The following is a 57671-nucleotide window of genomic DNA, read 5'->3' on the forward strand; positions in this document are numbered from 1 at the left end:
GTGCCGGTCGAGCCGGTGAAGGTGATGGCGTGGATATCGGGGCTGTCGAGCATCGCCTGGCCGACGACCGAGCCCTTGCCCATGACGAGGTTCAACACGCCCTTCGGCAGGCCGGCGCGATGGAGGATGTCGACGATGGCCCAGGAACTGCCGGGCACCAGTTCGGCCGGCTTGAAGACGACGGTGTTGCCGTAACAAAGCGCCGGCGCGATCTTCCAGGCGGGGATGGCGATCGGGAAGTTCCAGGGCGTGATGATGCCGACGACGCCGACCGGCTCGCGGGTGATCTCGACGCCGATATTGGGTCGCGCCGACGGCAGAACTTCGCCCGCCAGTCGCAGGCATTCGCCGGCGAAGAAGTCGAAGATCTGGCCGGCACGCACCGTCTCGCCGATGCCTTCGACCAGCGTCTTGCCTTCCTCGCGCGACAACAGCCTTCCGAGCTCGTCCTTGCGCGCGAAGATCTCGTCGGCGGTCTTCCTCAGGATCGCGTGGCGCTCGAGGATGCCGGAGTGCGACCAGGCCGGAAACGCTTCCTTTGCAGCGGCGATCGCGGCGCGGGCATCGTCGGCAGACGCACGGGCATATTCGCCCACCACATCGTTGGTGTTCGATGGATTGATGTTGCGGGACACTTCGCTACTGGCGATCCATTCCCCGTCGATCAGGTTCTTCTGCACCATATCTATACCTCCGCGGCGTTCAGACTTTGATCCTGTCTTCGCTTATCGGACGGGATCGAACTCGCACAAAGCACAATCTTTCGAGCCCGCCATTGCCGAAACGGCAAACCTGAATGGCCCTTGAGCGTTGCCATATCGGCAATACCAACCGCTAAAAATTGTGCTTTATGAGATGCCAAATTCCATCATCATCGACCCCATAACAAGCAAGGGGAACGATATGTCTCGTTTTATGATGAACCGCCGAGGTTTCCTTTCGAATGCGGCCGCAATGGGCGCGATTGCTGCGACCCATAGCCTTATCAATGTTTCGCCCGGTCTAGCCGCCGATTCCACGACGATTCGGATGCAGCTCGGCTGGCTGCCTTCCAACGGGCTTCTTGGAGAACTCGTTGCCCGCAGGAAGGGTTACTACGCCGAGAAGAGCATCGAGCTCGAAATCGTGCCTGGCGGACCGAATGTCGACGGCGTTGCTGGCGTCGCCGTCGGCCAGTCGACGATCGGCCAGATCTCCTCCAGCCCATCGGTGATGCTGGCACGTTCGGCCGGCGCGCCGATCAAGGCATTCGCAGCCGGCTACCAGAAACATCCCTTCGCGTACTTCTCCCGCAAGGCAAACCCGATTGCCAAGCCTCAGGACATGATCGGCAAGACGATCGCAGCGATCCCGACTTCGGTCATTCTGCTTCGTGCGCTCCTCGCCAAGAACGGGATATCGGAAGACCAGGTCAAGATCGTCAACATGGGTTCGGACATGAACCAGCTCGTGACCGGCCAGGCTGATGCGGTCTGTGGCTGGCTGACGAATGTCAACGCCTTGAAGGTTCTGGGTGATGACCGGGTCGACCTGACGCTATGGGACGGCGGTATCCGCCTCTATGCCAACGTCTACTATACCACCGACGACCAGCTGCAAAATCACGCGGACCACCTTGCTGCATTCGTGTCGGGTTCGGCACGCGGATGGGGCCATGCGCGCGATCACCAGGAAGAGGCCGTCGACATCCTGCTCGAATCCTACCCGAACCTGGACAAGGCGAGCGAGATCGAGGCCATCGGGCCGCTGATGAAGTTCGTGTTCAACGAAACCACCGCTACCGAGGGATGGGGTGGCATGGACCAGGCAAACTGGGAAGAGCAGATCAAGACCTATGCGGATCTCGGACAGTTCACGGGCCCCGTCCCGAATGCAGACGACGTCTACACGATGGCAATCCTGGATGCGACAGCCGATGTCCGCAAGAGCGTAGGTTAAGGCGATGCTGGAAACGCGTAGCAGACCCAACCAGGCAGCAGTCGGTAGCTCCGCCGTGTCGGTGAAGAATCTTCATATCCGCTTCGGCGCAGATGACTCCGGCTTCACCGCACTCTCCGACGTCTCGGTCGAGATACCTGCCGGCTCGCTCGTGACCATGCTCGGCCCGTCCGGCTGCGGCAAGTCCACCCTGTTGCGCACGGTCGCGGATCTCGTGCACATCACCGATGGCTCCGTGTCCGTGCATGGCCAGACGCCGCGCAAGGCGCGCGAGGGCCGCGATTTCGCCTTCGTCTTCCAGGAGGCGACGTTGCTGCCATGGCGCAATGTGATCGACAATGTGCGTCTCCCGCTGCTGGTGGGAAAACGCGAAGCGGGTGCGACCTACGCGGATCCGGAAGAACTTCTGGCTCTCGTCGGGCTGAAGGGGCGCGAAAAGGCGATGCCGCACGAACTGTCGGGCGGCCAACGCCAACGCGTGGCGATCGCCCGCGCGCTGGTGACCCGGCCCCGCATCCTGTTGATGGATGAGCCCTTCGGCGCGCTCGACGAGATCACGCGCGACAAGTTGAACGAAGAGTTGCTGCGCCTCTGGCAGGAAACCGGGACCACCATCCTCTTCGTTACCCATTCGATCCCCGAGGCGGTCTTTCTCGGTCAACATCTGCTGATGCTCGCGGCCCATCCGGGCCGAGTGAAGGAGTTCATGAAGGTCGACTTACCCTATCCGCGGTCTCTCGCGATGCGCGACACGGTCGAGTTCATTAAGGTTACCGCCTATCTGCGCAAACTTTTGGGAGAATGCTGATGGCAAATGCCCTACCATCACAAGCGGATGGCCGCGACTTGACTGACGGCAACAGGTTCAGGGCGCTCGACGCTGCCGTCAGCGCTGCCCTGCGACATCTGCCGGCGACGCTTGCGATCCTTGGTTGCATCCTGCTTTGGCAGCTCGTCGTCTGGGGCTTTTCGGTGCCAACGTTCATGGCGCCCGGGCCAGTCGACGTCATCAAGGCCTTCGGCGAAAACGCCGGCATCCTGTGGACGAACTTCTGGCCGACGCTCATGGAAGCGGTTCTCGGCTTCATATTCGGCAATGTCATTGCCGTTCTTCTGGCGGTCTGGTTCGTCCACAGCCCGCTCGCCGAGCGCGCCTTCTATCCGATCGCCGTGATCATCAAGTCGATCCCGATCATCGCGCTGGCGCCGATCCTGGTGCTGCTCGTCGGCAACGGCATCGCACCGAAGATCATCATTGCAGGCCTGATCTGTTTCTTCCCGACCCTCGTCAACATGGTCCAGGGACTGAAGTCGGCGAGCCCCGCAATGCTCGATCTGATGCGCATCCTGTCTGCCAGCAACTCCGAAATCTTCTGGAGGGTTCGCCTGCCAGGCTCGCTGCCTTTCCTTTTCGCTGCGCTGAAGATTGCGGCAACCAGCAGCGTGATGGGCGCGATTGTCGCCGAGTGGATCGGCTCCAGCTACGGCCTCGGCGCCCTGATCATCGAGGCGACCTACAATTTCCGTTCGCCTCTGCTCTATGCGACAGTGGTGATTGCGGCTTCGCTTGCCGTGGTTCTCTTCTTCGCTGTTTCGTTCGCGGAATCGAAGATCGTCCGTTGGAAACCGACGACGGACCACTGACCCCCAAACCCCTTGCTGCCGGACCTGGATATCCGGGTCCGGTCAACCGACGAAGTCACTGGCTGTGAGCTCCTCACATTTCGCCGGACAGGTCCCCTATGGAGGAACGATTATGGAAACAATCAAAGAACCCTCGCGCAATGCCAGGATCGTCGACCGCTCCGACGTGGTCGTCGTCGGCGGCGGACCGGCTGGCATCTCCGCCGCGGTTTCGGCGGCGCGCACGGGAGCGAGCGTCACGCTGCTGGAACGCTACCCCTATGTCGGCGGCCTTGCCGCTGGCGGCATGGTTCTGGTCCTCGACGACATGGTCAACGGGCTTGAAATCACCGTGCGCGGCATCTGCATGGAGATGATCGAACGGATGAAGACGCTCGGTCTCTGCGTCACCCCAACGGACGGCGACCGCCAGCTCGACTTTCGCGACACGCCGGAAGCCTGGCAAAAGTGGGCGCGCTGGGGCTTGTTCGACTTCCACACGCCATCCGCGCCACATCCGATCTGCTATGCGGCCGCCTTTGATCCGGACGCGTTCAAACGGGTCTCCTATGACATCCTTCGCGAATCCGGCGTGAAGCTGAGGACGCACAGCTGGTTCTCCTCGGCGATCGTCGAAAACGGCACGATGAAGGGCGTGGTCTGCCAGACGAAATCCGGTCGGGAGGCCATCATGGGCGACGTCGTGATCGACGCCTCGGGCGACCTCGACGTCGCTGCCGACGCCGGCGCCCAGCATACGGACGGCAATTTCATCCTGACGACCGTTTCCCGCTGGGGTGGGATCGACACCGCCGCAGCAGAGCGCTTCGAATTCGAAGAACCGGAAAAGTTCAAGGCGATCGATCATGAGGCCAAGCGTCTGATCGGCGGTTGCTGGTCGTTCTGGTGGTTGAAGACGCCGCTGCCGGGCGTCATCTGGCTGAACTGCCCGCACATGCCGAAGCTCTCCGGCCTCAACGTCGAAGACCTGACCTACGCGGAACTCGAAGGGCGGTCCCGCATTGCTCGCCTGCTCGACTTCGCGCGGGCCAACTTGCCGGGCTTCGAAAATGCCCATGTGATCGATTTTGCACCACAGACGGGCGTGCGCCAGTCGCGACTGCTCCAGGGCGAATATGTCGTTACCAAGGACGACGTGATGAACCGCCAGCACTTCGCCGATACGGTGTGCCGCGGCCGCGACTACTACACGCCCTACCGGGCCATGCTGCCGAAAGAAGTCGACCAGCTGATCGTCGCGGGCAGGCACTATTCGGCGACGATCCAGGCCCAGAAGTCGAGCCGCGAAATCCCGCCGTGCATGGCGATGGGCGAGGCTGCCGGCGTTGCCGCCACCGTTGCGCTCAACGCCGGCGTGAAGGTGCGGGACGCCGATGTCCGGGCAATCCAGAAGCAGCTGCGGGCCCAGGGCGCCGATCCCGGCGACGTACCATCCGATAATGCAACCTATCTGGAGGCCGCAGAATGACATCTCTTCCCCTCAACGGTATCCGCGTCGTCGATTTCACCCAGGTCATGCTGGGCCCGTGCTGCACGCAGATGCTGGCCGACTATGGCGCCGAGGTCATCAAGGTCGAAAAGGCCAAGATCGGCGATCTCTCGCGCTGGTCACTGGGGTCGGATCCGGACGGCCTCAACAATCCGGTCTTCTCGTCGCTCAACCGCAACAAGAAGAGCCTGGCGCTCGACCTCAAGCAGGATGAGGCGCGTGCCGCGGTGCGCGCCCTGATCGACACGGCCGACGTGGTCGTCAACAATTTTCGCCCCGATGTCATGGAGCGCATGGGCTTCGGTTATGAAGAGCTCAGGAAGAGCAATCCGCGGCTGATCTACGCCGTCGGTACGGGCTTTGGCCTGGAGGGGCCTTATCGGCACAAGGGCGGACAGGACATCCTCGCGCAGGCGCTTTCCGGTGTCATGCGCCGCAAGTCGGACGCGAGCCATCCGCTGTCGATCTACGCGACGCCGCTTGCCGACTATTCGGCCGGCATGCACCTCGTCCAGGGCATTCTGCTTGCCTTGCTGCACCGTGAAAAGACCGGCCACGGCCAGCAGGTTGCGGTCAGTCTCTACAGCTCGATGCTCGCCATGCAGATGCAGGAAGGCACCACGCACATGATGCGGGAGAAGGACCTGAACTGGGGCGCTTTCCCTCTGACAGGCGTGTTCGAGACCACCGACGGCGCCATCGTCATGGTCGGCGCGTTCAAGCAGAACCCGCTGCGCGACATTTGCACGGCATTGGAGATCGAGGATCTGTCCCTACGGCCGCAATTTGCCGATTTCGACGCACAGATGCAGCGCCGGCCGGAATTGCAGCAGGTCTTCCGCGAGGCGTTCGCGAAGAACAGCAGCGCCCATTGGCTCGGCCGGCTGGAGCAGGTGGACATTCTCTGCGCGCCGGTACGCTCGCTTCCCGAAGCACTCGACGACGAGCAGACGGTGATCAACGGCATGATCCTTCACGCCGGCGAAACGAAGGCCGGTCCGATCCGGCTGGTCGGTTCGCCGATCGATATGTCGGCGGCGACCGTAACGGTGCGCATCGCCCCGCCGAAGCTCGGCGAGCACAATGACGAGATACTCTCGGGGCTCCCCGTTCGCCAGGGAGATGCGGCATGAGCGTCGAGTTCGTCGTAAAAGACCGCGTTGCGACGGTCACGCTAAACCGTCCGGAACGGATGAATGCGGTGGACGCAGCGACCGAAGGCGAACTGGAGGCTATCTGGCAGGAGATTGAAGCCCGCGACGACGTAAGCTGCGTCGTGCTGACGGGCGCAGGCGAACGGGCATTTTGCGCCGGAGCGGATCTTAAAGGGGCCGAAAAGACCGGCCTCGACTACTGGAGCGAGAGCCGGCCGAACGGTTTCGGCGGGCTCGCCTTTCGCCGCTCGCTGGATGTTCCTGTAATCGCCAGGGTCAACGGCTATGCGCTGGGCGGCGGATTCGAGATGGTTCTCGGTTGTGATATCGTCGTTGCCTCGACGAAGGCGGCGTTCGGTCTGCCCGAGGCCCGCGTCGGACGCCTGCCGCTCGATGGCGGCATGGTGCTTCTCCAGCGCAGGATCCCTCACAATCTCGCGATGGGCGTTTTGTTGACCGGCCGGCGGTTTTCCGCAGCCGAGATGCAAAGCTTCGGCATCGTAAACGAGGTGGCTGAACCCGAGGAGCTCGATGCCGCCGTTGCCCGCTGGGTGGCCGAAATCGTCGCCTGCGCGCCGCTTTCGCTTCGCGCGATCAAACAGACTGTCAATCGCACCGGGCATCTGTCGCCGGCGGAAGCACAAGGGCTGCGCACGCCTGCACTCGTGAAGGCGCTTAAAAGCGAGGATGCTCTGGAAGGCGTCAGCGCCTTCCAGGAGAAGCGCGCGCCCGTTTGGAGGGGACGATGAGCGTGTTATAGGTCGGAGCCCAGGGGAGGGGAGGTTCCAATCGAATGCACGCCAGCATCCTGAAATATTTCGTCTCGGTCGCGCGGTCCGGGTCCATTCGCAAGGCCTCCGAGGAGCTTCACGTCGCATCCTCGGCGGTCAGCCGGCAGATCAAGAAACTGGAGGACGAGCTCGGGATCGCCCTGTTCGAACGGCTCTCGAACGGCCTGAGGCTGACCGTCGCCGGGGAAAACGTGCTGCGCCACGCCCGGGTCACGCTTGAGAATTTCGAGCTTCTGCGCAGCGACCTCGGCGCCTTGCAGGGAAAAAAGGCCGGTCGCGTGCAAATGTCTTGTCTGGACAGCCTGGCCATCCAGTTCCTGCCGGACATGGTCAACACGTTCCACAGCATCCATCCGGGCGTGAGCTTCCATATCCACACCGCCGGTCACGGCAACATCAGCAGCCTGGTTGCCGAAGGTGATGTCGACATGGGGTTGACCTTTGATCTCGCCCGTCCAGACGACACGGAGATGCTCTTTCGCGTACCGATGCCGCTGATGGCTTTCGTCGGACGGGGACATCCGTTGGCGAAGCAGCGGCAGGTCTCGCTCGCCGAATGCGCTCAGTACGACCTGCTTCTGCAACTCGATACGCAGCCGATCCGCTCGCTCATCGAAATCGAACTCTCGGTCTTCGAACGAACCGGGCGGCCCTTTGTGCTGTCGAACAGCCAGATGATGCTCAAGCCATTCATCATCTCGGGGCAGGGAGTGGCTTTCTTCACGCCGATCGGCTTCCTCGCGGAAATCAAGGCAGGCGATGTCGTTCCGATACCGCTTTCCGGATCGCGCCTTCAGAACCTGCATATCGGAATTCTCGTGCAGCGACGCCGGCAGCGAACCCACGCGGCCGAAGCCGTCATCGAATTCGTTGGTGCGGAACTGCTGAGGTTCAGCGACCAGATCATGGAGGCAATCAATCCTTGAGTGAACGCCAGGTCCCCGGGCGACTTCTTTTGCATCCTGGCCACGAGGCCGCAAGGCGTGAGCCAAACCTCTTGCGGCATCTGCCTGACGGTGCCTCCTCGGCTGCGATCCCGGCCAATGCCCTCCTGATGCCGCCGCCCGTCAACGCGCATGACCACGGCTATGGCATCCGCACGCTCGATTTCGGCAATGTCGACGATGCTCTGGAAGTTTGGATCCCCGGGCTTCGGCTCCGACCGCGCACCGATCCCTACCTGGAAGCGCTCGTGGCATTCTCCCGGCTGGCGCAAACGGGCATCGGTGCGACCATGCATTGTCACAATTCGCTGAATGTCGACCGACTGGTGGAGGAGGCTGGTGCGGTGATGCGCGCGGCCCGCGACGTAGGCATCAGACTTGCGCTATCCTGCCCGCTTCTCGACTACGATCCGTGGGCTTATGATGGCGGGCCGCAGCGATTGCGGCCGTATCTCGCTCCGGCAGACTGGGACGAACTCAGTGCCTCGATCCCCCAATATGCCCCGCCTTCAATCCAGATTTCGGCGGCCGACTCGGTCGCCGCAGCCAACACCAACCCGCTGATCGATGTCCAGTACGGCCCGATCGGGCCGCAGTGGTGCTCCAATGCACTGCTCGAAAGCATCGCCGAGGCCTCTCACGCAACGGGTCGTCGCATTCACATGCATCTCCTCGAAAGCCCAAGGCAGAGGCTGTGGCTGGACAGGCGCTTTCCGCAAGGGGTCGTCCGATACCTCGACGATATCGGCTTCCTCTCGCCCCGCCTTGCCGTTGCCCATGGCGTTCAACTGCGGCCGGATGAGCTGGGGCTGCTGGCAGCAAGGGGTGTGCAACTTGTTTCGAACCCGTCGGCAAACTTGCGCCTGCGTTCAGGCGTGGCGCCGCTCGCTGCCATTCCGGCAAGCGGGCCCGCCTTCGCTTTCGGCCTCGACGGCACGGGGTTTGACGACGACCAGGACCTTTGGCGCGAACTGCGCCTCGGCCATCTGTTGCACGGTGGCCGCGACCTGGCGCGGACCTTTACGGCACGTCGCGTCTTCGATGCCGCGATCCATGTCGGCGCCAAGGTTGTGAATGCGCCAGCGAACGAAGACCTCGTCCTCGTGGACTACGGTGCGCTGATCGCCGATAGCTTGATAGACGATCTGGACGAGGCCGAGGTTCTGCTCACGCGAATGACGGCGGCGCACGCGAAGGGACTTTACGTCGGCGGACAGGAGATCATGCGCGATGGGAAGCTGACTCAGGTCGATTTCGAAGGTGCCCGGGCCGAACTCCTGCAGCAGGCGCGTGCGGACCTTCCGCGGCTGAACTGCGAGCGTGAACTCGTGACCAAGCTCGCCGCGGCGACGCGGGCCTATTATTCCGGCTGGTGAGCCCAAGCGGCGAGGCCGCAAAAACATCTCGGGATACGTGCGGCGAGGGCCGAGATGGGACGGCTTTCTACCGGCCTCAAGTTTCGTTTCTCTGGGCAACCGTCGACCTGCGTCTGTGCAGCTGCCCTGTCTTGCTCCTGTGGATCAGGTCTGCTTATGCGACGGTTACCGCTTTCTCGAAGGCGGCAACGAAGGGATGGTCCTGCACCGTCGAGCACTCCTTGCTCCACCCGCCCGGTGAGCCCATTCCGGTGACGTCGGCTCCGAAGAACTCCTTGTTCACAGCGATGAAATGGCGCTGGTTGTCGGCGATCTCGTGATCCCAGACGATGGCATCGACGGGGCAGATCGAAAGACAGAGCCCGCAATTTATGCATTCATCGGGGTGGATGTAGAAGGTACGGCCACCCTCGTAGATGCAGTCGACAGGGCAGGCGGCGGTGCAGTCGCCATCCTTCACGTCGATGCAGGGTTCGGTAATGACATAGGCCATCTTGCTGGTCTCTGAAGAGTTGCTTGCACGGCCAATTATCCAGAGTTTCCCTTGCCGAAGAAGCACAGATATTCGCAACGTCGATTGCCAAAAAGGCAACGTCCGGTGCTTCTTCGATCTTGTTTGATGTCGCCGCGTGGCGAAGTTTTGCGGTAAGCGCCAACCTGAAACGAGCTTGATCACCCGGCCGTACAGCCCAGGATCGTGCGCAAGCGCCTTTGTTCGCTCGCCGGGCTTAGGGCTGCCGGAGGATACCTCTCAGGATCGTCTCGGTGATCGTGGCCGCCGCCTTTTCGTAGTCATCGGCTTTCAAACGGGGCTTTTTGAGCGCGTCGACGGCGACGGGTTCGAAGTCCGAGTAAAACTGGGTCGACGCCCAGAGCATGATGAAGAGATGACGTGGATCGACCGGCAGCATCTTGCCAGCGGCGATCCAGCCCTCGATGACCGCGACATGAGTATCCGTTACCTGACGGATGTGTTCGCGATCCTTCTTGGTCAGGAAGCGGGCGCCTTGAATGATTTCGCTGGCGAAGAGCCGGGACTCGGCCATGTTCTTGCGCGTGTATTCCAGCTTCGCCTTGATGTAGAGCCTGAACGCCTCCGCCGGTTCGCGCTCCGGCGAAATGTATTTCAGTGCATCGTCCCAACTGGCGAGCAGATGCGCGATGATGGCGGTGTAGATCTCCTCCTTGGACGAGAAGTAGTAGTAGACGTTTGCCTTGGGCAGGCCCGAAGCCTCGGCAATCTCGGCGATGCGCGTGCCATCGAAGCCCTTGCGGGCAAATATCTCGATCCCCGCCTTGATGATCAGCCGCACGTTACGTTCGCGGATGCGCTCTTCGGGATCTCGTACTGCCCTTGCCATATGGTTTCGCCTCCATCTCGCCGTCGCTTCCTACCAGGCAATCATGCGTGGTGGCGAGATTGCCTTTGCAATTGCCGCGTTTTCCAGCGAAATGCAAGCGTATCGCCCTTCGCCATAAGTTGACGATGCAGTCAAGAAACGTTGACCGAGTCGTCATTTTTTTTGCTTTTGAAAGTTGACACTTTGGTCAGCTTTTGTCTAGTCTCATCCTCAATGAACGGAAGGAGAGCCGTAATGCCGATGCGCTTGAAGGAGGCAATGGCGGAGACGTTTGCAGGCTGGGAGGGCGACCTTCCGAATGCATGGCGCGATGCGCTCGGCCCCGTCGGCGACGATTTCGCCCGTATCGATGCGGACCTCGAACTGGAGCCGTGGGAGCCGATCTTCCCGGCGCGCCGCGGCAAGGTTTTTCCCGGTCAGCCAAGGGGCGCGCATGCCCTGGCGGCGTTCGACGGAATTGCGCCCGATGGCGTTCGCTGCCTGGTTCTTGGGCAGGATCCTTATCCCGAACCGGGTTTTGCGACGGGGCGCGCTTTCGAGGCCGGCAATCTCGCCGCCTGGGGTGAGCTGGACAAGATGTTCTCGAAGAGCATTCGCGCCTACATGCAGCTGATTGCGGCCGCACGCCTTGGTGACGAAAGTCTGGCGCGCGATTTCGACCACTGGCCCGATGTGCGGCATCTGCTGTGCGATCCGGCGGGTTCGTTCGAGCCGCCGAGCCTGATCGCCGACCGTTGGGTCGGGGAGGGTGTTCTCCTGCTCAATGCCTCGCTGACGCTCTCTCGCTTCCGTGTCGATATCGATCCACACCAGTCGCGCGGGCATCTGTCCTTCTGGCGGCCGTTGATGCTGCGCGTGGTCGAAATGCTTGTGGCGCGAGGCAAGCCGGTCGTTTTCCTCGGCTTCGGCGCGGCTGCGGCTGACATTTTTTCGGAAGCCGGCGTTGCCGAGGGGCGCACGGACCATGTCGCCTATGTCCAGCGCGAGCATCCCGCCTTTGCCGACAAGGTGCTCGGCCGAGAAAATCCGTTCCTTCTCTGCAATTCTTATTTGGAGGCGATGGGCGGCCGGCCCATCGCGTGGTGAACCATGGCGCGTAACCCGGAATATGATTTCATCGTCGTTGGCGCGGGCTCGGCCGGTTGTGTCCTTGCGAACCGTCTGTCGAAGAACCCGGCAAACCGCGTGCTTTTGATCGAGGCTGGCGGCAAGGATCGCAACCCGCTGTTCCGGCTGCCGATGCTGATGGGCAAGCTGTTCCATTCGGGCATCTACAACTGGCATTATCACACCGAGCCCGAGCCTTATCTCAATGGCCGCTCGCTCTATTGGCCGCGCGGCAAAGTGCTGGGCGGGACCTCCACCATCAACGGCATGATCTACGTGCGCGGCAATCGCCACGACTACGATCGCTGGTCGCAGCTCGGATTGCCCGGCTGGTCCTATGAGGAAGTGCTGCCGGCATTCCGACGTTCCGAAACGCATGTACAGCGGAAGGATGCCTTCCACAGTGGCGACGGGGAACTCACCGTCTGCCGAGCCCGTGGCAACAATCCGCTGATGGACGTGTTCTGCGAGGCGGGCATCCAGGCCGGCTATCCGGCCAACGATGACTTCAACGGAGAGACGCAAGAAGGCTTTGGCCGCTATGACTTCACCATCCGCAAGGGAAAGCGCTGGTCCACATCATGGGCGTTCCTGCGTCCGGCACTCGGCCGCAAGAACCTCACCGTGCTGACGGGGGCGGAGATCACGCGCCTGATCATCGAAGGCGACCGGGCGTGCGGCGTCGAGTATTTTAAAGACGGCGTGCTGGGACGCGCCCGTGCGGGGCGGGAGGTGATCCTCTCCTCAGGGGTGGTCAATTCGCCCAAGGCGTTGCTTCTGTCCGGAATCGGACCCGCGGACGAGCTCCGGGCGCTTGGCATCGAGCCGGTGTTGGACCTGCCTGGCGTCGGCAAGAACCTCCAGGACCACGTCGACTGCGTCATGAGCTGGGAATGCCGGGAGCCGATCACGCTCTTCAGCGAGCTGCGGGCGGACAAGCTTATTCCCGCCGTTGCCCAGGGCATGCTGTTCGGTGAGGGCGTCACCACGACCTTCCCCTATGAAGCCGGTGCCTTCATCCGCTCGAACGACGGCCTGGTTGCGCCCGACATACAGCTGCACTTCATGCCGGCGCTGGAAAAGACGGCCAACCTGCACTTCCCCAATCCGTTCCGGAAGAAGCAGGCCGTAGAGGCCAACCACGGGTTCACGATCCGCGTCGGCCCCGTCAATCCGGTGAGCCGCGGCGAGATCACGTTGCGCTCGGCGAACGCGACGGACAAGCCGAAGATCCAGGCCAACTACCTCCGTGACGATTTCGACGTTCGCACGATGATCGATGCCATCCGGCTGACCCGTGACATTGTCGGCCAGAAGGCTTTCGACCGCTATCGCGGCAAGGAGCTGGCACCGGGGCCGGAAGCGCTCGACGATGCCGCTTTGACGAGCTGGTTGCGGGCGACCGCCATGACAACCTTCCACCCGGTTGGAACCGCCAAGATGGGCAACGACCCCATGGCTGTGGTGGATGCGCGACTCAAGGTGCGCGGTATCGAAGGGCTGCGTGTCGCGGACGCCTCGATCATGCCGGTCATCTCAAGTGGCAACACCAACGCGCCAGCCATCATGATCGGCGAGAAATGCGCCGAATTCGTCCTGAACGCATAGGAAGCAATCTGATGATCCTGGAACACCGCACCTACACCTTCAAGCCCGGCACGGTCGACAAGTGGATGAAGAAGTACGAGGCCGACGGCCTTCCCGTGCAGAAGCGCCATCTCAACAAGTTCGTCGGTCTCTATGCCTCGGAACTGGGAACGCTTCACACGACCGTGCTGATGTGGGCCTACGACAGCCTCGCTGACCGCGAAGCGCGCCGCGCGGCCATGTATGCCGATCCGGACTGGCAGAAGTTCATTTCCGAAGTCTGGGCGCTGGACGCGATCCAGAAGCAGGAGGTGATGATTATGAACCCGGCCTCCTATTCGCCGCCGCTTTGAGGCGGCAACTGGCGCCAGTACCGCCAGCGCCGTGGCAAATGCGAATGAGAAACAACAAGATAAAAGAGGGAACGATCATGACAGACAAGACTGGGAAGATTACACAGCACATGATGCAGCGCCGGACATTCCTGCAGGCGAGCGCGGGTGCCGCGGCGCTCGGCTTTGCAGCCAGCATCGTGCCCGAATTCGCCCGTGCGTCCGGCGGGCTGGTCGCGCTGGTCCACACGCAAGCTGCAGGCGACAATGGTCCGGTGGACCAGATGATCGCCAAGCTCAAGCAGCTTTCGGAAGAAAAGGGCTTCGAATACCGCGCTGTCTACGCGCAGGATCCGGCGACCTACGAGACGGTCTACCGCACGCTGGGAGATGCGGGCGCGGCGATCATCGTCTCGACCTTCAACGAAGTGGCCGAGCCCTTCAAAGCGCTGGCGCCGTCCTATCCCAACACCAAGTGGATCCAGCTTTTCGCCGACCCCTTCGAGCCGGCAATCCCGAACGTGGTGACCGTTTCCTACGACTACTATCTTGGTTGCTATCTGTCGGGAGTTTTCGCGGCCAAGATGTCGTCGACCGGCAAGACCGGCTTCATCGGCGGCGTTTCCATCCCGCCTCTCAACGCAGACTTCAACGCCTTCAAGGCCGGCGTGCATTCCATTCGACCGGATGCCTCCGTCATCGCCGCCTTTGCAGGCTCGTTCCAGGACCCTGCAAAGGGTCAGGAAATCGCTACCCAGATGTACAATGACGGCATCGACTACATCCAGACCGATGCGGCGGCCACCGACGGCGGCATCATTGCCGCGGCCAACGAGAAGGAAGGGCGCATGGTGAGCTGCCTCGCGCCCGGACAGTATGAGCTCGGTCCGAAATCCCTGATATCGATCGTCAGCCTGGACTTCGGCGCCTCGCTCTACAACGAGGCCAGCAAGGCGGTTGGGCCCGAATGGAACGGCGGAGCGCACGAGCATACGGGGCTTGGCACCGGCGTCATCGACTTCATTCTCTCGCCGGTCTTCACCGAACAGGGGCCGGCGGATCTGAACGCCAAGGCGAAGGAAGCGCTGGTCGAGGTCGCCAAGATTCGCGCCGGCATCCTGGATGGATCGATCAAGGTTCCGTTCAACACCACCCTTTGATCTCCTGACGCTGGCTCGCGGAGCCAGCCCGAAGTTTCGAAGGACGTCGGCACAGACCTTCCCTCTTGGGGAAGGTCACTGGGGTTCGCGGATCGTTTCCAGCCCTGTTGACAGCCGCGAACCTCCCGCTCTCGATGGGAACCATTGCATGTCCAATTCTCCGAAATCGGCCCTGGAGTGCCGGAACGTCACCGTCAAATTCGGAGACGTGACGGCGTTGTCGGAGGTTTCAGCTTCGTTCGCTCCTGGCCATATCCATGCGGTCGTCGGTCAGAACGGGGCCGGCAAGACCACCTTCGCACGGGTTGCCGCCGGCCTCGTCCAGCCGACCTCCGGCGCGGTCAACGTGATGGGAGACGACATCCGGACGGGGCGGGTCAGCGAAAGCCGGGCCGCGGGCGTGGAGCTCGTCCACCAGAGTTTTGCGTTGCCACCGTCCTTTACCGTCGCCGAGACCATGGAGTTTGGCGCTACGGGCAAGGGCGGCATCTATAGCCGCAAGGGGCTCGCTAAAAAATGGCGGGCGCATCTCGCGGGGCTCGACGTCCAGGTCGACTTGAACCGGCGTATCCGAGACCTGCCGATCGAGACCCAGCAGGGCATAGAGATTGCCCGCGCGCTGGTCACGGATGCGCGCGTCCTCATTCTTGACGAGCCGACCGCAGTCCTGTCTCCCGCGGGCATCGACATGCTGTTCGCGCGCGTTCGCCGCCTTAGGGAACGTGGGGTGACAGTTATCCTCATCCTGCACAAGATCCGCGAGGTGCTGGGCATCGCCGACACGGTCACGGTGCTGCGGGGCGGCCAGAAGGTCGAAGGGCCGCTTCCGGTGGCTGAGGTTTCGGGCGAGCGATTGGCCAACCTCATCGTCGGTGAGGCTGTAGCGAAGACGCTCGATCGGCACGATCGCGATGCATTGGTCGGAACGAAGTCACCGGTCCGTGGGGACTCCGATCAGCCGGCGCATGCGGCCGGCCCTGCCATCCTTTCGATGAAGGCCGTCTCCACCCGGCCGGACAGCGGGGGCATTGCCCTCGATGGCATCGATCTGGAGATCCGCCCGGGTGAGATCGTGGGTATCGCCGGGGTGGAAGGCAACGGGCAGAAGACGCTGGTGCGGGCTATCTCTGCTCTCGCCGACCTGACAAGTGGATCGATCCAGCTTGCAGGCCATGACGTGACTGGCGAACCTCTCGCCGACCGTCGCGCGATCGGTCTTAGGATCATTCCCTTCGAGCGCAACGTCGAAGGTCTCAGCCTCACGAGTTCGCTCTGGCAGAACTGGAGCGCGAGGGAGCTGCTGCAGGGCAGGCTGCTCAAGCTGATCCGTCCCTCGGCAGTGCGCGATGCCTGCGACCGGTCACTCAAGGAATGGAGCGTTCACTACCACAATTCCGCGCAGAAGGCGGGGTCCCTGTCGGGCGGCAATGCGCAGAAGGTGATCCTCGCCCGGGAGATCGATCCCGATGCGAAGCTGATCATCGCAGCCCAGCCGACCCGCGGCCTCGATATCGGGGCCACCGCCTTCGTTTGGCAGGCGCTCCGGCAGGCGCGCGACCGTGGCGCGGCCATACTGCTGATCTCGTCGGATCTCGACGAGCTCTTCGACATATCGGATCGCGTCGTGGTGATGCTGTCGGGACGCCTGAACGGCGAGTTCCGTGCGCCCTTCGACATAGGGTTGGTGGGAGCGGCCATGACCGGTGCCGTTGCAGGGGCAAGCGCATGAAAGACAGTCTCATCACCGTCGTCCGCAGTCTGATCTTTGTGATCTTCGCGCTCATCCTCTGCGCGCTCGTGTTCCAGCTTGCCGGTTACAATGCCCCGGTGACGCTCTGGGCGGTGCTCGATGGAGCATTCCTGCGAAGCGGCGCGATCGAGCAAAGTCTCAGATGGGCGCTGCCGCTGTTCATAACGGCCGTCGGCGTCGGCATTTCCTTCCGGGCGGGTTTCTTCAACATCGGTGCCCAGGGCCAGTTCTATGTCGGTGCCATCTGTGCCGCCTTTGCTGCCGAAGCTCTGAAAGGCGGACCAGCCTTTCTGGTTATCCCGGCCTTGCTTCTTGCCGGCATGCTCGGGGGTGCTCTCTGGGCGCTGTGGCCGGGATTGCTGCGGCTCCGCTCCGGCACCGACGAGGTCATCACAACGCTGATGGGCAACTTTATGGCCGGCCTGCTTCTGGTCTATGTCACCTCAGGGCCGCTGAAGGATCCCTCAGGTTCCGGCCAGCAGGCATCGAGCCGCCCGCTTGATGCGGCCTACCGCATCTCGAATTCTCTCGGTCTCTCCCCGGCGATCATCGCAATCGCGGTGGTCGTTGGCATCTTCATGTGGCTGCTGGTGAACCGAACTTCCTACGGCGTCCTGGCAAGCCTTGCCGGCCGCAATGGCACGATGGTGGAATGGCAGGGCGCGCGCCTCTGGAAGCTCGGCCTCTCCAGTTTCCTCATTTCGGGGGCGCTTGCGGGCCTTGCCGGCACCATCGAGTTCATGGGGCCGAACGGCCGCATCGCCTCGGGCTTCCTGCCGGCGCACGGGTTCACCGCGATCCTGATCGCGCTTGTCGCCAATCTCTCCGTTCTCGGAACGGCGGTTGCTGCCGTGTTCTTCGGCGGCCTTGCCTCGGCGGCACTCTATCTGCCGATCATGGCGGGGCTGCCGTCGGCGGCGATCGACATCATCAACGCGGCGATCGCGCTGTTCATAACCGCGCGCTCTACCTTCATCGACAAGGTGCTGCGCCTTGGAGGGCGTTCGACATGAATGAGATCTTCATCGCCATCTTGCGCTCCGGTACGCCGCTGATCTACGTCACGCTCGCCGGCGTTATCGCGCAGCGGGCAGGGGTCTGGAACCTCGGTCTCGAGGGCCTGATGATCATCGGCGCCTGCGCGACAATTCTCGGCATCATGCTCACAAAGTCCGTCGGCGCCGCCATCCTCATCGCCATCATCGCCTGCGTGCTGGCCTCGGTGCTTCTCTGGTTCGTCATCGACAGGTTGAAGGCCAATCCTATTATCGCCGGCCTCGGGCTGACTGGTCTCGGCATCGGCGGTACGGCGCTCGCCGTCCAGTCTATCTTCGGCAGCCAGGCAACCGTAACGGCACCTTTCGGCATTCCAAAATTGGGGCCGGCCTTCGGTTCCTATGGCGTGCTGTCGGTCTCGGTTGCGGCCATGCCGCTCGTCGTCTTTGCCATGTGGGTGCTGTTGCGGCGAACGCGCTTCGGCCTGCGGCTGGCCGCCTGCGGGGAGCATCCGTTCGCTGCGCGCGGCGTCGGCGCCAACCCCTCGCGCATGCGGCTCGTGGCGCTTTCGATCGGTGGGGTGCTGTGCGCGATTGGCGGCGCAGAACTTGCCGCTGGCAGCCTGCAGTTCTTTGCCCAGGGCATGACGGCCGGTCGCGGCTTCATGGCGTTTGCTGCCGTCATCTTTGGCGCGGCCCATCCCGTGGGTGCCACCTTCGCCGCCTTGTTCTTTGCCATCGTCGGCGCCATCGGCATCCGGGCGCAGTTGACGTTCGGCGACAGGATTCCGCACGATCTCCTGCAGGCATTGCCCTATCTCGCGACGGTTTTCGGCGTCTGGCTGTCCGGAAAGCTTCGCGGCGGCGCGAAAGCCGCAAGCTCGTTCGCCGAGCTCAGGGATCAGTAATCATGATGCGCGGCGGACGCCATCCTCAGGTCATTCGGTGGTTTCCGGGGCATTTGTCATGAGCGAAATTCTCATCCGCAATGGGACGATAGTTGCGATGGACCGCGCTCACGGCGCAACACCATTTGCCGCTGACATCCTGATCGAAGGCACCGAGATCAGATCGATCGGGTCGGGCCTTGCCGCCAGGCCCGACGCCCAAATTATCGAGGCACGCGGCAAGCTGGTCCTGCCGGGACTGGTCAATGCCCATACGCATTCCAGTGAGACATTCCTGCGGGGGCGCTATGAGCGCATGCCGCTCGAACTCTGGCTGCTCTATGCCTATCCGCTGTTGATGAACGACCCGATCGGCGAGCGCCTGCTGTACCTGCGCAGCCTGCTGCTGGCGATGGAATCGCTGCGCAACGGCGTCACGACGCTCTGCGACGATTTTTTCGACCCGCCCCGGCACGATCTCGACCGGCTTGCCACCGTCTTTCGCGCCTACGACGATGCCGGAATCCGCGCCAATATTTCCAGCGCGGCGATGAATGTGCATACGCTTGATGCGCTGCCTTTTGTGCGCGAGATAATGCCCTCGGCGATGCAGGATCTTCTCGATTTTGGTCCGCCGATGTCGGCAGGAGCGTATGCGGACTATTGCCGCGCTGCCTTTTCCAGCCTGCACGGGATGTCGGGCCGCCTGCAGTTCATGATCGCACCTTCCGCGCCGCAGCGCTGCACGCCCGATCTCATGGCGGCCTGTATGGAGCTGGCAGTTGAAAGGCATGTGCCGTTCCACACGCATGTCCTCGAGACCAAGACGCAGGCGGTGACGGGGCTCGTTCATCACGGCAGGTCCTTGATCGCCTATATGCACGATCTCGGCCTTTTGAAACGCAACACGACCATCGCGCATTCGGTGTGGGTCAGCGACGAGGACATCGAGCTGATGGGGGAGGCGGGCGTCTCCGTTGCCCACAACGCCGTCTCCAACCTGAAGCTTGGGGCCGGGATCGCGCCGATCCGCCGCCTGCTCGATGCCGGTGTGACGATCGGCCTTGGCACGGATGGCGTTTCGTCGAACGACACGTCTCGCATCTTCGACGTCATGCGCGTCGCCGGTCTCGTTCATAGTGCCGCCGGTCCTGACTACGAGAAATGGCTCAGGGCGGACGAGATCCTCACCATGGCGACCATCGGCGGCGCCAAGACGGCGATGCTGGAACAGGTGACCGGTTCCCTGGAAGTCGGCAAGTCGGCCGATCTTCTTGTCCTGGATATGCGAAATTATCCCTTCGTGCCGCTCAACGATGTCGCCAAACACCTTGTCTATTCGGAAAACGGATCGTCGGTGGAAGCAGTGATGGTTGCCGGACGAATCGTCATGCAGGGCGGACGCCTGACCACGGTGGATGAACAGGCCGTCTTCGATGAAATTTCCGAACTCGTGCCGGCATATCTTGCCGAACACGCCGAACTTGAGCGCCGCAACGCGATCTTCGAACCCGTGCTGGCAGAGGTCCATCGAATGGCGACCGCGATGGACATTTCTCTCAACCGATACCAAGGCGATGCCGTATGACGCGACCTCGATGGCAGACGATTTTTCCCAGTGACGTAGCCAGCCTTGTTGCAACGCTCCGTAGAAAAAATTGGGCAAATCGCATCATACGTGTGGCGCGAACCATGACAACAATCTATGGATGATACTGCACGCATAACTTGCGATTTTCTGGCTCACAAGCTGGGCAAAAGTTCTTCACTGTAGGAAAGCTCTGCTGCACCTGGGCATGGATTGCGGGTGCTTGCGCGATTTGGACGACCTTCGGGGGAAGGCGGACGGGGAACCGATGACATCAACGATAGTTGTTCTTGTGCTTGCTTTTGCAGGCATGGCGTTCACATGGCTGAAAATGCTTAAGCGCTTTCTGTCGGCTCTCTCCGCCGCCGCCTGGATGCTCCGGGCCGTCACCAATGCAGTCCTTCGGCCGTGGAAGGCCTGGTTCGCCTTCGTGGCTGCCTTCTTGATCAGCCTGGCGTTTTTCCAGAGTGCGCACGCTCAATCGGCTGGTTGCAGTGCGATCAACGCAACGTGGGGGAGCGGCGTTTCCCTCTCGAATACAAGCGAGTTGTGGCAGGCTAACCTTAGCGTCCTCGCCGGCGAAAAAGTCACATACAGGGTTACTTCATCTGGCACTGTGAATTCGAACAGCGCAGGCTTCGCGATTTACAAGAACGCTGGCGTTAATATGTCTGACGGCACTTCATTTGAAGCATATGCTGCACCCGGCGCGGAGTTGAATCTAAACGCTACATTGACAATACCCGCTGACGATACTCAATTTGTGGTTTACGCTTGGAGCGAGCCCGCTGGCGGAACCGTACAGGCGACGGTCACATGCGTTGGAAAGAGCGACCAGACCATCACCTTCAACAACCCGGGCCCGCAGAATTTCGGCACGACGCCGACGCTGACGGCGAGCGCCAGTTCCGGGCTCAGCCCCGTCTTCACCTCCGCAACCACCGGCGTTTGCACCATTGACGGCGCAGGACAGCTGAGCTTCGTGACGACCGGGACCTGCACGATCAATGCCAACCAGGCCGGAGATGCGTCCTATAACGCTGCCCCGCAGGTACAGCAGAGTTTTGCCGTCAACCCCGCCGTTCCGATTGCCGGTGCGCTTTCGGCGACAGTCAGCGCCAACTCGTCGGCAAACCCCATCACCTTGAACCTTTCCGGTGGAACAGCGACGTCGGTGGCGGTCAGCGCGCCGGCTGCGCATGGCACGGCGACGGCTGTGGGAGCCACCATCACCTATACGCCGACGCCAGGCTATGCCGGCCCCGACAGCTTCACCTATACGGCGACAAATGCGGGCGGCACATCGTCGCCGGCGACGGTTACCATCACCGTATCGGCCCCGACCGTGGTCGTTTTGCCCAACAGCTCGCTGCCGGCCGGGACAGTCGGCACAGCCTACAGCCAGACGCTGACGGCTTCCGGCGGCACAAATCCCTATTCCCTCTCTGCAGCCGGGACATTGCCGACCGGCCTTACGCTTGCTTCCGGTGGCGTGCTCTCCGGAACGCCGACCACCGCTGGGAGCTACAGCTTCGAGATCACCGCCACGGACAGCTCAACCGGCCTTAACGCGCCATTCTCGGGTTCCCGGTGGTACACGGTGAACGTCAACGAAATTCCCCCGGTTGCAGGCGCAGTAGCCGCGACGGTCAATGCGAACTCGTCGGCGAACCCGATCACGCTGAACCTTTCCGCCGGTACGGCGACGTCGGTGGCGATCGGCACGGCGGCTTCGCACGGCACGGCGTCGGCCTCCGGCACGACCGTTACCTATACGCCGATACCAGGCTACTCCGGCTCTGACAGCTTCACCTACACCGCCACGAATTCAGCCGGCACCTCTTCGTCCGCGACGGTCACCATCACGGTGAACCGACCCACACTGGCCCTGTCGCCAGCAGCAGGGCCGCTGCCCGGCGGCACGACCGACGTTGCCTATAGCCAGTCAATGACCGCATCGCTCGGCACCGCGCCCTATACCTATGGGCTCACCATTACCTCCGGCACGCTCCCAACGGGGCTGTCTTTCAATACCGCAACAGGCACTCTTTCCGGCACCCCGACGACGACAGGCACCGTCAACTTCACCGTGTCTGCAGTAGACACCTACGGTGCGAGCGGCTCGGCCGCCTATTCGCTGACGACCATATTGGGGCTGCAGGCGCCCGTCGCCGGCAATGCGTCCGCGACGGTCGATGCCAATTCGGCGAACAACGCAATCACGCTCGCCCTCACGGGCGGCGCCGCAGATAGCGTGGCAGTTGCGTCGGTACCGACCCACGGCACCGCGTCGGCTTCTGGCACGACAATCACCTACACGCCGACATCAGGCTATTCCGGCGCCGACAGCTTCACCTACACGGCCACCAATATCGCGGGCACGTCCGCGGCCGCGACGGTCACGATCACCGTGAGTGCGCTGCCAAAATTGTCGATCAATGACATAAGCCAGGCCGAGGGTAGTTCCGGCACCACCAGCTTCACCTTCACGATATCGCTGGACAAACCGGCCGGTGTTGGCGGGGTGACCTTCGACATTGCGACGGCAAACGGTACGGCCAACGCCACTGGCGACTACACAACCAATTCCGCAAGCGGTCAGGTCAGCCAGGGTGCGACCGACGCCACGTTCACAGTGCTTGCGCTGGGTGATACGGACTTTGAGCCGAACGAGACATTCTTCGTCAATGTCACAAACGTCGCCGGCGCGACGGTCGTCGACAACCAGGGTATGGGCACTGTCCTCAATGACGACGCAGCGCCTGCTCCGTCGATCGCCAACATCACCCCGAATGCCGGGGGCACGACCGGCGGCACGGTGGTCACCATTAGCGGTACGGGTTTCACCGATACGACTGCGGTTACCTTCGGCGGCGTTACCGGGAGCAACCTCACCGTCGTCGACGACGGTGAGGTCACGGTGACGACGCCCGCTCATGCCGCTGGAGCCGTAGTGGTTGCCCTTACTACTCCGAACGGAACCGATACGTTCAATGGTGGCTTTACCTACCAGACATCGGTTCCGACGATCACGGCATCGGCCTCCGACAGCAATCCGGTGCTCGGCACATCGGTGACCCTCACGGCGACCTTGGCCGGCGGCGCGTCGCCGACGGGAACCGTCACCTTCAAGAACGGATCCACGACGCTTGGAACCGGCTCCGTTTCCGGCACCACGGCCACGTTCAGCACCGCGGCGCTGGCCGTTGGCGTGCATTCCATCACCGCCGAATATTCCGGTGATGCCAACAATGCCGCTGCGGTCTCGGCCGCCGTGACCGTTACGGTCGGGCCGGTTGCTCCAAGGGTCACTGTCTCGGTCTCCGACAGCAATCCGGTGCTCGGCGCATCGGTGACCTTTACGGCGACCTTGGCCGGCGGCGCGTCACCGACGGGAACCGTCACCTTCAAGAACGGATCCACGACGCTTGGAACCGGCACCGTGTCCGGCACCACGTCCGCCTTCAGCACCGCGGCGCTGAGCGTCGGCGCGCATTCCATCACCGCCGAATATTCCGGTGACAGCAACAATGCCGCTGCGACCTCAAGCGCTGTCACGGTCACGGTGGCTGCCTCGGCCATGACGTTCAGCCCCGCCGGCGGGGCGCTGCCCGAGGCCATGGCTGGTGAGGCTTACAGCCAGCAGATCTTCGCAACGGGGGGAGCGGGAGCGCTAAGCTACAGCCTCAAATCCGGCACGTTGCCGGCCGGAATGATCCTCAACATCTCCACTGGCGAGTTGACGGGTCCCCTCGATACGGCGGCCGAGGCGAAGGACTTTAGCTTCACCATCGAAGCGCGTGACGGTCACGGCACCACCGGAACGGCAAGCTACACTCTGACGGTCAAAACACGCGCCGTCACCGTCACTGACAAGACAGTCGACGTTCCGTCTGGCAGCATGCCGGTCAATGTCAACCTCGAGGCCGGCGCCACTGGCGGCCCGTTCACTGATGCGAGCCCCACATTCGTGGAACCGGCCAATGCCGGCACGGCGAGCATCGTGCGGGGTGAATTTGCCGCAGCGGGTCCGACGCCTCTCGGCTGGTATCTGAAGTTTATCCCGAACCCGGCCTACTCGGGTACTGTGCGGGTTGGCTTCAGGCTGATGAACGCGCAAGGCGCCTCCAACACCGGTACGGTGACCTACAAGATCGGCTACAATCCTGCCGAGGTCGCCGATAATATTGATGACCTCGTGCACGGTTTCGTCCAGACCCGGCAGGGCCTGATTGCCTCTTCGATCAGGGTTCCGGGCCTTCTAGAACGTCGGCAGCTGGGCAACGCCACGGATCCAGTCACTGCCCGTATGACGCCTTCGGAAGATGGCATAACGGCCAGCTTCGCGACCAGTCTTGCGCAAATGGAATCGGCCGGCGGCTATGCCCCGCCGTTCAACGTCTGGATCGACGGCACGCTGATGGCGCACAAGCGAGACGAGAACGACGACAAGTGGGGCAGCTTCGCCATGCTCAATCTCGGCGCCGATTATCTGATTTCTGAAAAGGCGCTGGTCGGCCTGTCGCTCCATTTCGACCGGATGACCGATCCGACGAAGGAGGACGCCGAATTGACGGGCAACGGCTGGCTCGCCGGCCCCTATGCCTCGCTCGAGATCGGCAAGGGCGTGTTCTGGGATACAAGCCTGCTCTATGGCGGCTCGGCGAACGACATCGACACAGCCTTCTGGGACGGTTCGTTCGACACGAAACGCTGGTTGATCGACACGGCGATCATGGGCGAATGGCAAATCGACGAGGCCACGGTGCTGACGCCGGAGCTCCGGGCTGTCTACTTCAACGAGACGGTCAAGGACTATAGCGTGCGCAACGGTGCGGGCGACGAAATCACCATCGAGGGCTTCGACGCCGAACAGTTCCGAGTAAGTCTCGGGGCGGAGATCGGGCGTTCCTTCACCCTGGAGAACGGCTCCACTGTGACGCCGAAGCTCGGTGCAACAGCCGGTTATGCCGGTCTCGACGGCTCCGGCGCCTACGGCGCACTGACCGCCGGCCTGACGCTGGAGACCGTCGATTTCTGGATGCTCGACGCCAGCCTCCTTCTCGACATCGAGGGTGACGGCCAGAAATCTGTTGGCGGACGGGTGAGGGCTGCAAAGCAATTCTGAGCAGGCCTGACCCCGACTGAAACAGAAAGCCGCAGTGGACGCACAGCGGCTTTCGTCCCTCTTGAGCCCCAACCTCTATTTCGCGTCATCGGAGGGTTGTTCGCCGTCTTGGCGGAGCGATGTCGGGCGCGAAGCTCTACGCAGCGATCATCTTCCAAGGCTTATGGTGGCGTTTCGATCGGGTGACCGCTTGACAATGGGGCCGGGTTTGAACTAATGGGTAATCGATAACCCACAAAGGGCACAAATCGTGACAATCTCCCTTTCTGACATCGCGGAGCGTGCGGGCGTCTCAGTGAAGACGGTCTCCGGCGCATTGCACGGCGGGTCCGCTCGAATGTCGGACGAGACCCGTCAGAAGGTCAAGGCGATTGCGGAGGAACTCGGCTATGTAACGAACCTGGCGGCGCGCGGCGTGCGTCAAGGCTGGCTTCCGCTGGTCGGCGTTGTGTCCGATGGGTTGATCACCTCGCCCTTCGCCACCGAAATTGTGCGAGGACTCGATGGGGCTGCGCGCAGCGCCGGCATGGCCGTCTTCGCTGTCAACCACAGCAGCGGACAGTCGATTGGCTCGGTGCTCGACGAAGTGCAGCAGTTCCGGCCGCGCGCCGTTGCCTACGCCGCCATGTATCACAAGGACGTCGATCTGCCGCCAACCCTGGCCGGTTCCGTCGGGGTCATGATCAACTGCCGCGAGGCCTCGGGCCGTGTCACGTCGCTGGTCCCGGACGAAGAGGGCGGGGCACGTGAGATCGTGCGTTACCTGCTGGCCGCAGGCCGGCGCCGTATCGCCTTCATCAACTTGCCGGGCATTCTGGCCGGGTCCTTGCGCGAGAAGGGCTTTCGTGCGGCGCTGGAGGAGGCAGGCATCGACCCGCTCGGCGTGTTTCCGGCCGTGCGCCGCAGCGTTTACAGCGACCGCGCGCCAAGCCTTGTCTCGTCCCATGTGGAGGCACTTCTTTCCGGTCAGCGGCCGGACGCCATCCTGTGCGGCAACGACCGCGTGGCGATGGAGGTCTATGCCGCGCTTGCGCGTGCCGGCCTTCGCATCCCGGACGACATTGCGGTGGCAAGTTTCGACAACCAGGTCGAGCTTGCCTCGCGATTGGATCCGCCATTGACGACAATGGCCCTGCCGCACCGCGCGATGGGCCGCCTTGCCATGGAGATCCTGCTCGCCGGGCAACCTGAGCCGCCGCATCTGCGGCAGTTGCCCTTCCATCTGGTCGAGCGGGCATCCGTCTAAATTCAGTTTTGTGATCGCATTCAACAGGAGGAGAAAACAATGACTGCGCACTTGGGTAATCGTTTACGCAATGCACTCTGCGCCGCCACCGCGCTTTTGGGGAGCGGCGGTATTGCCGACGCAAAAACCGTCGTTCATGTCATGCACCAGGGCGATCCGGGCTGGGTGAAGGCCTATGGCGATGTCGCCAAGCGCTTCGAGGACGCCAATCCGGATGTCGACATCGAACTGATCTACGCGCCGCACGACGCCTATAACGAGAAGTTCAGCGCCGCCGTCATGGCCAAGCAGTTGCCGGACGTGATGGAACTCGACGCACCGTTCCTCGCCAACTACGTCTGGTCCGGATACCTGCAGCCGATCAAGCCGCTCGTCGATAAGGATGTCCTTGACGACATGACCGGCTCGAACATCGCCCAGGGCACTTATCCGATCGATAAGGACCTCTATGCGATCGGACTCACCGACTCCTCGGTCGTCCTCTACGGCAACAAGAAATATCTCGAAGCCATCGGCGCACGCATTCCGAAATCCGTCGACGACGCTTGGACGCGCGAGGAATTCGAAGGATATCTCGAAAAGCTCTCCAAGCTCGAAGGCGTGAAGTGGCCGATCGACACGTTCCGCGGCTACGGCATCAAGACCGAGTGGATCACCTATGCCTATGGCCCGCTGCTCGAAAGTGCTGGCTGTGATCTGATCGACCGCAAGGCGTGGAAGGCGAGCGGTACGCTCGACAGCGAAGCCTGCGTCAAGGCGCTGACCATGATGCAGACGTGGGTAAAGAACGGCTGGGTCGTTCCGACGTCGTCGGGTACCAACCAGTTTTATGCCGAAGGCCAGCCGGCAGCACTCGCCATGGGCGGGCACTGGTTCTATGCGGAAGCCGCCGCCGCGATGAAGGACAATATCGTCGTCATGCCGCTGCCAAAGATCGGTAAGAAGGGCGTCAGCCCGAACGGCACCTGGATCTGGGGCATCTCGGCGACCTCCGAAAATCCTGAGGCCGCGGGCAAGTTCCTGAGCTTCCTTCTGAAGGACAAGGACTATCGCGACTACGCCAAGACCCAGTCGGCCTATCCGGGCCTGAAGAGCTTTGCAGCGGAATCCCCGCTCTACGCTGAAGGCGGACCGCTTGCTGTCGCCTTCGAACAGGCCTCGAAGTCCGCGGTCGCCCGTCCGCCGCACCCGGCCTATCCGACGATTACCTCGGCCTTCATGCAGGCGGTCGACAAGATCTTCAACGGCGGCGACGCACAGGAAGCCCTGACGGCCGCCGCCAGGAAGATCGACCAGGACATCGAGGACAACGCCGGCTATCCGCCGTTCGACGAACAGCAATAAGGCGTTATCGCTGGGCCGTCACTCTGACCGGCCCTGCGCCATCTCGGGAGGATGAGCGATGAGGAGGAGACCATGACTTTGCAACAGACGTCTGCGCCGGCCATTCCGCGCGTCGGCAGGCGACGTGACCGGCAGCGATTTTGGCAGGAAGTCGCGATGATCGCGCCCGCCGTGCTGCTGCTCGCCATCTTCCTGATCACGCCGTTCCTTCTGTCCTTCTGGACGGCGATGACCAACCAGCCGCTCGTACCGCGCCCGACGCCGGTGCGCTTCGTCGGCCTCCTGAACTTTCAGCGCGTCTTTACCGATCCGCTGTTCTGGACGTCGCTGTGGAACGTCACGCGCTTCACGGTCTGGGTGCTCCCGGTCCAGTGCGGTCTGGCCTTCCTGACGGCGCTGCTGCTCCACCAGAAGCTGCCGATACGCAATCTTCTGCGCGGCATGTTCTTCCTGCCGGCGATCACCTCCATGGTTGTCGTCTGCGTGATCTGGGGCACGCTGTTTCAGTATCCGAGCGGTCCGCTCAATCAGATCGTCGGCTTCTTGTCCGCTGGAATGATCCAGCCGATCGATTGGCTCGGCGACCCGAACTGGGCGATGTTCTCGATCGTGCTGCTGTCGGCCTGGCAGGCCTATGGCTTCCAGATGATCATCTACCTTGCCGGCCTGCAGGGCATTCCGGAAGAGCTTTACGACGCCGCCCGCATCGATGGGGCAAGCGCGCTGCGCCGCTTCTGGCACGTGACCATGCCGGGCCTGCGTCCCACCCATGTCTTCGTGCTGGTCATCACGACGATCCAGGCTTTCAAGCTCTACACCCAAGTTGCAATCCTCACCCAGGGCGGGCCGAAGGAAAGCACGGAGACCGTGGTGCACTACATGGTGCGCGCCGGTTTCGAGGAACAGAAGCTCGGATATGCCTCTGCCGTCTCCGTCATTCTCTTCGTCATCGTTCTTCTGATCGCGCTTCTCCAGCGCAAACTCCTGAGGCGCTTCGATGTCTGATCTCGTGCTCAACCAGCCCGCCCCGCTGGCCATATCCCGGGGCAACAGCAAGACGGGCCTGCGGGCCGTCCAGACCGTCTGCATCTTCATTGTTGCTCTGGTGATGATTTCGCCACTCTTCATGCTGCTCATTGCCAGCCTCAAGGACGACCGCTTCCGCATCCTTGCGGACATGGGCAGCTTCCGCGCCTTCTGGGTGAGCGACCCGACGCTCTCGAACTACAGGGAGATCGCCAATTTCTCCGGCGAGCTTGCCTATGGCCGCTACCTGTTCAATTCGCTGGTGATCCTCGTTGTCACCGTCGTGTCGGGACTGATCATCAACTCCATGGCAGGCTTTGTGCTCGCCTGGGGCTCGCTGCGCGGCAAGGCGGTCCTGCTTGCGCTCGTCGTTGCGCTCTATGTCATCCCGCAGGAAAGCATCATCATGCCGCTCGTCGTCATGATGTCGCGGGCAGGGCTGACGGACACCTTTGCCGTCCAGATCCTGCCCTGGGTAGCAAGCCCGCTCTATGTCTTCCTCTTCTACCAGTTCTTCGCGCAACTGCCGAAGGAACTCTATGAAGCGGCGGAAATGGACGGAGCCTCGGCCTTTCGCATCTACCGTTCGATCTACATGCCGCTCAGCCTGCCGGCGCTCGCAACGGTGTCGATCCTCATGGGGATCGAGAGCTGGAACCAGTATCTCTGGCCGACACTCGTAACGCAGACCGACCATGCAAGGCCGATCTCGGTCGCAATTGCCACCTTCTTTGGACAGGACAGCATCTACTGGGACCGCGCCATGGCCGCGTCCGTCCTGATGATGATCCCCGTCCTCATTCTCTACCTCGCCTTCCAGCGCTGGTTCGTAAGCTCGTTCGTCGGCTCCGCCGTGAAAGGTTGACTATGACTTCCCAAACAAAACTCGCGAGCCCCGCGCTTGAAATCATTGAGGCCGCGTTTGCCGCCGGCACGGTGCTGCATCTCTGGATCAAGGCGCGCGAAACTGGCGGCAAGGCGAAGCTCTTCGTGAGTGTCGAGCGCAATGACATCGCCGATCCGTCCACGCGCCGCACCGAGGAGTTCGAATTCTTCGCGGTGACGCTCGGGACCGGTGGCCACACTGTACTTGCCTATGATGCGGAAACGACCGCGCTCTCAGTGGTCTACGCATTCCATCCGCAGACGGTGCTGGAGGAGGGGATCCGCGTGTTGCACCACGACATGCGTACCGCACCGCCTCAGGTGCCGGCCGGCTACCACTTCCGGCCGCCCTTCGGCTGGATGAACGACCCGAACGGTTTCGGCCGTTTCGCCGGCCGCGGCCATCTCTTCTACCAGCACTATCCGCACGGTTTGCGCTGGAACACCATGCATTGGGGACACGCCGTCTCGACAGATCTGATCCACTGGACGCACCTGCCGATGTTCCTCTTTCCGGCGGATCATCTGTCCGAAAGGGACGACGGCCGCGGCGGCGCCTTTTCCGGCTCGGCCATCCCCATTTCCGGACCTGAGGGGGAGGAGATCCGCGTCTTCTATACCGAACACGTTCGCGATCGGCAGCCGGAAGAGCAGATCCAGCTCTCCGCCCTCAGCCGCGACGGCATCGTCGCCGGTGCATCCGAGGTGGTTCTGCCGGTCCGTCCGGAAGGCTTGAACCTCACCACCGACTTCCGGGATCCCTACGTCTTCAGGGGCCCGGACGGCCGCTGGAAGATGCTGCTCGGCAGCCGCGACAGGTCGGGCGGCGTCGTTCTGCTCTATGAGACGACGGATCGACAAGGCGCTGCCGGCTGGACCTTCCTCGGCATCATTCATCGCGAGGACCGTTTCGGTATGACCGCAGCGGAATGCCCCTGCATGGTGCCGCTCGGTGGGAAGGCGGACGATCCGGATACCCGTTGGGCGCTGATCTTCGGCCTGCTGACCAGCCGCGATCCCGCAACCGGCCGGCGTAACCTGACGTCGGTTACCGTCGGCCGCTTTGACGGCCGCAAATTCCTGGCCGAGTTCGAGCAGGAGCTGGATTTCGGTTCCGACGCCTATGCCTTCCAGGCTTTCGTCGACGGCGACGAGCCGGTTGGCATCGCTTGGCTCGCCAACTGGACGGACTTTTCCAAGAAAGACGACTTCCCGACCGCAATGACGCTGCCGCGTCGTGTGCTTCTCGACGGAGATGCCGTTCTGACGCCACCGAGCGTCGCAGCGGAAAGCCTCCGCCACATGCTGCTCGACGAAGCGGCGCTCGCTGCCGGCGAGACGGTTCCGCTTGAAAGCGGCGCGGTCGAGATCGTACTCTCGCTGCCCAAGCCCGGCGCTTCGTTTGAACTCGCCTTCGATCACCCGGACGTCAAGCTCGGCGTGAAGCTTGATGGCGACGGCCTGGCGATCCTCTTTGATGCCGGCACTGGCAAAGAGCCGCCGCGATACCTCGCATCCGGCGCCAAGCCTTCGGAGCTGCGCATCTTTCTCGACGCAGGTTCCATCGAGGTGTTCGCCGACAACGGCCGCTGGACCGGCACCAAGCGCATTCCGGGATTTTCCGCCGCTCGTTCGGCGACGCTAACCGGTGCCGCCGCCAGTGCAAAAATCTGGCAACTCAAGCTTTAAGGGAGGAAGACAATGGCATCGGTAACGATCGATCGCGTTTTGAAGCAATATGGGGCAGCCTCCGTCATCCACGGCGTTTCCGTGAATATCGAGGATGGCGAGTTCGTCACGCTCGTCGGCCCGTCCGGCTGCGGCAAGTCCACGCTTCTGCGCATGCTGGCGGGGCTGGAGGACATCAGCGGCGGCGAGATCCGCATCGACGGCCGCATCGTCAACGAGGTGGCGCCGAAGGAGCGGGACATCGCCATGGTGTTCCAGAGCTACGCACTCTATCCGCACATGACGGTCGCCGAGAACATGGGCTTTGCCCTGAAACTGCAGGGCCGCGACAGGGCGACGATCGACCGGCTTGTCAGGGAAGCCGCCGGTATTCTGGCACTGGAACCGCTGCTCGATCGCTTGCCGAAGCAGCTCTCCGGTGGCCAGCGCCAGCGCGTGGCAATGGGGCGCGCAATTGTCCGCCATCCGAAGGTGTTCCTGTTCGACGAGCCGCTGTCCAATCTCGATGCCAAGCTGCGCGTGACGATGCGCAGCGAAATCAAGGAATTGCACCAGCGGCTCGGTACCACCATCGTCTACGTCACGCACGACCAGATCGAGGCGATGACCATGGCCGACAAGATCGTCGTCATGCGCGCTGGCCGCATCGAGCAGATCGGCAAACCGCTCGACCTCTACGACCGCCCAGATAACACCTTCGTCGCAACCTTCATCGGCTCGCCTGCGATGAACCTTTTTGAAGGCGACATTGGCGACGGTGGCTTCCGTATCGAGGGCGGGCTTTCCCTGCCGCTACCGGGGTTCCTGGGCGGCAAAGAAGCCCGAACCTACGGCATCCGCCCGGAAGACCTCGAGCTTGCCGAAACGGGCATTCCAGCAACGGTCCTGACGGTTGAGCCGACAGGCGCTGAAACCCATCTTTCGGTGCGCGTCGGCACGCAGACGGCCGCTATCGTTCTGCATCGACGCGCGGACCTTCGCCCTGAACAGCAGGTCCACCTCGCGCCAAAAGGAGAGAAGATTCACCTCTTCTCCGCGGGGGGCGCCAGGATTAACTGAAACGGCATGCATGTCGCGAGAGGCCGTTGACCCATTCGGGCAGAGACACGCCATCCGCCAAGCTCCTTTGGAGCGTATAAGGAGGCCGAGATCGATGCGGCGGCGGACGTTGGTTCGGAATCATTGCTCCGCTCCAATGGCCCGTGTGACGTCACCAAAGGACCGACGACGCCTCGACGAACAACCCGTCGAGCACCTGGTTCAGTGTGCCGGTAATGACCTCTAGCTCTACGTAGGTAGCGAGGACTACCGCTGCCAGCATGGACAAGGCCGATCCGATTTCGATCGCTGGCATGCGTTCGCGAGGAAGGGATATCGTAGCGCTCTCAGGAGTGGCGACGAACAGGTGATCGGCATCATGCCGGTTGTCGTTGGCTGCGCGAAGGAGACGAGACGGGCGAAAACGCTTATGTCCGCTCTTATCGCATAGGCTGAGGTATCTTTCGCAGGGTGAAGTGGGCATCGGAAACGTCCATGACCGAACCAGAGTTGGATTACATTGTAGGCGACTCAACTGCATCGACCGTTCCCGGGGTAACTGTTGCGCTGAGGTTTGCGTCGCGCCCGCGTTTCGCGGGAGGCCGGGTCAAGCGCGGCGAGGCAAGGATCAGCCGCAATCCATGTTTTCCGGCATATCCGATAGTTCCATAATGTATGTTATGTGATCCTTGTGTGTAGCCGCAAAGTTAAAGTGTCCTGTTTCTGCAAAGTAAGAATGTCACTCTCCCCGGGTTTTGATGACCTGGGAGATTGCGGATGGGATTGATTGCGATGAGCGAGCGTGACCTGCAGCGGATCGAGATTTTGTCGAAAGTGACCGCCGGGCGGATGACGTTGGCGTCGGCGGCGCGCGTGCTTGAGCTGAGCACCCGCCAGGTGCGTCGGTTGCTGGAGCGGATCAACACCGGCGGTGCGGCTTCGATCCGTGCGGTGACGGTCGTTCGCGAACGCTATGTGGACTTTGGTCCGACGCTGGCGGCCGAGAAGCTTGCCGAGCGTGATGGTCTGACGGTGTCGCGCGAGACCCTGCGCCAATGGATGTCTGAGGCCGGCCTGTGGCTGTCGCGCAAGCAGCGGCGGACGTTTCATCAGCCACGCTTGCGGCGCGAGGCCTACGGTGAACTGGTGCAAATCGATGGATCCGAGCATCGCTGGTTCGAGGATCGCGGTGACCCATGTTCATTGCTGGTGTTCATCGATGATGCGACCGGCAAGCTGATGCAGTTGCGGTTTGTACGCTCGGAAAGTGCGTTCAGCTATTTCGAGGCGCTCGAGCTCTATCTGAAGGCGCATGGGGCTCCCGTCGCCTTCTATTCCGACAAGCATTCAGTGTTTCGGGTTGCGAAGAAGGATGCCAAGGGCGGTCAGGGCATGACCCAGTTCGGGCGTGCACTTTGCGAGCTAAACATCGAGATTCTTTGCGCAAACTCGAGCCAAGCCAAGGGCCGGGTCGAGCGGATGAACCGGACGCTACAGGACCGGTTGATCAAGGATCTGCGCCTGGAGGGCATCTGCGGCATGGACGACGGCAACGCTTTCCTGCCTCGGTTCATGGAGCGCTATAACCGCCAGTTTGCCATTACCCCTGCCCGATCTGATGATCTGCATCGGCCGCTGAACCTTGCCCCGGATCGGCTGCGCGACGTCCTGTGCAAACGTGAGCAGCGCTATGTCGGATCGCAGCTGACGTTTTCGTTCGAGCGCCAGCGGATCATGCTGGAGGAGACCGCGGTGACGCGCGGGCTGGTCGGTCGCTATGTCGAGACCTACGCGCTTGCCGACGGCAGGCTGGATGTGCGCTGGAAGGGGCATTCCCTAACCTACCGGGTGTTCGACAAGGACCAGCGGGTGACGCATGCGGCGATCACCGAGAACAAGCGGCTCGGTGATGTCCTGGCCTACATCAAGGAGCGTCAGGAGCAGCAGACGAAGCCGGCCTTAAAGACGAACAGCGAGAAGATTGGCTACAAACCGCGGGGCCGCAAGCCGGGCAAGCGGACGGATTTCATGACCGATCCAGCGGTCATTGCTCGGCGGCGACAGGCGCTTTCCCAGCGAAGTGCGGTGGAGCAAGGGCAACCCTACCCGGCACAGTTCAATGGAGAATAAACTCGGACTGCATGTCCGATTCCAGCTTTAAACATGCAGGCCACAAGGGTGTCTTGTGGTAAGTTCCGCGCTGCCAAATGGTCAGTCCCTCGCGCTCTTCGTGCAGCAATCCCAGCCAGCACAGCGGGCGAATGATATCGTAGCGGAGCGCCGACCGTTCCGCCCAGGTTTCGACAGTCATTTCTGCTGGCTCGGGGTACGATTCGCTCGGGTATAGCTCGTTCGCCAGGTCGTCCAACGAACAGCCCGTTTCTGCTTTCATATTGATAAGATTGAGAAAGACGTGCCACCAACGCATCCGATTACGGACAGCCTCCTGCGTCTGCCCGTAGTGGATATAAGCATAAAGATAATCCGTCGCGATCAGATCGAAGAAGGCCTGCGGTCTCGCCAGAAAGTCTCGGCCGCGTTGGGTTGGTACCAGTACGTCCTTTCGCCGCCGAAGAAGCCGCAAGTACTTGAGCATGTCACGCACGACCAAAAGCGGCGGCATATCGGCTTCGTTGAGAACCTTGTTGATGCTGTATAAGTCGTCCGACGTGTAGCCGGGCCAATCGAAGTGAACAGCGGCCCAGTGGACGAACTTGCGGTTCATCGCCCCCGACGCGGTCAGACCGATGCCTCCCTGGGTCTCTGCGTAGGAAACCGTCATGGCCATGCCGCGAAGCAGTGGCGACAAAGCGGCTACATCGACGTCACCCATCAGCCTGATTTCCGGAAGCATCGCGAGATCCTGGCCCTGCACGTTCAGCTGCCAGCAACATCTACCAGGAACGCATTAATTGAAACTGAGAAAGCTAAAGCCGAAGGGGTGCCCTACGCCCGCCCCCTCCCTTCCCTTGCAACCCGGCCCAGCCGGTCCGGTCGGGGGCTTGCCTCAGCGCCAGTGGAGATGTCGGCTGTCGCATTTCTAAATGGCTGAAGACGTATCCAAAGTGACATTTTAACTTTGCGCCAAAGCGGACAGTTCAACCTGGCCGCCACATGGTCTGTAGCGGCATTTTAGAGATGCGACACATAGGCCAGTTAGAGATGCGACAGTCGTCGCCCCGTTCTCCCTCTTGTCCTCGCCGCTAACAGCACGTCGACAAGATTGCCTCGCCGCGAGCGTCCTCACTGTTTCGGGGTCAGGCCATCGAGAAGGAAATCGAGGCCCTTCCTGAAGGTGCCGTCCCAATCGTTGTCCAGCAACAGCCGCGAGCGCTCGATCGTCGGATAGCGTTCACTGAGCTGCGTAAGGCGCTGCTGCGCGGCCGCTTTGTCTTCGTCCGATCGGTCGAAGCTCGCGAGCGTGACGGTGGCGCCCAGGACATGGTTCCAAAGCGACCAGATTGTCACGTTTAGATCCGCGTCTGCGACACCGGCTCTGGACAAGGCCGTGCCGAGCAGCTCCAGACGGCCGAGGACGTTTGCGCCAAGTGCCCGGCTCGGCAAAAGCAATGCCGACCAAGGATGACGCAGCATGCTGGCGCGCCAGTCTTCGAGCATATGGACGACTTCTGAACGCCAGTCCTGGGACTCACCTGTTTGCCAAGGGCCGCGATATTCGAGCACCGAGTCGAGCGCGAGATCGAAGACATCCTCCTTTGTGTCGACGTGCCAATAGAGGCTCATCACCCCCGAGCCGCAGCGATCGGCCAGCCGACGCATCGTCAACCCGTCGACGCCTTCAGCGTCAAGCAGTTCCACCGCGGTCGTTACGATACGTTCTAGAGAGAGCGAGGCGTCGCTACGCGGTTCCTGCCCGGGTTGGCGTTTCACATTTGCCCGTGGTGATCGTTTCGTCCGCGTGCCGCTACTTTTGGCCGCCATTCCGTCTTCCTCGTCAATCAGTCCATCGAATTTGGCCGGAAACACGATGAATGTCGACCCTCGCCCGTTGACTCGTACGCTGTACGATGCAAATAAATCGTACAGCGTACGAGTCATTCGTCAACTCATGGTCAAATCATGCCGGCGGGAGAGCCGTGCTCATGGCGTTGGGAGCGAGAAAATCATGTCACGCACAGTCAAGCATGTGCATATCGGAGGGCTAATCATCATGAATATCGGAATCCCCAGTGCGGCAACGGCGAATGAGAGCAAGCTGACCATTGTCAATCCCAAGACCCTCTACGACCCCACGCCGAACGGCTATAGCACCGCGGTGGTCACGCCCCCCGGTGCTCGGGTGGCCTACATTTCCGGACAGGGCGGCCAAGACGGCACGGGCGCTTTGTCACCCGACTTCGCCGTTCAGGTTAAGCAAGCCTATGCGAATTTGCGCGCAGCCCTTGATGCGCTCGGCGCACGCCCGGATCAGGTCGCCAAGCTCACGATCTTCGTGGTTGACCACGACATGTCAAAGCTTGGCGTATTGACCGAGAACGTCAAGGAAATGTTCGGCACGGCGCTGCCGGCACAGACCCTGGTTCCCGTTCCCAAGCTTGCAATCGATCCTATGCTGTTCGAGGTCGAAGCCGTCGTCGTTCTGCAGTAGGAATGCGCGGACAAGGTCCGCGAGAAATTGTCTATAGAGCATCGCTTCCAGCGGGGCGTGAGATGCAACCCGCACCGCTGGACTTGCGCCCTGCCCTGGAACGACGCACCCGAGCGACGCAATCAGCGAGGCGCTACCGTACCTGTCTGAAACGTACGGTCGGCCAACCGTGGCAGCATAAGTCGAAACGCAAGGCTGCGGGCACTTTGGAACAGGATCAGCGCGATCCATAGTCCGTCATTGCCGAAGACAGGCTGTAGGACCGCCCAGGCTGCAAAGTAGATGACCAGCGACGCCACCATCAGGTTTCGCATCTGTCGCGACCAGGTGGCGCCAATGTAGACGCCGTCCATCTGAAAGGCGACGATGCCGAAGATCGGAAGTGCTGCGACATAGGGCAAATACCTATGCGCGAGCGCGGACACGCTCTCCGTTGGGGCGGTGATGCCGATCACCCAGTCGCCGGCGGCAAGCAGCGCGAGTGCCACAAGACCGGCGAAGACGAAGCCCCACAATGTCGTCAGTCCCACCGCACGATCAAAGGCCGGCCGATAGCGTGCGCCGACCGCGCGGCCGGCAAGCTGCTCCGCCGCTGTTGCCACCCCGTCGAGAAAAGCGACGCCGAAGAAGTAGAAGCGTAGAAGGATCGTATTCGCCGCAAGAATCTCGATACCGAGCATGCCGCTCTGGCGCGTGAAGAAGGACAGGCCGATCAGAAGCGCGAAGGAGCGGATCATCATGTCGCCATTGACCGAAAAGGCGCGACGGAAAGCAGCAAGGTTCGGCAGGTTCCATGCGGTTCGGTCGGTCTTCGCCCAGACGAGATAAAGTCCAGCCAGCGCAGTAACCGCCTCGGCCACCAGCGAGGCGGCCGCAACACCCGCCACGCCCCAGCCGAGGCCCAGGGCCCAGGAGATGCTCAACGCTGCATTCAGCGCATTCAGCAGGGTTTGCAGGATCATGCCCCAGAGCGCGTCGCCACGTCCGATGATCCAGCCGAAGACCACGAAATTGAACAGCACGAAGGGTGCCGACCAGACACGCCAGGCGAAATAGGTGGCGGCCGCCTCGGCGACCTTTCCTTCCGCTCCCATTGCGGCAAGGCCAAGCGCGCCGAGCGGCTTCTGCAGCGCGAGCAGCGCCAACCCCGCGACGAGCGCAATAATGAGACCGCTGGCGAGCATGCGCTGCCGTTCGCGCCGGTCACCCGCCCCTAGCGCCTGCGCGGTGAAACCTGTGGTCGCACCACGCAGGAAGTTGAAGGTGACGAAGATGACGTCGAAAATGACGGTGGAAAGCGCCACGCCCCCGATCAGGGCCTCATCGCGCAACTGACCAATGACGCCGGTCGCGACGAGCCCGACGAGTGGGCTCGACAGATAGGCGATCATCATCGGCAGCGCGATGCGGAGCACGTCGCGATGGGTGATGTCGAAGGGGCGGACCGTAAAGCCCGCGTGGTCGGAAGGCGCGTGTCCCACTCAATCCAGCCGGTGCGGTTCGCCGAGCGTATGCATCAGCCGGTTGGCCCAGCCGAAGATCGCGACCGCATGAATGAGATCGATAATCTGGAGGTCGTCGAGACCGATCTCGCGCAAATGGTAGAACTGGTAGGCACCGACATTGTCGGGATGGGCCGTAAGGTCAACACCGAAATTGAACAGCGCCTGCTCGAATTCCGGCAGGTTCGCGTCGAGGCCGCGGTCATAGATTTCGTCCACCACCTCCGGCCGCCTTTCGAGCTGGATGTAACGAGCCGCGTGGACGGACGCGCAATAGATGCAGTGATTGACGAAGGAGGCGGCGAGCGCTCCGATCTCCCGCCCGCCGCGGGAGAGCCCGCCCTCGCTATACATGATGTCGTTGAAGAGCGGCGTGCGCTCCTTCAAGGTTTCCGGCTCGTTGGCGAGCACCAGGACATAGTCCGAGATCTTCTTGTTGGAGGGCGTGATCTTCAGCGCATCGAGCTGTTCGACCGTCGCCGTTTCGACATCGACCGATTTGACATAGGGCTTCCAGTCGAGGGGCTCGATGGTGAATTCGTGTACGGGTTGCGACATCTCAGTTGTCCCTCAGCATCTTGAGGCCGGCCACCACCAGCACCTGATAGTTCACGAAAGCGATGAGGCCGGCGAGCGTAACGATGTCCCGGTCGTCGAGCCCTGCGGCGGTGAGCTTTTCGATGTTGGCGCGCGTCGCCTCCTTCGGGGAAAGCGTGACAAGATCGACATGGGCGAGGATCGCAACAAGGCGCGTATCCGCACCTTCGGCCCCGTTGCCTGGATTGGCGATCGACACCAGGGCGGAGCCCCCCTCCTCACTCTCGAGCAATTCCCGGAAGTGGGCGGCGAGCTCCTGCGACTTCCACAGTGCCGCCATGCGTGCGGCAAGCGCTGCCCTCAGCGCATAGGAGAAGTTGCGCGCTTCGGCGGGACGAAGGGCCGCCTGGTAGCTCGTCTGGCTCAGGTGCTTCAGCTTTGCCCGCTGTTCGCGCAGCGCCTGAAGGTCGGGGAAGCGATCAAGGCCTAGTACGGTATCGATCACGTCGTTTGTCGATGGAGCGGTCATTGGCTTTTCCAGTCGTCTGAAATTCGGAGGGGTTCATGCCGTCTTCTGTGCCGGCGTTGGCGCATCGGCATCGACCCATTCGGTCCCGTCGAGTTCCGGCTTCTCGTAGGCGATGAGCGCTTCCCAATGGTAATCAACGTCACGAATGAAGAGCGAGGCGGCAACACCGCGCGCCAACCACAGGGCGCCCTCGCTAATGGCAGGGATATCGCCGCTGACCTTGCCGACGCTGACGGATGCGCCGTAGTTGAAGCAATGGATATCCATCAGCCAGGGTGCTGCACCCGGCTCCTTCTCGGTGAAGGAGAAGTCTCCGTTCAGCCAGGGGAAGCGCCCAAGTCCGGGGTTCTCCTCGCCTGCCGGCGGCGTATAGCGGTGCTCCCAGCAGGCGATCTGGTCCTGATAGGGCGCTAGCTCGCCGCGGCTCCATGGATCGATGGTGAAACCCGTGCCGAGAATGACGAAATCGGTGCGGAAGACGCGGCCGCTGGTGGTGGTGATGACGACCTCGCCGCCCTCCTCCTTCATCGACCGAATACCGCAGTCGAAGTGGAAATAGGCGTTCGCATGCCGACTGACGCGCAGCGTCGAGTTGTGCGGCGCCGGCGTCTGCTGCTTGGCCGCATAATCCATCAGGCGCCAGCGCCATTCCGGTGAAATCTCGGCAAAACCTGCGGTGACCCCGTAGGAGCCGATGCCCATCAGCTTGTTGACCGTCGGCATCTCCTTGCGGCGGGCGAGAAGGCGCACCTCCCCTGCCCCCTGCTCCAACGCTTCTGCCGCATTGTCGACCGCCGAAGCGCCGACGCCGATGACGACGACGCGTTTGCCCTTCAGTCGATCGAAGTCGATGTCGTCGGCCGAATGCGCCCAGGAGGTATGCCGCTCCATGCCCCTGACGAAGTCGGGAATAGTCGGCTCACCCAGACCGTCGCGGCCGGTGGCCATCACCAATTTGCGGGTGACGATCGCAGGCTTTGCCCCACCGGCGATTTCAAGTTCCAGCAGCCCGTCGGCGCGCGGCACGACGCGGGTGACGTGCGTGTCGTTCTCGACCGGAATGTCCATCACATCGCGATACCAGCGCAGATAGTCCATCCACATCGGGCGCGGAATCCGGAACAATTCCTCCCATTCCGCTTCGCCATGGAGTGCCGTGAACCAGGCACGGAAGCTGAGCGAGGCAACCCCGAGCGCCGGGCCAAGAAGGATCTTCGGCGAGCGCAGCGTTTCCATGCGTGCGTAGGTTACCCATGGCCCCTCGAAACCCCTGGGCGCACGGTCGACGATGCGCAGATTGGCGATGCCGGCGCGCGTCAGGGCATGCCAGGCGACAAGCCCGCACATGCCGCCACCAATGACGACCACATCGCTCACCGGGTCGCCGGCCGAGGTGGTGACGAGCTTCGACCAATTGGCTGGCGGGTAGTTGAGATAGCTGAGATCCTGCCTTACCCGCGCGTTCAGCTCCGCAAGCCGTTGCTGTTGTTGTAGATTGTTGATCATCCCGGTCTCCAGTTCAATTCGCCAGCAGGACGGCGTCCCGGTCGCGCCAGCCCACCCACACGTCGTCACCCTCGATATGCGAAAGCGCGACGGGATCGATCTGGACAAGAAGGCTGCTGCCGTTTTCGAGAGCGACGGTCAGCGTGGTGTGCGCGCCCTTGAAGACACGCTGATCGACGCGTCCCTTGAGCGCCGGCCGTCCCTCGGGCTTGCTCGACAGGCAGTAAAGCGCCTCCGGCCGAAGCGCCAACGTGGCGCGTTCACCGGGCACGGGCGACGTCCCGTTCACGTCCGCGTGCACGACATTGCCGCGCCATTCGACAGCAGCGATTCCGTCCGAAACAGAGACGACGGCACCCTCGAGGAAATTGCTCTGGCCGATGAAATCCGCGACGAAGCGGCTGCGGGGCCGGGCATAGAGCTCATCGGGGCCGCCCATCTGCTCGATCCTGCCCTTGTTCATCACGACGATGACATCGGACATGGTCAGCGCCTCCTCCTGGTCGTGGGTGACGAAGATGAAGGTCTTGCCGGTCTTCTGCTGGATCGATTTCAGCTCGATCTGCATCTGCTGGCGCAGCTTCGCGTCGAGGGCCGAAAGCGGCTCATCGAGCAGCAGCACGTTCGGATCGGGCGCCAGCGCCCGCATCAGGGCCACGCGCTGGCGCTGTCCCCCGGAGAGCTGGGCGGGCATGCGCTCGGCATGGTCCTGGAGCGAGACAAGGGAGAGAAGCCCGGTGACCCGTTTGTGGATCGCCGCGTGCTGCATCCCCTTCAATTCCAGGCCGAAGGCGATGTTGCGGCCGACCGTCAGGTGCGGGAAAAGCGCGTAGTCCTGGAAGACGATATTGACGTTGCGCTTGTTGGGCGGCAGGTGCGAGATCGGCTTGCCTTCGAGATAGATCTCCCCTGAGGTCGGGCTATCGAAACCGCCGAGCATACGCAGGGTCGTCGACTTGCCGCAGCCGGACGGGCCGAGCAGCGTGACGAACTGGCCCGGCTCTATCGCCAGGTCGAGATCGTCGACGGCGGTAAGGGCCCCATAGGATTTGTTGACGTTCTTGAAATGGACGACAGGCTGCATTCGCGTCAGCTCCTGGAACGGCGGGTGAAATGCTCGGCATAGATGCCGATGGCGGTGGTGACGACGAGAACGATCGTTGCCATGGCGTTGATTTCCGGCGACATGCCCCCTTGCACCTTGGCGAAGATCAGCATGGGCAATGTCGGCTGGTAGCCGCCGAGGAAGAAGGTGCGGACGAAGTCGTCGATGCTGGTCAGCACGCAGAAGATCATGCCGCCGAAGAGCGCCGGCATCAGATAGGGGATGGTGACGCGGAGGAAGGCGATGAAGGGATCGGCACCGAGATCGCGCGCCGCATCCACGAGATTGGCCGGCATCGAGCGCAGCCGCGTCAGCACCATGATGACGACGAAGGGCACGGCATGGACCGTGTGTGCCAGGATGATCGCGAAGGTGCCGGTCGGAATGTCGACGGTGCGGATGAAGATGCGCATGGAAATGGCGTTGATCAGCCCCGGCACCACGGCGGGCAGACAGGCGAGCGCGAAAATGACCGCCTTGCCCCAAATGTTTTCCGCCGAAACGAGAAGCGCGATCCAAACGCCGATGATCGTTGCCGAAACGGTGGTGGCGAGCGCGATGCCGATCGAATAGAGCGAGGCTTCGAGGAACTGCTTATCCTGGACCACCTTGGCGTACCAGGAAAGGGTCCAGTTGCCGATCGGGAAAGCGATGAAGTTCGCGTCCTTGAAGCTCATCGCCGTCATCAGCGTCAGCGGCAAGACCAGATAGACGGCGAAGATCCAATAGGACGCGCCGAGCGCTGTTTTGGGGAGATCGTTGAAATAGGTTCGCATCGGCCCGCCCTTACATCAGCCGGACCGAGCGGCCGCCGACGATCCGCATGAAAAGTCCGACGGTCGTCAGCGACACCACGAGCATTATCATCGAGAACGCAGCGCCTTCCGGCCATTTGTCGTTCGACCCGTGGAACAGCGTCGCGATGACCTCGGGGAAAATGACTGAATTCGGGCCGCCCAGCAGCAGCGGCGCGGCGAAGACGCCGACGGCGGTCAGATAGACGAGGCTGCAGCCGGAGACGATGCCGTCCTTCGAGAGCGGCAAGATGACCCGGCGGAACCGTTGGAAGGGTCCGGCACCAAGATCGGCCGCCGCCTGGATCAGCGGTGTCGGGATCTTCTCGATCGCCGAATAGAGCGGCAGGAGCATGTAGAGCGCAAGCAGATAGATGACGCCGAAGCTCAGCGAAAAGAAGGTGTAGAGCATCGGGATCGGCCGGTCGATGAAGCCGAATTCCCTGAGGAGCACGTTCAGCGCTCCACGATTGGCAAGCAACATGATGACCGAAAAGGTACGGATCAGCTCGCCGGCCCAGAAGGGAATGAGCAACAGCAACAATGCCCGCATCCGGTTCTTCGGCTGCACCACCTTCGCGACGTAGTAGGCGACGGGATAGACGATCACCAGCGTCGAGATCGTGACCACCGCGGCAAAGACCAGGCTGCGGACGAAGGGCACGAAATAGAGCCGGTCGGAAAAGAAAAGCCCGTAATTTGCCAGCGTGTACTCGCTGCTCTTGTCGGGTTGCGGCGGATAGTTGGCGAGAAGGCTGATATTGGCCATCTGCAAGATCGGCCCGATGTGCAGCATGGCGATCCACAGAAGCGGCACGCCCGCAAGCACGGCGAGACGCACACGTCGGCTGTCGACGAGAAGCCCGATCGTGTTGCGATAGAGTCCCGAACTCGCCGCCCTGCCGATCCATCCGGCGTAGCGCGGTGCCGTCGGCAAACCGACGGATCGCGGTTGCGTTGTCGTATCCAGCATTCTTTTGTTCCCGGCTCTGGAAGAGTCCATTTTTTATGGGTGACCGGCCGGAAGACCGGTCACCCAGAAGGCCGCAGTCAGGCTGCCTTGATCTCCGCAGCGGCCTTGTCGATCATGTCGTTCTTCATGTCGCGGTTGATCGAGCTGAAGAACTGGATGCGTTCGACCTGCTCGGGCGGCAGCGACAGGGCCGCGCGCTCCTTGTCGTTCAGCACCTTGTCGACCCCGTCGAAGGCCGAAGAGAAGCCGGACTGACGGGTCATCGCCGCGCCGATTTCCGGCGAGGACAGGATCGCATCAAGGAAGGTGTAGGCGGCGTCCGCGTTCGGCGCGTTGTTGACGACGTTGAACGAATAGAGGAAGCCGAAGGTCCCTTCCTTGGGCACCGAGATCTCGATCGGATGGCCGTCCATGACGAGCTTGGCGGCCGGCCCGGACCAGGCCTGCGCCAGATAGATGTCCTCGTTGACGAACATCTGCTGCAGCTCGGAGCCCGCATCGTAGTATTTGCGCACCTTGTCCTTGTGCTGGATCAGGAAGTCACGCGCCTGGTTCGTTGCGGTCTGCGCTACATCGGGCTTGTCGCCATAGGTCACATAGTCGCCGTCATTGCCCTGGTAGCGCATGACGATGGAGAGGAAGTCGCTGACGATGTACGACGTCAGGTTCTTGTTCTCGTCATCGAACATGATGCCCCAGCTATCGGAGGCCTTGGCGTATTCCGTGTTGCGTACGAGACCCTCAAAGCCCGCAAGCAGCGGCACGCCGAAGGTCTTGCCGTCCACGGTGAGCTGCGGCGCACCCTTGTAGGCGGCGGCAAGCTTGTCCCAGTTCTTGAGCCGCGCGGTGTCGAGGGACGCCAGCAAGTTGGACTTCATGAACTGAGACAGGCGGTGGCCGGTAACGGTCACGATGTCCGTGGAAGGCGTGGCACCTTCGGCGGTCAGCAGGTTGTACTGCTTTCCCTGGTCGTCGGTCAGCCGGATGCGGACCTCGATGCCCGTATCCTTCTGGAACTGGTCGATGAAGGACTGCGGTACGAATTTGTCATAGGTCGTGATGTTGACGACCTTACTCTCAGCAAAGGCGGGACGGATGATCGATGGCGCGGCCAATACGCCTGCGCCCGTCGCCAGCAGTTTCAAAGTCGAGCGGCGGGTTACGTCCAAATTTTTCATGTCGTTCTCCTCATTTTACGAGCTCAGTTTTCGTTCTCGGGCGTGTCGAGCTTTTGCTCCCCTTTATTTCGCTGCCGGTTGTCCGACAGCGTGCCATCGCCGGCATTTCGGCCGGCGAAGGTCTTTTCGGCGATGCGCGCCATCTGTCGCGGATCGTGGACGGTGAAATCCGGCATGCGCTCCGATGCGATCCGCGCGATGCGTTGAACCAGTTCCTGGACGCCGGCCGAGAGCGGGCGCGAGGCCGCCGACAGGATCGCCCAAAGGAAGGGAATCTCGACATCAAGCGGGCGAACTGCGACGGGCGCCGATTGCAGGCCATAGGCCGTCGCTGGCTCGATGATCGCGACGCCGAGCCCGAGCGATGCGATCTGCACGGCATTGTTGGCCGCATTGGTCGCGATGACGCGATTGGGCCGCACGCTGGCCGCCTCCAGTGCTTCATCGACACGGCGGCGCAAACGAAACGGATTGGCCATGGTTATGAGGGTGCGTCCGGCGAGGTCCGCGATCGAAATCACGTCCTTCGCAGCCAGAGGATCATGCGGCGCTACCGCGGCCACGCAGCGCCCCTCGAAAAACCCCTGCACTTCAAGCCCCGGCTGATCGGCCGGCAGAGAGGTCACGCAGAAATCCGCAGTGCGCGCGAGCACCGACTGCACGGCCGCTTCCGCCGGCATGCTGCGAAGCTGGATTGTGTGCGGCAGAAAATGCTCGGGTAGTTCCGCAAGCGCGATCGGGATGATGCCACTCGCAAAAGCCGGCGTTGCGGCGATCTCGATCGGCTCGGGTTCCTTGCCGGCAATCGCCTTGGCTCGATTGCGCAGGTGGCCGATGCCGCTGAGAAAGCGTTCGGCATCTTCGTGGAAGGCAATCCCCTTGTCGGTCGGGGAGATCTTAGGTCCATTTCGCTCGAACAGCGCAAATCCAAGCGACGTTTCCAGATCCTGAATAAGCCGCGTCACCTGCGACTGCGATCGGTCAAGCATGCGGGCGGCGCCGGTGATGCTGCCTGTCGACATGACTGCGAGAAAGGCCTCGAGATCGCGAACTTCCATGGATTATCATGCGCTCCATGCATTATGACTGACTCATACTGCATAAAACGCATTCTATGCGCTAGTGACAAAAGACAAGTTTCTTTGTTGGAGCCGTTCGTAGAAAATCCGATCAGCCGGCTCCTAACGGGACACATCGGCTCTTGGTCCGTTTCAATGACCGTGAGGGCCGATCTGCGAGAGCGACGGAAGCGATTGCAGGGAGGGGTTTATGCGTCTCGGTGTTCTCGGCGCGGGTGCGATCGCTTGCGACATGGCGCCTTTCCTCGCCAAGGCCGGTCATTATCAGTTCGCACAGCTCCTTCGGTACGCTCTATCTGCCGCGGCGGCTGGCACGGAGGGCGTAAGCTTACCCATCAACGTCTGGGGCATGACGCTTCTGACCGGCCGTCAGCAAGCTGACCAGCCTTCTCTGCCGCATCGTCGGCCAACCCGCATCGTTGCTCGAGGCCAGCCTGTTCTCGGCGGCGATGGGCCGCAATCTCGTGGGCGACAACGACCTTTTGCCCGACCTCGCGCTCGACAAGCTTTCGCCGACGGCACTGATTGCGCTTTGTGAGGAATGGCCGTCCGCGTAAAGCGACCGCCCAAGCGGCGTGCTTTGGTCGGGCGCCCCGGCCGGGCCAGCCGAGACGGCCATAATAACAGACCTTGCGGCTATTGCCCGCTCAAACGCTCCGCCACCCAATCGGCGACGAGCGGGCGATAGAGCCAAGGGATGTTGTTGCAGACGTGGTTGCCCTCCTCGAATATGTGTAGCCCGGCTCCACGAGAGCAGATGTCGGCACACTTCGCCGCTTCGGAGGATGGGAAGATCCTGTCACGGCCGCCGTGAAGAATGAGAGCCGGCACAGTTGGCGGAGCGCAGCCCCTAAGCGTAAAGCAATCCGCGCGCTCGCGGACGTTCTCGCCGCCAAGTGAGAAGCGCATGTTGTCTCGATAGACTTGCGGGAGTTCGCCCCAGAACCCGCCGAGATCGAAGAAGCCGTTGATGGAGACGATGCCAGCCACGGTCGGGACCGACGCAGCCGCACGCAGGGCGAGAAAACCGCCGAAGGCCATGCCGACGAGGGCGACCTTTCCCGAAAGTCTCGGATGCGCTTCTACCGACGTGATTGCCGCCTGAACGGCCGGACCGATATCCGGGCGCAACGCTCCCATCGAACGCCCCTCGCCCTGCCCGGGACCGTCGAGAGACATGGTGGCAACACCGCGGGCATGGAAATGCCGCTCGAATGCCGGAAACTCCTCCTTGGTCGAATCCGAGCCGGGGATGATCAGCGCCAGCGGATAGCGGCTTTCTCCCTTCGGGATCCGCAGGGACGCCTGCAGGACCCCGCCTTCGAACGGTACAGCGATCATCTCAGCCGGCGGATCGAGCAAGGGAGCGGCGAGGTGGTAGAGTTGCACCTTCCGAGCGGCTGCCCTCGCCTTGGCTTCAAGGTCTTCGAACGCCATGAACTGTCCGAAATGATAGAAAAGGCTCGCGCGGGCATAGGCCTCGCCCGCTGTTAAGTGGCGACCGACAGCAAGAGCCATATCGCCGAGTTCGGCCTGACGCTCGCCCTCTTCGCTCCAAGTCGAAAGCCATTTTTGCCATACTCCGGCGCGCTCGATCACCGCGCGCGCCGTCACCGACGGTATCCCGGCAACCTCCATGCGCGGGAGCCAGTGCTCGACGACGCTGGCCAACCGGTTTTCACTCTGCACCATGCACGTCCTCCCGTATGCTGACACGTTCATCGAGCCGACGTCACCGATCACCATTGCTCCCGGCGCTCGACCGTCGCTGGGGATGCGTGGCTCACGCACCCCCAGCCTGTACCGACCCGATGACCCCATCAATGCTCTCCACCAGTCTTCGGCGACGCTCTCAGGTCGGCATGGCGAGCAGGATGGACGCCGGCGCATTGGTGCGGTTGACGAGCGCGCGCGCCTCGCCGGGTGCCAGCCGGCAACTGTCGAGAAAGCCGAGCGTGGCGCTCTCGGTGCCGGTTTCGACCGTCACCTCGCCCGCAACGACGATGTAGATCTTTTCGACCGTGGCGTCTTTCAGCGACGTATGGCCGCCAGGCAGGAGGTGCGACAGGCCGATCCAGATCGTATCGGTCGTCGTCGCCTCCTTTCCCTGAAGCCGCAGACAATGCATGCCGTAATGCTCTGCCGCCTCGTATGGCTTGGCGCCGCCATAGCGTGTCACCTGCATCGCCCGCTCCTTAAGGTACCAGCAGCACGCGCTCGGGCGTGCCGCGCAACACCGAAGCATAGGCCTTGGCGGCATCGGAGAGGCCGTAGACGGTCGCCGGATTGATGGGGAACGGCTTGAGCTTGCCCTCTTCGAACTTCGGTTTGAGCCTGTCGAAGATGCGCGCGCCCTCGACGGAAGACAGTGCCAGCGTGTCGATGCCGATATATTTGTGGCGGCCTCGGAAGAAGTTGAAGATATCGAAAGGCACTGCGCGATCGAAGGTGGAGATGAACACCTGTCGAGCCTGCTTCGCCATCGCGTTGTTGGCGATTTCGAAATAGGGGCTGCCGACCGTATTGAAGACGATGTCGGCGCCGTGGCCGCCGGTCTTCTCGCGCACGATCGCGGCGACATCATCCTTGGCGCTGTTCAGCATCTCGACGGGCGCGTTGCTATGCGCCAGCAGCGGCTGCTCGTTGTATTCGACCGCAAAGACCTTGGCCCCCGCCATGGTCGCCAGCTGGATGACCGCCTGCCCGACCTTGCCATTGCCGCCGCAGACGAGCACGACATCCGTCGGCTGCACGCCGCCGGCTTCGCGCAGGCCCTCATGGGCCGTGATGAAGGGCACGCCGATCGAGCCTGCTTCCTGCATCGTGAAATTCGCGGGCTTGGCACGCACGGCCTTCTGATCGAGCACCATCCATTTGGCGTGGCTGCCGTCCTGGGTGATGCCGAGCTCGCCGCCGCCACCCCAGATCTCCATGCCAATCATCGATGACGGTCCTTCGCGCACTATGCCGCCGAAATCGCGACCGGGCGTGCGTGGCCAGACGGCGTGCGGCATATGTCCGAGGGATGCTTTCACGTCGCTGGGGTTTACCCCTGCCGCCATGATCTCCACCAGCACCTGGCCCGGTCCCGGTCGCGGCACTGCAACGTCGACGACGTCGATCTTGAGATTGTCGAGATCGGGGGATTTTTCCGTCACCCTCAATGCCCGGGCGATCTTGGCGTCCACCTGAATGTTCATTCTATGCCTCCTTGGAGATGTCGATGCTTATGCGCGCAGTCCGAGGATCTCACGGGCCTGGGAAGGCTCGGCGATCCTTCCGCCGAGCTTCTCGATCAGGTCTCTTGCCCGTTCGACCAGTTCGCCATTGCCTTTGGCGAGCACGCCCTTGGCGATGTAGGAGTTGTCCTCCAGGCCAACGCGAACGTGACCGCCGAGCAGATAGGCCTGGACGGCCATCGGGAACGACATTCGACCGACACCGAACCCGGTCCAGACGGCGTCGCCGGGCAGCATTCGGGCGGCGGTCGCCATGACGTCGGTGGTCGACGGGAAGCCGTACTTGACGCCGGTCACGATCGTGAACATCGCCGGCGACTTCAGCACGCCCGCTTTCAAAAGGTCCTGTGCGAGCTGGATATGCCCGGTATCGAAGACCTCGAGCTCCGGCTTGGAACCCGCCTCGTTGATGATGTCGGCCATGATCTTTACGTTGGCCGGCGTGTTGATCACGACTTCCGACCCGAAGGTCATGGTGTTGAGATCGAGCGTGGCGATGTCCGGTTTCAGCGCGACGATGTGCTCGACCCGCTTTTCCGGCCGCATCAGCGTGGTTCGCGGTCCGGCGACCGCCGGGTTCTCGTCGCTCGGGTGATAGCGTCCGCCCGGCCCGGTCGTCACGTTGAGGATCAGCGCCGTGTTTTTGGCCCGTATGCGCTCGACGACCTCGCGGTAGTATCCAAGCTCCATGGAGGGCTTCGCCGTAACCGGGTCCCGCACGTGAATATGCGCGATCGCCGCACCGGCATCGGCCGCTTCCAGGCAGGAATTGGCGATCTCCTCGGGCGTGACGGGAAGTGCGGGGGTGTTCTCCCGGGTCGTGAGGTTACCCGTGACCGCACAGGTAATGATGACGTTCTGCTGCATCACAGACTCTCCTTCCCAAGGAATGATCCATTTGATCCGTCAGCCATGATGCGCCACCACCTTCTTTCCGGAGATCGGAGGCACCGGCAGGATCGATTGGCCCTCCACCAGTTTGAAGTGATAGTTGCAGCTGTAGAATGGCGCCTGGGCGCCCGGAAATCCGGAGTCCGGACTGTCGTGCCGGAAGAATTTCCCGACAATCTGCTGTTTCGCGCCGAAAACAACGTCGGTTAGCAGGGCTTCGTGACTGTCGGAAAAGATCTGGGTGACGAGAGTCTTGTAGCTGGGTGCCGAGACGATGAAGTGGATGTGGGCCGGACGCATCGGCGCCCGCTTCTGTGCCCGCAGGAGGTCGCCGACCGGGCCACCGGTTGGAACCGGATAGCCTGCCGGTTTCACGGACACGAAATGAAAGTTTCCATCGCTATCCGTCGTGAGCCGGCCGCGAAGGTTGAAGTCGTCCTGCGTCTCGTCCTGGTTCTCGTAGAGCCCGACTGGGGACGCCTGCCAGACATCGAGGGTTGCCCCCTCGACGGGCCGACCGGCGGGATCCGTCACACGACCCGTGAAATAGAGCTTAGGCTCAGGCGTATCGGAGCGCGCGATGCAGTCGCCGTTCACACATTTCGGCGCGCCACCGCGATAGAAAGGCCCGAGAAGCGCCGACAGCGTCTCGCCCTGCGTCCCGTCGATGTTGATCAGATCGATGAGCGTCGATGCGCCGAGCACGTCGGCGGCAAGCACCGTTCGTTGTGGGCCTCGTTGGTCGCCTGTCCGAGCGCCGTGATCCAGCGCAGGGCGTATTCGAACTCTGCCTCTGTCGGACGCGTCTCCAGCAGAAATGCATGCAGATGGCTGACCATCGCATCCATGAGCTGTTTGAGCCGCGGATCGTCTCCGTGCGACATGGCGGCAAGCACCGTCGGCGCGACGTCGGTTTCCTTCGAGATCAGTTTTTACTTCGGGGCTGATATGGCTGTTCATCCTGTTCTCCTTTCCGCATCACTGGCCTGACTAGGAGACCCGAAGTTCGGGCTTCGCCGACCTCAGGTGCGGGTATTTTTCGGTCAGCAGCGACCCGTAGTAGTAGGTCTCGGTGAACGCGTCGGTTGCGCGGATGGCTTCGAGCCAACGCTGGATCGCCGGCGCATCCGCCCACATCGAGGAGAGACCGATATCGTCCATCCGGACGATCACCGGCATGATCGCGATATCCGCCAGCGTCATCTTATCGCCCATGATCCACGGTCCGCCATTGTCGGAAAGCCAGCTCGCCATGCGCTGAACACCGCGTTGCAGGCGGCCGAGCGCTTCGTTCATTTCCTGCTCCGGGAAGCCGGTGCGCCCCATCTTCATCAGGAACTCGCGACGAAGCGGCTTTGCGTCACAGACCGCCTGGAACTCCTCTGCCGTCATCGCCTGGTAGTGCGGCAGGAAGGCGAGGTTGTAGGAAGGCACCCGGATCGCCGGCGTCGGTACTTCGTCGATGAAGCGCATCATCGCCCGCATCTTCGCCGCTTCGAAGGCGTCCCATGGTCGAAACGCACCTGGGAGAATGTCCTCGAGATAATCCATGATGACGGCGGAGTCGGTGACCGCACGGCCCTGGTGAACGAGCGAAGGCACCACCCCGTTCGGATTGATCGCGAGGTATTCGGGTTTCAGCTGATCGCCGGTGAACAGATCGAGCTTGTGCTCCTCGAATGCGAGGCCCTTCGCGTGCAGAACGTATCGCACCCGTTGGCTGCACGTCGATTGAGGAGCGTTGTAGAGAATGAAGTCCTGCATGGTCGCCTCCATCAATCCCAGTTGAGGACGCGGGGCAGCTTGCCCTTGCGGGCCAGCGTCCCGATCACGCCGTTGGGGAAGAACATCAGTCCCAGGACCATGACGAAACCGGTCGCCATGATGTTGATCTCGGACGCGCCGAGCGTCGCCACGAAGATTTCGTTGAAGGCGACGATCAGAATCGCACCCACGACAGGCCCGGCAATCGTGCCCTTGCCGCCGAGGATGCACATCAGCACCAGGTTTGCCGAAACGAGGATGATCAGGAAGATGTTCGGCCGGAGATAGGTGAGGTATTCGCCCCAGACAGCACCCGCCATGCCGACGAAGAATGCCGACAACGCGAAGGCAAGGACCTTGTAGAATCGGGTGTTGATGCCGGCGCTCTCCGCCTTGACCTCGTCCTTGGAGAGCGCGCGCAGGCCGAGCCCGAACTTGGAATGCTTGATGCGATAGGTCGCCCATACGGTGAAGGCAGCCATCAGCACAAAGGCATAGTAATAGGGCAGTTTGGCAGTCTCGACCGGCAGGTCGGTAACCGGCAGCGACAAGCCATTGGCGCCGCCGATGAACTCCCAGTGATCGAACAGGATACGGGCGATCATCAGGAGCGCGATGGAGGAGATGATGAAGCTCGGGCCGCGAACCTTCAGCGTGATGAGGCCGATGAGATAACCGCAGACGGCAGCCACCAGCCCGGCGAGCGGTGCCGTCAGCAGCGATGAGATCCCGTATCGCGCCAGGAGCACGCCTGAGAAATAGCCGCCGATCGCGAAGAAGACCGCGTGTCCGAGCGAGATGTAGCCGGCGAAGCCGCCGATGATGTTCCAGCCGCTGGCCATGACCGCATAGGAGGCGGTGAACAGCACGAGATGCAGCAGGTAGTTGTAGTTGCCGGTCAGCTGCAGGAGCGGCAGGGCGAGCAGGACACCGAGCACGGCCACGGGAAACCATGTGGCGCGGGTCTGGTCATGCTGGCGCGCAAGCTTCTGATTGTGAATGCGACGGGCCTCGAGCACCGAGCTCGCGTCGGCTTGTTGCAGGTTTGCGGCCATTATGCCAACTCCGGTTTTTCGCCGAACAGCCCCTGGGGACGGATCAGCAGGATGACGAAGAGTGCGAGAAAGAAGGTCATTGTCGACCAGGTGGCGCCCACCCAGGTGCCGACGAAGGCGGCGACGACCGAAAGAAGGAGCGAGGCGACGACGGTGCCGAGCACGCTGCCCATGCCGCCGAGGACGACGACCGACATCAGCATCGCGATCCATTCCCACTGCTTGGCGGGGAAGAAGCTGAAGACGAAGCTCACCAAAGAGCCTGCAGCGCCGGCAAGCCCGATCCCGATCGCGAAGGCCACCATGCTGATCAGGTTGACATTGACGCCGAGAAGCTCGGCAGCCTCACGGTTCTGGGTCGTTGCGCGGATGGCGTAGCCAAGCCGCGAGTAGTTGAGGAACAGCGTCAGCGCACCGATGATCGCCAGCGACACTACCCCGGCATAGAACTGCCCCTTCGGAATGAACAGGCTGCCGATGAAGAAGGCATCCGTCGCGTAATCGGGCGAAGTCACGCGCTGGGTGTTGGTGAAGGCGGCACCGAGGAAACCTTCGACGATCATGGCCAGTGCGAAGGTCAAAAGCACTGTCATTTCCGAGTAGCGCGCGCTTTTTGCCTGGCTTTCGAACATGAGGCGGTAGAGAAGCACGCCGATTGCAGCCATGATCAGTGCCGCGATCGGCAACGTCGCGATCGGGTCGAGACCCCAAAGCTTGAATGCCCAGTAACTAACATAGGCGCCGCAGATGATCAGTGAGGGGTGTGCCAGGTTGACGATGCGCATGACGCCAAAGACCAGCGAAAGACCGGATCCCATCAGCGCGATCACGCCGCCAAGGGCGAGGCCGAGTATCAGTATCTGAAGAATGTCTGTCATCATGTCCTCCGCTACGCGACCTTGCGGCCGCCGAGGTAAAGTTCCTGGATGCGCGGGTCCGCCAGTACCGCTTCGGCCGGCCCTTCGAAGAGGGTGCGGCCGAGGTCGAGGACAACGCCCCAGTCGGAATTCTTGAGGCCCATCATCGCGTTCTGCTCGACGAGCAGCACCGTGACGCCCTCCTTCGACATCATCTTCATGATGTCGAACATCTCCTGGACCACCTTCGGCGCGAGTCCGAGGGAGGGTTCATCCAGCATGACGATGTCCGGCTTGACGATCAGCGTCCGCGCCATGGCAAGCGTCTGCTGCTGGCCACCCGACATGGTTCCGGCATGCTGATCGGCCCGTTCGCGCAAGACCGGGAAGCGCTCGAGGATTTCGTCGATGCGGCGGTCGCGCAGTTTCGTGTCGTCGAGCACGTATCCGCCCATGCGCAGGTTTTCGCGCACCGTCATCTTCGGAAACAGCGCGCGTTCCTGCGGCACGAAACAGATGCCTTTGCGAAGGATCTGGTCCGGGCGTAGCCCGTTCAGACGCTCGCCCTTGAAGACGACATCGCCCTTGCGGATCGTCAGCATGCCGCAGATCGCCTTCAACAGCGTGGACTTGCCGGCGCCGTTTGGGCCGATGATGCAGTGGACCTTGCCAGGCTCGACCGTCAGACGGGCGCCATCAAGTATGGCAGGGCCGTCGCCGTAGCCGGCAGTGATGTTGGTGACTTGCAAAAGTTCGCTCATCAGGCCGCTTCCTCTTCCAGTACGCCGCCCAGATAGGCTTCGAGCACATGCGGATCGCGACGCACCACATCGGGCGTGCCGTCGCAGATCACCCGCCCATGCGCCATGACGACGACGCGGTGCGAAAGCCGCATGATCAGGTCCATGTTGTGTTCGACGATGAGGACCGTCAGCCCCTTGGCATTGAGCGCCTTGATGTGGCCAACGATCTCCTCGAGCAGCGTCGGATTGACGCCGCCGGCCGGCTCGTCCAGCAGAATGATCTTGGGATCGGCCATCAGCAGCGCGGCCAGATCCATCAGTTTCTTCTGGCCGTAGGACAGGTTGTGCCCGTCCTCGTAGGCAATGCGGGTGATCCCGAGGAAATCGAGGATCGACATCGCCTTGTCCCGCTCATCCGCCGAGATTGCGGGCCGAAACAGCTCCGTGAACCCGCGGCAGCGCGCCTGGACGATCACGTTTTCCAGCACCGTCATGTCGGCGAGATTGCGTGAGATCTGGAACGTGCGGCTAAGACCCTTTGCGGTGATCTTGTGCGGGCGCAGATTGTCGATCCGCTCTCCGTCCAGCCAGACCTCGCCGGAAGTCGGAACGACGGTGCGACTGATGCAATTGAAGGCCGTGGTCTTGCCGGCGCCGTTCGGGCCGATGAGTGCCGTGATCGAGCCTTTCTCGACCGTGAAGCTTGCGCCATCCACGGCGCGAATTCCGCCGTAGTGCTTGCACAGGTTCTTAACCTCGAGCATCCGCGCGATCTCCTTTCAGTAGATATCTCAGTAGTAGATGCCTGCCGATCGGGAGGGCGCGCCGCAGGCGGAACGCCCTCCCCTATCTCGCAAACGGTCAGAAACCGGACTTGGGATAGCGGAAGGGCACGACGCCCTCGAACTGACCGGTCGGGTAAACGAAGGTCAGCTTGCCGTCCTGCCACTGCGTCATGATGTGCGCCTTGTCGACGGGTAGGCCGAGATCGTCCCAACTGAAATTACCGAGAACCGTCTGAACCGGCTGCTCCTTTGTGCGGGCGTGCAGCCATTCGCCCATCTTGGCGTTATCCGTGGTGCCGGCCCCGACGATCGCCTGCTCGATGCCCTGGCAGACGGCGAAGGGAATGGCGCTGTCCTCATCCGGCTCGACGCCGTATTCGGCTTCGAATGCCTTCACGAAATCCGCATTGTCGAACGGCTTTCCGGCGAGCGTACTCTTGAAGGGAACATCCTTGTGCCAGGTGGTGTGGATGACGACACCATCGGCCGCATCCTTGCCGACACCCTCGATGAATTCCGTCTGCGCGCCCTGGCTGAGATAGACGAGCTTCGCTGATGCACCGACGGTCTTCAGAGCGCGCATGAGCTGAACCGCTTCTTCCGCAGAAGCCGTCAGGCCGACGATCATTTCCGCGCCGGAGCGCTTGATCGAATTTGCAAGGTTCAGCCAGTCATTGAACCCTTCTTCGGGCCACTTTTCCTCCATTACCACTTCGATACCGGCTTCCTTGAAGTAACCGGGAGCGAGGTCGGCGATTTCCTTGTCATTGGCCGGATCGATCACCTTCTGGCCGAGGAGGCCGGTGGCGATCGCGTTTGCGAAGAAGTCGTCCGCGTGGACGACCGCGACAGTCTTCGGCGCATCCGCCGGGTCCTTGATCTCCTTCAGGAGGCCGATCATGTCCTTGCCGGTATATTCGGCGGCATTGACCTGGAAGTAGAAGAGGTTCTTGTAGCCCTGGGCATAGATCCGGAGCGCCCCGCCCGAGGGAACCGGGTGAACCATGTTGTACTTGGACAGAACGTTGCCGACCGGAAAGGTCAGGCGGCTCGAGAAGGTGCCGTAGACGGCATCGACCTTGTCGACATTGATGAAGCGTTCGTACTGGTTGATGGCCGTTGCCGGATCAGAGCGATTGTCGCTGACAATCAATTCCACCTGCTTGCCGAGAATACCGCCCGCTTCGTTGATGAGCTTGTTGCAGAGCTCGTAGCCCCGCTTGTGCTTCTCGCCGCTGACCGAGAGGCCACCGGTAATCGGCAGCGACGCTCCGATCCGTATTGTTTCCGCAGCGCTGGCAACGGTGCTTGCTGAAAGCACACTGATGGTTGCTGCCGCGATCAGCCGATTGATTCCCATTTCTTCTCCTCCCAGAGGTTTTCGTGCAATCGTTTGCATTCGAGTAAAAGACAAATCGCCCAGCTCCGCCGGACGCCACTCACGCCTTGTGTTCGATCGACGGCAGGGCAGCTCCTCAACTCCTTGCCGAAAACTGGATGTGCAAACGATTGCACGTCCGCGATTATGCGTACCGCTTGCGCTTTGTCAAGCGCCCATGCGAACGATTGCAAAACTCCTGGCAAGATTTTAAATGGAGGAGCGAGGTGATACATGCAAAAGAAACGAACCACCCTGAAGGACATTGCGCGCGCGACCGGCGTTCACGTGTCGACCGTGTCGCGCGCGCTTGATCCCGCTGAGCGAAAGAGCATCACGCCGGAAGTCGTGGCAAAGATCCAGGCGGCGGCGGAACGGTTGGACTATCGCCCCAATCGCATTGCCTTCGGGCTCCGCACCAACAGGACGATGACGGTCGGCGTGGTCATCCCCGACATCACCAACCCCATCTTCCCGCCGATCCTGCGCGGAATCGAAAGCGTTCTGGAACCGCTCGGATACGCGTCGATCATCGTCAACACCGATAGCGAACGCGAGCGCGAAATTCGTCTTCTCGAAGTGCTCAGGGACCGAGGCGTCGACGGCCTCATTCACGCGGCGGTGCTCAGAAGCGATCCCTCAATTGCCAAAGCCGCCCAGGATGGTCTCTCGGTGGTGACGCTGAACA

Annotated in this window: 52 protein-coding genes (1 of these 52 running past the window's edge); 27 read left to right on the forward strand and 25 right to left on the reverse strand. The window is 62.0% G+C overall.

Translation table 11 applies throughout. The features are described from left to right. A partial coding sequence (locus ASE60_RS13655) for an aldehyde dehydrogenase family protein (protein ID WP_156414637.1) occupies positions 1-683 on the reverse strand: 683 nt, incomplete at its 3' end. Between the two features lie 220 nt (positions 684-903). On the opposite strand from ASE60_RS13655, the gene ASE60_RS13660 reads away from it, so the two are divergent. From ASE60_RS13660 to ASE60_RS13695, 8 genes are all read left to right on the forward strand, one after another. After that, positions 904-1938 (forward strand): ABC transporter substrate-binding protein, encoded by a 1035-nt coding sequence (locus tag ASE60_RS13660; RefSeq protein WP_057251181.1) that lies wholly within the window; start codon positions 904-906, stop codon positions 1936-1938. 4 nt (positions 1939-1942) lie between these two features. Next, positions 1943-2746, forward strand: coding sequence for an ABC transporter ATP-binding protein (locus tag ASE60_RS13665; RefSeq protein ID WP_057251116.1), 804 nt, complete (start codon positions 1943-1945; stop codon positions 2744-2746). Further along, positions 2740-3582 (forward strand): ABC transporter permease, encoded by an 843-nt coding sequence (locus ASE60_RS13670; RefSeq protein ID WP_112994721.1) that lies wholly within the window; start codon positions 2740-2742, stop codon positions 3580-3582. The genes ASE60_RS13665 and ASE60_RS13670 overlap by 7 nt, the downstream gene beginning before the upstream one ends. Before the next feature lie 112 nt (positions 3583-3694). Beyond that, complete coding sequence (locus ASE60_RS13675) at positions 3695-5050, forward strand: FAD-dependent oxidoreductase (protein ID WP_200964175.1); 1356 nt, start codon at positions 3695-3697, stop codon at positions 5048-5050. Further along, a complete protein-coding gene (locus ASE60_RS13680; RefSeq protein ID WP_057251118.1) occupies positions 5047-6204 on the forward strand; it encodes a CoA transferase in 1158 nt (385 codons plus the stop codon). The genes ASE60_RS13675 and ASE60_RS13680 overlap by 4 nt, the downstream gene beginning before the upstream one ends. Continuing rightward, positions 6201-6974 carry an enoyl-CoA hydratase-related protein gene (locus ASE60_RS13685; RefSeq protein WP_057251119.1) on the forward strand — a complete coding sequence of 258 codons (774 nt, stop codon included), beginning with the start codon at positions 6201-6203 and terminating at the stop codon, positions 6972-6974. The genes ASE60_RS13680 and ASE60_RS13685 overlap by 4 nt, the downstream gene beginning before the upstream one ends. 44 nt (positions 6975-7018) lie before the next feature. Next, positions 7019-7942 carry a LysR family transcriptional regulator gene (locus tag ASE60_RS13690; RefSeq protein WP_057251120.1) on the forward strand — a complete coding sequence of 308 codons (924 nt, stop codon included), beginning with the start codon at positions 7019-7021 and terminating at the stop codon, positions 7940-7942. Positions 7943-8013: 71 nt separating this feature from the next. Continuing rightward, a complete protein-coding gene (locus ASE60_RS13695; protein WP_348272228.1) occupies positions 8014-9336 on the forward strand; it encodes an amidohydrolase family protein in 1323 nt (440 codons plus the stop codon). Positions 9337-9490: 154 nt separating this feature from the next. Here the strand turns inward: ASE60_RS13695 and fdxA are convergent, their stop codons facing one another. Further along, positions 9491-9829: a ferredoxin gene (fdxA, locus tag ASE60_RS13700; RefSeq protein WP_057251122.1), complete on the reverse strand. Its 339-nt coding sequence runs from the start codon at positions 9827-9829 to the stop codon at positions 9491-9493. A gap of 235 nt (positions 9830-10064) precedes the next feature. Next, the gene (locus ASE60_RS13705; RefSeq protein WP_057251123.1) at positions 10065-10697 is read right to left on the reverse strand and encodes a TetR family transcriptional regulator C-terminal domain-containing protein; all 633 of its coding nucleotides are present in this window, start codon (positions 10695-10697) and stop codon (positions 10065-10067) included. Between the two features lie 258 nt (positions 10698-10955). On the opposite strand from ASE60_RS13705, the gene ASE60_RS13710 reads away from it, so the two are divergent. The 16 genes from ASE60_RS13710 to ASE60_RS13785 all read left to right on the forward strand — a co-directional run bounded on the left by ASE60_RS13710 (position 10956) and on the right by ASE60_RS13785 (position 34589). Continuing rightward, positions 10956-11783: a uracil-DNA glycosylase gene (locus ASE60_RS13710; RefSeq protein WP_057251183.1), complete on the forward strand. Its 828-nt coding sequence runs from the start codon at positions 10956-10958 to the stop codon at positions 11781-11783. Positions 11784-11786: 3 nt separating this feature from the next. Then, positions 11787-13412, forward strand: coding sequence for a choline dehydrogenase (locus tag ASE60_RS13715; protein WP_057251124.1), 1626 nt, complete (start codon positions 11787-11789; stop codon positions 13410-13412). Between the two features lie 11 nt (positions 13413-13423). Continuing rightward, positions 13424-13744, forward strand: coding sequence for an NIPSNAP family protein (locus ASE60_RS13720; protein WP_057251125.1), 321 nt, complete (start codon positions 13424-13426; stop codon positions 13742-13744). 113 nt (positions 13745-13857) lie between these two features. Beyond that, complete coding sequence (locus ASE60_RS13725) at positions 13858-14883, forward strand: BMP family ABC transporter substrate-binding protein (RefSeq protein ID WP_057251184.1); 1026 nt, start codon at positions 13858-13860, stop codon at positions 14881-14883. 148 nt (positions 14884-15031) lie between these two features. After that, positions 15032-16612 (forward strand): ATP-binding cassette domain-containing protein, encoded by a 1581-nt coding sequence (locus tag ASE60_RS13730; RefSeq protein WP_057251126.1) that lies wholly within the window; start codon positions 15032-15034, stop codon positions 16610-16612. Beyond that, positions 16609-17646 carry an ABC transporter permease gene (locus ASE60_RS13735; RefSeq protein WP_057251127.1) on the forward strand — a complete coding sequence of 346 codons (1038 nt, stop codon included), beginning with the start codon at positions 16609-16611 and terminating at the stop codon, positions 17644-17646. The genes ASE60_RS13730 and ASE60_RS13735 overlap by 4 nt, the downstream gene beginning before the upstream one ends. Further along, positions 17643-18536 (forward strand): ABC transporter permease, encoded by an 894-nt coding sequence (locus ASE60_RS13740; RefSeq protein WP_057251128.1) that lies wholly within the window; start codon positions 17643-17645, stop codon positions 18534-18536. Before ASE60_RS13735 ends, ASE60_RS13740 begins: the two co-directional genes overlap by 4 nt. Positions 18537-18594: 58 nt before the next feature. Next, entirely contained in the window at positions 18595-20103 is a 1509-nt protein-coding gene (locus ASE60_RS13745) for an amidohydrolase (RefSeq protein ID WP_057251129.1), read from the forward strand. A gap of 763 nt (positions 20104-20866) precedes the next feature. Then, complete coding sequence (locus tag ASE60_RS13750) at positions 20867-25231, forward strand: Ig-like domain repeat protein (protein ID WP_057251130.1); 4365 nt, start codon at positions 20867-20869, stop codon at positions 25229-25231. Positions 25232-25481: 250 nt separating this feature from the next. After that, positions 25482-26477 carry a LacI family DNA-binding transcriptional regulator gene (locus tag ASE60_RS13755; protein ID WP_057251131.1) on the forward strand — a complete coding sequence of 332 codons (996 nt, stop codon included), beginning with the start codon at positions 25482-25484 and terminating at the stop codon, positions 26475-26477. Positions 26478-26516: 39 nt separating this feature from the next. After that, positions 26517-27821 (forward strand): sugar ABC transporter substrate-binding protein, encoded by a 1305-nt coding sequence (locus ASE60_RS13760; protein ID WP_112994728.1) that lies wholly within the window; start codon positions 26517-26519, stop codon positions 27819-27821. A gap of 72 nt (positions 27822-27893) precedes the next feature. Then, complete coding sequence (locus ASE60_RS13765) at positions 27894-28826, forward strand: sugar ABC transporter permease (protein ID WP_057251132.1); 933 nt, start codon at positions 27894-27896, stop codon at positions 28824-28826. Next, positions 28819-29712, forward strand: coding sequence for a carbohydrate ABC transporter permease (locus ASE60_RS13770; protein WP_057251133.1), 894 nt, complete (start codon positions 28819-28821; stop codon positions 29710-29712). The genes ASE60_RS13765 and ASE60_RS13770 overlap by 8 nt, the downstream gene beginning before the upstream one ends. Before the next feature lie 2 nt (positions 29713-29714). Then, positions 29715-31421 carry a GH32 C-terminal domain-containing protein gene (locus ASE60_RS13775; RefSeq protein WP_057251134.1) on the forward strand — a complete coding sequence of 569 codons (1707 nt, stop codon included), beginning with the start codon at positions 29715-29717 and terminating at the stop codon, positions 31419-31421. 12 nt (positions 31422-31433) lie between these two features. Next, entirely contained in the window at positions 31434-32480 is a 1047-nt protein-coding gene (gene ugpC / locus ASE60_RS13780) for a sn-glycerol-3-phosphate ABC transporter ATP-binding protein UgpC (protein WP_057251135.1), read from the forward strand. Between the two features lie 756 nt (positions 32481-33236). Then, the gene (locus ASE60_RS13785) at positions 33237-34589 is read left to right on the forward strand and encodes an ISNCY family transposase (protein WP_057251136.1); all 1353 of its coding nucleotides are present in this window, start codon (positions 33237-33239) and stop codon (positions 34587-34589) included. On the opposite strand, the gene ASE60_RS13790 is transcribed toward ASE60_RS13785, so the two are convergent. Both ASE60_RS13790 and ASE60_RS13795 read right to left on the reverse strand, forming a co-directional pair. Further along, positions 34576-35313, reverse strand: coding sequence for a hypothetical protein (locus ASE60_RS13790; RefSeq protein ID WP_057251186.1), 738 nt, complete (start codon positions 35311-35313; stop codon positions 34576-34578). The two genes, ASE60_RS13785 and ASE60_RS13790, sit on opposite strands and share 14 nt — an antisense overlap. A 389-nt stretch (positions 35314-35702) precedes the next feature. Then, entirely contained in the window at positions 35703-36401 is a 699-nt protein-coding gene (locus ASE60_RS13795; RefSeq protein WP_057251137.1) for a TetR/AcrR family transcriptional regulator C-terminal domain-containing protein, read from the reverse strand. A gap of 184 nt (positions 36402-36585) precedes the next feature. Here ASE60_RS13795 and ASE60_RS13800 point away from each other — a divergent pair, with 184 nt between their 5' ends. Continuing rightward, the gene (locus ASE60_RS13800) at positions 36586-37068 is read left to right on the forward strand and encodes a RidA family protein (RefSeq protein WP_057251138.1); all 483 of its coding nucleotides are present in this window, start codon (positions 36586-36588) and stop codon (positions 37066-37068) included. A 122-nt stretch (positions 37069-37190) separates the two neighbouring features. Here ASE60_RS13800 and ASE60_RS13805 read toward each other — a convergent pair whose 3' ends face one another. From ASE60_RS13805 to ASE60_RS13845, 9 genes are all read right to left on the reverse strand, one after another. Continuing rightward, on the reverse strand, positions 37191-38549 hold the full coding sequence (locus ASE60_RS13805) for an MATE family efflux transporter (RefSeq protein ID WP_057251139.1): 1359 nt from the start codon (positions 38547-38549) through the stop codon (positions 37191-37193). Then, positions 38550-39128, reverse strand: coding sequence for a peroxidase-related enzyme (locus tag ASE60_RS13810; RefSeq protein WP_057251140.1), 579 nt, complete (start codon positions 39126-39128; stop codon positions 38550-38552). It lies immediately after the preceding gene. A gap of 1 nt (position 39129) precedes the next feature. Then, entirely contained in the window at positions 39130-39636 is a 507-nt protein-coding gene (locus tag ASE60_RS13815) for a hypothetical protein (protein WP_057251141.1), read from the reverse strand. A gap of 33 nt (positions 39637-39669) precedes the next feature. Then, complete coding sequence (locus tag ASE60_RS13820; protein WP_057251142.1) at positions 39670-41142, reverse strand: NAD(P)/FAD-dependent oxidoreductase; 1473 nt, start codon at positions 41140-41142, stop codon at positions 39670-39672. 13 nt (positions 41143-41155) lie between these two features. Continuing rightward, positions 41156-42226 (reverse strand): ABC transporter ATP-binding protein, encoded by a 1071-nt coding sequence (locus tag ASE60_RS13825; RefSeq protein ID WP_057251143.1) that lies wholly within the window; start codon positions 42224-42226, stop codon positions 41156-41158. A 5-nt stretch (positions 42227-42231) separates the two neighbouring features. Then, complete coding sequence (locus ASE60_RS13830) at positions 42232-43023, reverse strand: ABC transporter permease (RefSeq protein ID WP_057251144.1); 792 nt, start codon at positions 43021-43023, stop codon at positions 42232-42234. A gap of 10 nt (positions 43024-43033) precedes the next feature. Beyond that, positions 43034-44014, reverse strand: coding sequence for an ABC transporter permease (locus ASE60_RS13835; protein ID WP_082615841.1), 981 nt, complete (start codon positions 44012-44014; stop codon positions 43034-43036). 77 nt (positions 44015-44091) lie between these two features. Continuing rightward, entirely contained in the window at positions 44092-45192 is a 1101-nt protein-coding gene (locus ASE60_RS13840) for an extracellular solute-binding protein (RefSeq protein WP_057251145.1), read from the reverse strand. Positions 45193-45215: 23 nt separating this feature from the next. After that, positions 45216-46250, reverse strand: a complete 1035-nt coding sequence (locus tag ASE60_RS13845; RefSeq protein ID WP_082615842.1) for a LysR family transcriptional regulator — start codon at positions 46248-46250, stop codon at positions 45216-45218. 440 nt (positions 46251-46690) lie between these two features. Between ASE60_RS13845 and ASE60_RS34575 the strand changes: the two genes are divergently transcribed. Next, on the forward strand, positions 46691-46828 hold the full coding sequence (locus ASE60_RS34575) for a hypothetical protein (RefSeq protein ID WP_156414639.1): 138 nt from the start codon (positions 46691-46693) through the stop codon (positions 46826-46828). A 79-nt stretch (positions 46829-46907) separates the two neighbouring features. Here the strand turns inward: ASE60_RS34575 and ASE60_RS13850 are convergent, their stop codons facing one another. The 11 genes from ASE60_RS13850 to ASE60_RS13900 form a co-directional block, all read right to left on the reverse strand. Continuing rightward, a complete protein-coding gene (locus tag ASE60_RS13850; RefSeq protein ID WP_057251146.1) occupies positions 46908-47963 on the reverse strand; it encodes an alpha/beta fold hydrolase in 1056 nt (351 codons plus the stop codon). A 160-nt stretch (positions 47964-48123) separates the two neighbouring features. Further along, entirely contained in the window at positions 48124-48456 is a 333-nt protein-coding gene (locus ASE60_RS13855) for a cupin domain-containing protein (RefSeq protein ID WP_057251147.1), read from the reverse strand. Between the two features lie 10 nt (positions 48457-48466). Then, positions 48467-49471: a zinc-binding alcohol dehydrogenase family protein gene (locus ASE60_RS13860; RefSeq protein ID WP_057251148.1), complete on the reverse strand. Its 1005-nt coding sequence runs from the start codon at positions 49469-49471 to the stop codon at positions 48467-48469. Positions 49472-49498: 27 nt separating this feature from the next. Beyond that, a complete protein-coding gene (locus ASE60_RS13865; RefSeq protein ID WP_057251149.1) occupies positions 49499-50377 on the reverse strand; it encodes a 3-keto-5-aminohexanoate cleavage protein in 879 nt (292 codons plus the stop codon). Positions 50378-50416: 39 nt separating this feature from the next. After that, entirely contained in the window at positions 50417-51121 is a 705-nt protein-coding gene (locus ASE60_RS13870; RefSeq protein ID WP_200964176.1) for a catechol 1,2-dioxygenase, read from the reverse strand. Between the two features lie 270 nt (positions 51122-51391). Continuing rightward, on the reverse strand, positions 51392-52165 hold the full coding sequence (locus ASE60_RS13875) for a glutathione S-transferase family protein (RefSeq protein ID WP_057251188.1): 774 nt from the start codon (positions 52163-52165) through the stop codon (positions 51392-51394). 11 nt (positions 52166-52176) lie between these two features. Continuing rightward, complete coding sequence (locus ASE60_RS13880) at positions 52177-53220, reverse strand: branched-chain amino acid ABC transporter permease (protein WP_057251150.1); 1044 nt, start codon at positions 53218-53220, stop codon at positions 52177-52179. Further along, on the reverse strand, positions 53220-54098 hold the full coding sequence (locus tag ASE60_RS13885) for a branched-chain amino acid ABC transporter permease (RefSeq protein ID WP_057251151.1): 879 nt from the start codon (positions 54096-54098) through the stop codon (positions 53220-53222). The genes ASE60_RS13880 and ASE60_RS13885 overlap by 1 nt, the downstream gene beginning before the upstream one ends. An 11-nt stretch (positions 54099-54109) precedes the next feature. Then, positions 54110-54838, reverse strand: a complete 729-nt coding sequence (locus ASE60_RS13890) for an ABC transporter ATP-binding protein (protein WP_057251152.1) — start codon at positions 54836-54838, stop codon at positions 54110-54112. Then, positions 54838-55584 carry an ABC transporter ATP-binding protein gene (locus tag ASE60_RS13895; RefSeq protein WP_057251153.1) on the reverse strand — a complete coding sequence of 249 codons (747 nt, stop codon included), beginning with the start codon at positions 55582-55584 and terminating at the stop codon, positions 54838-54840. Before ASE60_RS13895 ends, ASE60_RS13890 begins: the two co-directional genes overlap by 1 nt. Before the next feature lie 97 nt (positions 55585-55681). Then, positions 55682-56965 (reverse strand): amino acid ABC transporter substrate-binding protein, encoded by a 1284-nt coding sequence (locus tag ASE60_RS13900; protein WP_057251154.1) that lies wholly within the window; start codon positions 56963-56965, stop codon positions 55682-55684. Between the two features lie 252 nt (positions 56966-57217). Between ASE60_RS13900 and ASE60_RS13905 the strand changes: the two genes are divergently transcribed. Next, positions 57218-57671, forward strand: partial view of a LacI family DNA-binding transcriptional regulator gene (locus tag ASE60_RS13905; RefSeq protein ID WP_057251155.1) — the 5' portion only. It continues 587 nt past the right edge of the window; only the first 454 of its 1041 coding nucleotides appear in the window; the start codon lies at positions 57218-57220; the stop codon falls past the right edge of the window.

Source organism: Ensifer sp. Root278 (assembly GCF_001429285.1).
Lineage (GTDB): Bacteria > Pseudomonadota > Alphaproteobacteria > Rhizobiales > Rhizobiaceae > Ensifer.

Bases quoted from the DNA above. Each gene is read 5' to 3' on its own strand.
- ASE60_RS13660 (WP_057251181.1), top strand. From the start codon at position 904: ATGTCTCGTTTTATGATGAACCGCCGAGGTTTCCTTTCGAATGCGGCC.
- ASE60_RS13665 (WP_057251116.1), top strand. From the start codon at position 1,943: ATGCTGGAAACGCGTAGCAGACCCAACCAGGCAGCAGTCGGTAGCTCC.
- ASE60_RS13670 (WP_112994721.1), top strand. From the start codon at position 2,740: ATGCTGATGGCAAATGCCCTACCATCACAAGCGGATGGCCGCGACTTG.
- ASE60_RS13675 (WP_200964175.1), top strand. From the start codon at position 3,695: ATGGAAACAATCAAAGAACCCTCGCGCAATGCCAGGATCGTCGACCGC.
- ASE60_RS13680 (WP_057251118.1), top strand. From the start codon at position 5,047: ATGACATCTCTTCCCCTCAACGGTATCCGCGTCGTCGATTTCACCCAG.
- ASE60_RS13685 (WP_057251119.1), top strand. From the start codon at position 6,201: ATGAGCGTCGAGTTCGTCGTAAAAGACCGCGTTGCGACGGTCACGCTA.
- ASE60_RS13690 (WP_057251120.1), top strand. From the start codon at position 7,019: ATGCACGCCAGCATCCTGAAATATTTCGTCTCGGTCGCGCGGTCCGGG.
- fdxA (WP_057251122.1), bottom strand. From the start codon at position 9,829: ATGGCCTATGTCATTACCGAACCCTGCATCGACGTGAAGGATGGCGAC.
- ASE60_RS13705 (WP_057251123.1), bottom strand. From the start codon at position 10,697: ATGGCAAGGGCAGTACGAGATCCCGAAGAGCGCATCCGCGAACGTAAC.
- ASE60_RS13710 (WP_057251183.1), top strand. From the start codon at position 10,956: ATGGCGGAGACGTTTGCAGGCTGGGAGGGCGACCTTCCGAATGCATGG.
- ASE60_RS13715 (WP_057251124.1), top strand. From the start codon at position 11,787: ATGGCGCGTAACCCGGAATATGATTTCATCGTCGTTGGCGCGGGCTCG.
- ASE60_RS13720 (WP_057251125.1), top strand. From the start codon at position 13,424: ATGATCCTGGAACACCGCACCTACACCTTCAAGCCCGGCACGGTCGAC.
- ASE60_RS13725 (WP_057251184.1), top strand. From the start codon at position 13,858: ATGCAGCGCCGGACATTCCTGCAGGCGAGCGCGGGTGCCGCGGCGCTC.
- ASE60_RS13730 (WP_057251126.1), top strand. From the start codon at position 15,032: ATGTCCAATTCTCCGAAATCGGCCCTGGAGTGCCGGAACGTCACCGTC.
- ASE60_RS13735 (WP_057251127.1), top strand. From the start codon at position 16,609: ATGAAAGACAGTCTCATCACCGTCGTCCGCAGTCTGATCTTTGTGATC.
- ASE60_RS13740 (WP_057251128.1), top strand. From the start codon at position 17,643: ATGAATGAGATCTTCATCGCCATCTTGCGCTCCGGTACGCCGCTGATC.
- ASE60_RS13745 (WP_057251129.1), top strand. From the start codon at position 18,595: ATGAGCGAAATTCTCATCCGCAATGGGACGATAGTTGCGATGGACCGC.
- ASE60_RS13760 (WP_112994728.1), top strand. From the start codon at position 26,517: ATGACTGCGCACTTGGGTAATCGTTTACGCAATGCACTCTGCGCCGCC.
- ASE60_RS13765 (WP_057251132.1), top strand. From the start codon at position 27,894: ATGACTTTGCAACAGACGTCTGCGCCGGCCATTCCGCGCGTCGGCAGG.
- ASE60_RS13770 (WP_057251133.1), top strand. From the start codon at position 28,819: ATGTCTGATCTCGTGCTCAACCAGCCCGCCCCGCTGGCCATATCCCGG.
- ASE60_RS13775 (WP_057251134.1), top strand. From the start codon at position 29,715: ATGACTTCCCAAACAAAACTCGCGAGCCCCGCGCTTGAAATCATTGAG.
- ugpC (WP_057251135.1), top strand. From the start codon at position 31,434: ATGGCATCGGTAACGATCGATCGCGTTTTGAAGCAATATGGGGCAGCC.
- ASE60_RS13785 (WP_057251136.1), top strand. From the start codon at position 33,237: ATGGGATTGATTGCGATGAGCGAGCGTGACCTGCAGCGGATCGAGATT.
- ASE60_RS13790 (WP_057251186.1), bottom strand. From the start codon at position 35,313: ATGCTTCCGGAAATCAGGCTGATGGGTGACGTCGATGTAGCCGCTTTG.
- ASE60_RS13795 (WP_057251137.1), bottom strand. From the start codon at position 36,401: ATGGCGGCCAAAAGTAGCGGCACGCGGACGAAACGATCACCACGGGCA.
- ASE60_RS13800 (WP_057251138.1), top strand. From the start codon at position 36,586: ATGTCACGCACAGTCAAGCATGTGCATATCGGAGGGCTAATCATCATG.
- ASE60_RS13810 (WP_057251140.1), bottom strand. From the start codon at position 39,128: ATGTCGCAACCCGTACACGAATTCACCATCGAGCCCCTCGACTGGAAG.
- ASE60_RS13815 (WP_057251141.1), bottom strand. From the start codon at position 39,636: ATGACCGCTCCATCGACAAACGACGTGATCGATACCGTACTAGGCCTT.
- ASE60_RS13820 (WP_057251142.1), bottom strand. From the start codon at position 41,142: ATGATCAACAATCTACAACAACAGCAACGGCTTGCGGAGCTGAACGCG.
- ASE60_RS13825 (WP_057251143.1), bottom strand. From the start codon at position 42,226: ATGCAGCCTGTCGTCCATTTCAAGAACGTCAACAAATCCTATGGGGCC.
- ASE60_RS13830 (WP_057251144.1), bottom strand. From the start codon at position 43,023: ATGCGAACCTATTTCAACGATCTCCCCAAAACAGCGCTCGGCGCGTCC.
- ASE60_RS13835 (WP_082615841.1), bottom strand. From the start codon at position 44,014: ATGCTGGATACGACAACGCAACCGCGATCCGTCGGTTTGCCGACGGCA.
- ASE60_RS13840 (WP_057251145.1), bottom strand. From the start codon at position 45,192: ATGAAAAATTTGGACGTAACCCGCCGCTCGACTTTGAAACTGCTGGCG.
- ASE60_RS13845 (WP_082615842.1), bottom strand. From the start codon at position 46,250: ATGGAAGTTCGCGATCTCGAGGCCTTTCTCGCAGTCATGTCGACAGGC.
- ASE60_RS13850 (WP_057251146.1), bottom strand. From the start codon at position 47,963: ATGGTGCAGAGTGAAAACCGGTTGGCCAGCGTCGTCGAGCACTGGCTC.
- ASE60_RS13855 (WP_057251147.1), bottom strand. From the start codon at position 48,456: ATGCAGGTGACACGCTATGGCGGCGCCAAGCCATACGAGGCGGCAGAG.
- ASE60_RS13860 (WP_057251148.1), bottom strand. From the start codon at position 49,471: ATGAACATTCAGGTGGACGCCAAGATCGCCCGGGCATTGAGGGTGACG.
- ASE60_RS13865 (WP_057251149.1), bottom strand. From the start codon at position 50,377: ATGCAGCAGAACGTCATCATTACCTGTGCGGTCACGGGTAACCTCACG.
- ASE60_RS13875 (WP_057251188.1), bottom strand. From the start codon at position 52,165: ATGCAGGACTTCATTCTCTACAACGCTCCTCAATCGACGTGCAGCCAA.
- ASE60_RS13880 (WP_057251150.1), bottom strand. From the start codon at position 53,220: ATGGCCGCAAACCTGCAACAAGCCGACGCGAGCTCGGTGCTCGAGGCC.
- ASE60_RS13885 (WP_057251151.1), bottom strand. From the start codon at position 54,098: ATGACAGACATTCTTCAGATACTGATACTCGGCCTCGCCCTTGGCGGC.
- ASE60_RS13890 (WP_057251152.1), bottom strand. From the start codon at position 54,838: ATGAGCGAACTTTTGCAAGTCACCAACATCACTGCCGGCTACGGCGAC.
- ASE60_RS13895 (WP_057251153.1), bottom strand. From the start codon at position 55,584: ATGCTCGAGGTTAAGAACCTGTGCAAGCACTACGGCGGAATTCGCGCC.
- ASE60_RS13900 (WP_057251154.1), bottom strand. From the start codon at position 56,965: ATGGGAATCAATCGGCTGATCGCGGCAGCAACCATCAGTGTGCTTTCA.